The organism is Streptomyces sp. NPDC028928 (genome assembly GCF_055564915.1).
Genome location: NZ_JBVHVI010000006.1, coordinates 119,767 through 175,336 on the forward strand (window position 1 = coordinate 119,767; position 55,570 = coordinate 175,336).

General features: G+C 73.0%; 51 protein-coding genes and 4 pseudogenes (1 of these 55 cut by a window edge). 27 read left to right on the forward strand and 28 right to left on the reverse strand.

The genetic code is table 11. The features are described 5' to 3' along the window. Window positions 1-17: 17 nt before the first annotated feature. Window positions 18-335, forward strand: coding sequence for a peptidoglycan-binding domain-containing protein (locus tag ACZ4U1_RS16270; RefSeq protein WP_467904179.1), 318 nt, complete (start codon window positions 18-20; stop codon window positions 333-335). Between the two features lie 246 nt (window positions 336-581). After that, on the forward strand, window positions 582-1,346 hold the full coding sequence (locus tag ACZ4U1_RS16275; RefSeq protein WP_467903714.1) for an IS5 family transposase: 765 nt from the start codon (window positions 582-584) through the stop codon (window positions 1,344-1,346). A gap of 96 nt (window positions 1,347-1,442) precedes the next feature. Here ACZ4U1_RS16275 and ACZ4U1_RS16280 read toward each other — a convergent pair whose 3' ends face one another. The 4 genes and pseudogenes from ACZ4U1_RS16280 to ACZ4U1_RS16295 all read right to left on the reverse strand — a co-directional run. Next, window positions 1,443-1,715: a hypothetical protein gene (locus ACZ4U1_RS16280; protein ID WP_467903716.1), complete on the reverse strand. Its 273-nt coding sequence runs from the start codon at window positions 1,713-1,715 to the stop codon at window positions 1,443-1,445. 339 nt (window positions 1,716-2,054) lie between these two features. After that, a pseudogene (locus ACZ4U1_RS16285) lies at window positions 2,055-2,731 on the reverse strand (transposase); the annotation flags it as partial. Then, window positions 2,718-2,813, reverse strand: a pseudogene (locus ACZ4U1_RS16290) (IS982 family transposase); the annotation flags it as partial. The pseudogenes ACZ4U1_RS16285 and ACZ4U1_RS16290, both read right to left, overlap by 14 nt. A gap of 124 nt (window positions 2,814-2,937) precedes the next feature. Further along, window positions 2,938-3,299: pseudogene (locus ACZ4U1_RS16295) on the reverse strand (acyl-CoA dehydrogenase); the annotation flags it as partial. Between the two features lie 220 nt (window positions 3,300-3,519). Here ACZ4U1_RS16295 and ACZ4U1_RS16300 point away from each other — a divergent pair. From ACZ4U1_RS16300 to ACZ4U1_RS16330, 7 genes are all read left to right on the forward strand, one after another. Next, complete coding sequence (locus ACZ4U1_RS16300) at window positions 3,520-4,842, forward strand: aldehyde dehydrogenase family protein (protein ID WP_467903717.1); 1,323 nt, start codon at window positions 3,520-3,522, stop codon at window positions 4,840-4,842. 252 nt (window positions 4,843-5,094) lie between these two features. Then, the gene (locus ACZ4U1_RS16305; protein ID WP_467904181.1) at window positions 5,095-5,763 is read left to right on the forward strand and encodes a chitinase; all 669 of its coding nucleotides are present in this window, start codon (window positions 5,095-5,097) and stop codon (window positions 5,761-5,763) included. Window positions 5,764-5,803: 40 nt separating this feature from the next. Beyond that, a complete protein-coding gene (locus tag ACZ4U1_RS16310) occupies window positions 5,804-6,718 on the forward strand; it encodes an aldo/keto reductase (RefSeq protein WP_467903719.1) in 915 nt (304 codons plus the stop codon). A gap of 127 nt (window positions 6,719-6,845) precedes the next feature. Further along, a complete protein-coding gene (locus tag ACZ4U1_RS16315; protein WP_467903721.1) occupies window positions 6,846-7,226 on the forward strand; it encodes a BlaI/MecI/CopY family transcriptional regulator in 381 nt (126 codons plus the stop codon). Between the two features lie 131 nt (window positions 7,227-7,357). Continuing rightward, window positions 7,358-7,705: a hypothetical protein gene (locus ACZ4U1_RS16320; protein WP_467903723.1), complete on the forward strand. Its 348-nt coding sequence runs from the start codon at window positions 7,358-7,360 to the stop codon at window positions 7,703-7,705. Window positions 7,706-8,188: 483 nt separating this feature from the next. Next, window positions 8,189-8,584, forward strand: coding sequence for a VOC family protein (locus ACZ4U1_RS16325; protein WP_467903725.1), 396 nt, complete (start codon window positions 8,189-8,191; stop codon window positions 8,582-8,584). Between the two features lie 47 nt (window positions 8,585-8,631). Beyond that, entirely contained in the window at window positions 8,632-9,711 is a 1,080-nt protein-coding gene (locus tag ACZ4U1_RS16330) for an adenosine deaminase (RefSeq protein ID WP_467903727.1), read from the forward strand. On the opposite strand, the gene ACZ4U1_RS16335 is transcribed toward ACZ4U1_RS16330, so the two are convergent. Together ACZ4U1_RS16335 and ACZ4U1_RS16340 are read right to left on the reverse strand one after the other, a co-directional pair. Beyond that, entirely contained in the window at window positions 9,708-10,208 is a 501-nt protein-coding gene (locus ACZ4U1_RS16335; RefSeq protein WP_467904182.1) for a mycothiol transferase, read from the reverse strand. The two genes, ACZ4U1_RS16330 and ACZ4U1_RS16335, sit on opposite strands and share 4 nt — an antisense overlap. A gap of 70 nt (window positions 10,209-10,278) precedes the next feature. After that, a complete protein-coding gene (locus tag ACZ4U1_RS16340) occupies window positions 10,279-11,187 on the reverse strand; it encodes a LysR family transcriptional regulator (protein ID WP_467903729.1) in 909 nt (302 codons plus the stop codon). 111 nt (window positions 11,188-11,298) lie between these two features. Here ACZ4U1_RS16340 and mgrA point away from each other — a divergent pair, with 111 nt between their 5' ends. After that, window positions 11,299-12,291, forward strand: coding sequence for an L-glyceraldehyde 3-phosphate reductase (gene mgrA, locus ACZ4U1_RS16345; protein WP_467903731.1), 993 nt, complete (start codon window positions 11,299-11,301; stop codon window positions 12,289-12,291). A gap of 83 nt (window positions 12,292-12,374) precedes the next feature. Here the strand turns inward: mgrA and ACZ4U1_RS16350 are convergent, their stop codons facing one another. Further along, window positions 12,375-12,758, reverse strand: coding sequence for a nuclear transport factor 2 family protein (locus ACZ4U1_RS16350; RefSeq protein WP_467903732.1), 384 nt, complete (start codon window positions 12,756-12,758; stop codon window positions 12,375-12,377). A 331-nt stretch (window positions 12,759-13,089) separates the two neighbouring features. Here ACZ4U1_RS16350 and ACZ4U1_RS16355 point away from each other — a divergent pair, with 331 nt between their 5' ends. The 5 genes and pseudogenes from ACZ4U1_RS16355 to ACZ4U1_RS16375 all read left to right on the forward strand — a co-directional run bounded on the left by ACZ4U1_RS16355 (window position 13,090) and on the right by ACZ4U1_RS16375 (window position 17,688). Continuing rightward, a complete protein-coding gene (locus ACZ4U1_RS16355) occupies window positions 13,090-13,500 on the forward strand; it encodes a hypothetical protein (protein WP_467903733.1) in 411 nt (136 codons plus the stop codon). A 166-nt stretch (window positions 13,501-13,666) separates the two neighbouring features. After that, on the forward strand, window positions 13,667-14,206 hold the full coding sequence (locus ACZ4U1_RS16360) for a hypothetical protein (RefSeq protein ID WP_467903735.1): 540 nt from the start codon (window positions 13,667-13,669) through the stop codon (window positions 14,204-14,206). Beyond that, window positions 14,206-15,237, forward strand: coding sequence for a serine/threonine-protein kinase (locus tag ACZ4U1_RS16365; RefSeq protein ID WP_467903737.1), 1,032 nt, complete (start codon window positions 14,206-14,208; stop codon window positions 15,235-15,237). The genes ACZ4U1_RS16360 and ACZ4U1_RS16365 overlap by 1 nt, the downstream gene beginning before the upstream one ends. A gap of 98 nt (window positions 15,238-15,335) precedes the next feature. Continuing rightward, a pseudogene (locus tag ACZ4U1_RS16370) lies at window positions 15,336-16,652 on the forward strand (DUF6777 domain-containing protein); the annotation flags it as partial. 580 nt (window positions 16,653-17,232) lie between these two features. Next, a complete protein-coding gene (locus tag ACZ4U1_RS16375; RefSeq protein ID WP_467903739.1) occupies window positions 17,233-17,688 on the forward strand; it encodes an ATP-binding protein in 456 nt (151 codons plus the stop codon). Window positions 17,689-17,761: 73 nt separating this feature from the next. Here ACZ4U1_RS16375 and ACZ4U1_RS16380 read toward each other — a convergent pair whose 3' ends face one another. Then, complete coding sequence (locus ACZ4U1_RS16380) at window positions 17,762-18,652, reverse strand: RNA polymerase sigma factor SigF (RefSeq protein ID WP_467904184.1); 891 nt, start codon at window positions 18,650-18,652, stop codon at window positions 17,762-17,764. A 256-nt stretch (window positions 18,653-18,908) separates the two neighbouring features. On the opposite strand from ACZ4U1_RS16380, the gene ACZ4U1_RS16385 reads away from it, so the two are divergent. The 4 genes from ACZ4U1_RS16385 (at window position 18,909) to ACZ4U1_RS16400 (ending at window position 21,609) form a co-directional block, all read left to right on the forward strand. Next, on the forward strand, window positions 18,909-19,301 hold the full coding sequence (locus ACZ4U1_RS16385) for a helix-turn-helix domain-containing protein (RefSeq protein ID WP_467903741.1): 393 nt from the start codon (window positions 18,909-18,911) through the stop codon (window positions 19,299-19,301). Window positions 19,302-19,457: 156 nt separating this feature from the next. Further along, on the forward strand, window positions 19,458-19,940 hold the full coding sequence (locus ACZ4U1_RS16390) for a VOC family protein (protein ID WP_467903743.1): 483 nt from the start codon (window positions 19,458-19,460) through the stop codon (window positions 19,938-19,940). Between the two features lie 117 nt (window positions 19,941-20,057). Further along, entirely contained in the window at window positions 20,058-20,852 is a 795-nt protein-coding gene (locus ACZ4U1_RS16395) for a VOC family protein (RefSeq protein ID WP_467903744.1), read from the forward strand. A gap of 34 nt (window positions 20,853-20,886) precedes the next feature. Continuing rightward, the gene (locus ACZ4U1_RS16400) at window positions 20,887-21,609 is read left to right on the forward strand and encodes a ribonuclease H family protein (RefSeq protein ID WP_467903746.1); all 723 of its coding nucleotides are present in this window, start codon (window positions 20,887-20,889) and stop codon (window positions 21,607-21,609) included. Here the strand turns inward: ACZ4U1_RS16400 and melC2 are convergent, their stop codons facing one another. Both melC2 and melC1 read right to left on the reverse strand, forming a co-directional pair. Further along, entirely contained in the window at window positions 21,610-22,431 is an 822-nt protein-coding gene (melC2, locus tag ACZ4U1_RS16405) for a tyrosinase MelC2 (RefSeq protein ID WP_467903748.1), read from the reverse strand. A gap of 35 nt (window positions 22,432-22,466) precedes the next feature. Next, window positions 22,467-22,847 carry an apotyrosinase chaperone MelC1 gene (melC1, locus tag ACZ4U1_RS16410; protein WP_467903750.1) on the reverse strand — a complete coding sequence of 127 codons (381 nt, stop codon included), beginning with the start codon at window positions 22,845-22,847 and terminating at the stop codon, window positions 22,467-22,469. A 332-nt stretch (window positions 22,848-23,179) separates the two neighbouring features. On the opposite strand from melC1, the gene ACZ4U1_RS16415 reads away from it, so the two are divergent. Then, window positions 23,180-24,382, forward strand: a complete 1,203-nt coding sequence (locus ACZ4U1_RS16415) for an FAD-dependent monooxygenase (protein WP_467903752.1) — start codon at window positions 23,180-23,182, stop codon at window positions 24,380-24,382. A 61-nt stretch (window positions 24,383-24,443) separates the two neighbouring features. Beyond that, on the forward strand, window positions 24,444-25,265 hold the full coding sequence (locus ACZ4U1_RS16420) for a lipase family protein (protein ID WP_467903753.1): 822 nt from the start codon (window positions 24,444-24,446) through the stop codon (window positions 25,263-25,265). Window positions 25,266-25,295: 30 nt separating this feature from the next. Here the strand turns inward: ACZ4U1_RS16420 and ACZ4U1_RS16425 are convergent, their stop codons facing one another. Continuing rightward, window positions 25,296-26,972, reverse strand: coding sequence for a cholesterol oxidase substrate-binding domain-containing protein (locus tag ACZ4U1_RS16425; RefSeq protein ID WP_467903755.1), 1,677 nt, complete (start codon window positions 26,970-26,972; stop codon window positions 25,296-25,298). 141 nt (window positions 26,973-27,113) lie between these two features. Between ACZ4U1_RS16425 and ACZ4U1_RS16430 the strand changes: the two genes are divergently transcribed. Both ACZ4U1_RS16430 and ACZ4U1_RS16435 read left to right on the forward strand, forming a co-directional pair. Next, a complete protein-coding gene (locus ACZ4U1_RS16430; protein WP_467903757.1) occupies window positions 27,114-28,097 on the forward strand; it encodes an aldo/keto reductase in 984 nt (327 codons plus the stop codon). A 47-nt stretch (window positions 28,098-28,144) separates the two neighbouring features. Further along, window positions 28,145-28,675 (forward strand): DUF6328 family protein, encoded by a 531-nt coding sequence (locus ACZ4U1_RS16435; protein ID WP_467903759.1) that lies wholly within the window; start codon window positions 28,145-28,147, stop codon window positions 28,673-28,675. On the opposite strand, the gene ACZ4U1_RS16440 is transcribed toward ACZ4U1_RS16435, so the two are convergent. The 9 genes from ACZ4U1_RS16440 to ACZ4U1_RS16480 all read right to left on the reverse strand — a co-directional run bounded on the left by ACZ4U1_RS16440 (window position 28,672) and on the right by ACZ4U1_RS16480 (window position 37,352). After that, window positions 28,672-29,097, reverse strand: coding sequence for a VOC family protein (locus ACZ4U1_RS16440; RefSeq protein ID WP_467903761.1), 426 nt, complete (start codon window positions 29,095-29,097; stop codon window positions 28,672-28,674). The genes ACZ4U1_RS16435 and ACZ4U1_RS16440 overlap by 4 nt on opposite strands. 171 nt (window positions 29,098-29,268) lie before the next feature. Further along, entirely contained in the window at window positions 29,269-29,892 is a 624-nt protein-coding gene (locus ACZ4U1_RS16445; protein ID WP_467904185.1) for a DUF2238 domain-containing protein, read from the reverse strand. Between the two features lie 128 nt (window positions 29,893-30,020). Further along, the gene (locus tag ACZ4U1_RS16450) at window positions 30,021-30,449 is read right to left on the reverse strand and encodes an SsgA family sporulation/cell division regulator (protein ID WP_467903762.1); all 429 of its coding nucleotides are present in this window, start codon (window positions 30,447-30,449) and stop codon (window positions 30,021-30,023) included. Window positions 30,450-30,705: 256 nt separating this feature from the next. After that, window positions 30,706-31,677 carry an LLM class F420-dependent oxidoreductase gene (locus ACZ4U1_RS16455; RefSeq protein ID WP_467903764.1) on the reverse strand — a complete coding sequence of 324 codons (972 nt, stop codon included), beginning with the start codon at window positions 31,675-31,677 and terminating at the stop codon, window positions 30,706-30,708. Between the two features lie 50 nt (window positions 31,678-31,727). Next, window positions 31,728-33,308, reverse strand: a complete 1,581-nt coding sequence (locus ACZ4U1_RS16460; protein WP_467903766.1) for a protein kinase domain-containing protein — start codon at window positions 33,306-33,308, stop codon at window positions 31,728-31,730. A 60-nt stretch (window positions 33,309-33,368) separates the two neighbouring features. After that, entirely contained in the window at window positions 33,369-34,328 is a 960-nt protein-coding gene (locus ACZ4U1_RS16465; RefSeq protein ID WP_467904187.1) for a threonine/serine dehydratase, read from the reverse strand. A 123-nt stretch (window positions 34,329-34,451) separates the two neighbouring features. Further along, window positions 34,452-35,477 carry a polyprenyl synthetase family protein gene (locus tag ACZ4U1_RS16470; RefSeq protein WP_467903768.1) on the reverse strand — a complete coding sequence of 342 codons (1,026 nt, stop codon included), beginning with the start codon at window positions 35,475-35,477 and terminating at the stop codon, window positions 34,452-34,454. Next, on the reverse strand, window positions 35,474-36,514 hold the full coding sequence (locus tag ACZ4U1_RS16475; protein ID WP_467903770.1) for a tetratricopeptide repeat protein: 1,041 nt from the start codon (window positions 36,512-36,514) through the stop codon (window positions 35,474-35,476). Before ACZ4U1_RS16475 ends, ACZ4U1_RS16470 begins: the two co-directional genes overlap by 4 nt. Window positions 36,515-36,677: 163 nt before the next feature. Next, window positions 36,678-37,352, reverse strand: a complete 675-nt coding sequence (locus ACZ4U1_RS16480; RefSeq protein WP_467903772.1) for an AIM24 family protein — start codon at window positions 37,350-37,352, stop codon at window positions 36,678-36,680. A 377-nt stretch (window positions 37,353-37,729) separates the two neighbouring features. On the opposite strand from ACZ4U1_RS16480, the gene bdeA reads away from it, so the two are divergent. After that, entirely contained in the window at window positions 37,730-38,653 is a 924-nt protein-coding gene (gene bdeA / locus ACZ4U1_RS16485; protein ID WP_467904188.1) for a bis(hydroxyethyl) terephthalate hydrolase, read from the forward strand. Window positions 38,654-38,887: 234 nt separating this feature from the next. Continuing rightward, complete coding sequence (locus tag ACZ4U1_RS16490; RefSeq protein ID WP_467903774.1) at window positions 38,888-42,385, forward strand: helix-turn-helix transcriptional regulator; 3,498 nt, start codon at window positions 38,888-38,890, stop codon at window positions 42,383-42,385. Between the two features lie 74 nt (window positions 42,386-42,459). On the opposite strand, the gene ACZ4U1_RS16495 is transcribed toward ACZ4U1_RS16490, so the two are convergent. Next, window positions 42,460-43,632 (reverse strand): serine hydrolase domain-containing protein, encoded by a 1,173-nt coding sequence (locus tag ACZ4U1_RS16495; RefSeq protein WP_467903776.1) that lies wholly within the window; start codon window positions 43,630-43,632, stop codon window positions 42,460-42,462. A gap of 309 nt (window positions 43,633-43,941) precedes the next feature. On the opposite strand from ACZ4U1_RS16495, the gene ACZ4U1_RS16500 reads away from it, so the two are divergent. Further along, window positions 43,942-45,729, forward strand: coding sequence for a M4 family metallopeptidase (locus ACZ4U1_RS16500; RefSeq protein ID WP_467903778.1), 1,788 nt, complete (start codon window positions 43,942-43,944; stop codon window positions 45,727-45,729). A gap of 73 nt (window positions 45,730-45,802) precedes the next feature. Here the strand turns inward: ACZ4U1_RS16500 and ACZ4U1_RS16505 are convergent, their stop codons facing one another. From ACZ4U1_RS16505 to ACZ4U1_RS16520, 4 genes are all read right to left on the reverse strand, one after another. Then, window positions 45,803-48,766 (reverse strand): ATP-binding protein, encoded by a 2,964-nt coding sequence (locus ACZ4U1_RS16505; RefSeq protein WP_467903780.1) that lies wholly within the window; start codon window positions 48,764-48,766, stop codon window positions 45,803-45,805. Window positions 48,767-48,842: 76 nt separating this feature from the next. Continuing rightward, entirely contained in the window at window positions 48,843-49,193 is a 351-nt protein-coding gene (locus ACZ4U1_RS16510; RefSeq protein ID WP_467903782.1) for a UBP-type zinc finger domain-containing protein, read from the reverse strand. Continuing rightward, window positions 49,190-50,641: an ATP-binding protein gene (locus tag ACZ4U1_RS16515; protein ID WP_467903784.1), complete on the reverse strand. Its 1,452-nt coding sequence runs from the start codon at window positions 50,639-50,641 to the stop codon at window positions 49,190-49,192. The genes ACZ4U1_RS16510 and ACZ4U1_RS16515 overlap by 4 nt, the downstream gene beginning before the upstream one ends. After that, window positions 50,638-52,314, reverse strand: coding sequence for an NAD(P)/FAD-dependent oxidoreductase (locus ACZ4U1_RS16520; RefSeq protein ID WP_467903786.1), 1,677 nt, complete (start codon window positions 52,312-52,314; stop codon window positions 50,638-50,640). Before ACZ4U1_RS16520 ends, ACZ4U1_RS16515 begins: the two co-directional genes overlap by 4 nt. A 139-nt stretch (window positions 52,315-52,453) precedes the next feature. On the opposite strand from ACZ4U1_RS16520, the gene ACZ4U1_RS16525 reads away from it, so the two are divergent. Beyond that, entirely contained in the window at window positions 52,454-53,320 is an 867-nt protein-coding gene (locus tag ACZ4U1_RS16525) for a universal stress protein (protein ID WP_467903788.1), read from the forward strand. Between the two features lies 1 nt (window position 53,321). Here ACZ4U1_RS16525 and ACZ4U1_RS16530 read toward each other — a convergent pair whose 3' ends face one another. The 3 genes from ACZ4U1_RS16530 to ACZ4U1_RS16540 all read right to left on the reverse strand — a co-directional run. Then, window positions 53,322-54,557: a DUF4032 domain-containing protein gene (locus tag ACZ4U1_RS16530; RefSeq protein ID WP_467903790.1), complete on the reverse strand. Its 1,236-nt coding sequence runs from the start codon at window positions 54,555-54,557 to the stop codon at window positions 53,322-53,324. 30 nt (window positions 54,558-54,587) lie between these two features. Continuing rightward, a complete protein-coding gene (locus ACZ4U1_RS16535; protein ID WP_467903792.1) occupies window positions 54,588-55,334 on the reverse strand; it encodes an MBL fold metallo-hydrolase in 747 nt (248 codons plus the stop codon). A 78-nt stretch (window positions 55,335-55,412) separates the two neighbouring features. Further along, window positions 55,413-55,570 carry the final stretch of an alpha-ketoglutarate-dependent dioxygenase AlkB gene (locus ACZ4U1_RS16540; RefSeq protein ID WP_467903794.1) on the reverse strand. 472 nt of this gene lie beyond the right edge of the window, so only the last 158 of its 630 coding nucleotides appear in the window; the start codon falls outside the window, past its right edge; it ends in the stop codon at window positions 55,413-55,415.

Below are 55,570 nucleotides of genomic sequence, written 5' to 3' on the forward strand. Positions count from 1 at the left end.
ACGGGGACTTCGGACCAATCACCGACGGTAGAGTCCGAGAATTCCAACGGCGCACCAAAATCACCGTTGACGGCCTGGTCGGGCCACAAACCTGGGGATCTCTGTTTCACGATCCAGCTTTGCAGCAGGGTTCTCAGGGCCCAGCAGTGATGCGGCTTCAGCGGCTCCTCAACGAGCGCACTCCGGATTTGGCTCCGATCGCAGTCGACGGGGACTTCGGACCAATCACCGACGGTAGAGTCCGAGAATTCCAACGGCGCACCAAAATCACCGTTGACGGCCTGGTCGGGCCACAAACCTGGGAAGCGCTTACACGGCAGGACGGTACGCTGTGAGAGCCAATCCGACATGGCAGCCGAGTCGTCGTGGGGCACCGGGCGGCCAATCACTGAGAGCCACAAGCGGCAGAGCCTGTGCCCCTGGGTGGGTGAACCATACGAAGGGCTCACCGTCTCCCGCAGAACAACGTAGGGAGTTCTTTCCAACCCCGCGTGCTAGCTGGGCAGTTGGCCTGACAGGCGAATGAAGCCCCTGGTAGATGGGTTTTCGACCAAGAGAACCGTCTCCACCAGAGGCTTCGCATGCTTGTCTACCCGTCCGGCACCGACGTGTCCAGCTCTGCCCTGCGCTTCCTTGCCGCCCGCCCGAGGGAACACCGCCGCGCTCTCGGAACCAGGTGGCAGCGCCTGAACGACGGCCGACAGGCTCTGCTCACCCTCGCCCACCTGCGCAACGGCCAGCCCTACGCCCAGCTCGCGGCCGGATTCGGGATCGGCACCACCACCGCCTACCGATACATCACCGAGGCCGTCAACCTCCTGGCCGCCCTCGCCCCCACCCTCACCGAGGCCGTACGAGCGGCGTCGACGAAGGCGTACGTGGTCCTGGACGGGACGCTCTTGCCCATCGACCGGATCGCCGCCGATCGCCCGTTCTACTCGGGCAAACACAAGAAGCACGGCATGAACGTGCAGGTCATAGCCGATCCGAAGGGGCATCTGATGTGGACTTCACCGGCCTTGGCGGGCGCCGTCCACGACGTCCGGGCCGCGCGCGAGCACGGCATCATCGAGGCACTCGCCGAGGCCGGCGTCCTCTGCTGGGCGGACAAGGGCTACCAGGGTGCAGGCGGCACGGTCCGTCTGCCTTACCGCGGCCGATGGGACAGCCTCTCCACCGGCCAGCAGGCCGTCAATCGCTCCCACGCGAAGATCCGCGCACTGGTCGAGCAAGCCATCGCCACCCTCAAGTCCTGGCGCCTCCTCCGCAAACTCGGCTGCTCAACGACCCGGATCACGAGCCTCGTCCAAGCCGTCCTGGTCCTCCACCTCGCCGCCACGGGCTGAAATCAACCCGCAGCATTCACCAGATCCGTCAATTCGGCCTCGGTCATCCCAGCCGCACGAACGTCGAAGGTGTAGCCCTCATCGCAAAACACCAGGTCAAGGCTCATGGGTGCCAGACTGCGGAAGACGATCGCCAACCCTCGCGTCTTCCTCCCAGACGTCCATGTACAGGCAGGTACCGTCCTCGTGTAGATACGCCTCACCCGGGCCGTTCTCCGTCTCAATCTCCCATGTGAGGCTGCGCACTTCGCTGCGGTGCATCGAGTCGACCTCGGCCTCAGGCCACCGGGCACGGATCGCGTCTGTCCGAGCATCCCGATCGACGCACCATCCGCCCGCATTGCCCTCGACCACCACCACGAACGTCATAGCCAGGGTCTACCAGATGTCCGTGACACAGCGCCGATCGGCTGCCGCCTGAAGTTGGAATGGGCTCAATGAGGACCTGAAAGCGTCCCCGGCTCTTCGGCCGGCAGCTCGTCGGCTCATCGGCCGTCCAGGTGAGCCCCAGGCCCCGGCTCAGCTGCCCAGGGAGGTGAGACCTCTAACCTCGATCTTTCTTGATGGTCCGCCGACGGAGTCGGCGGACCATCTTGTTGCGGTGGCGGAGGCTGGGCAGGCTGAGGGCCCGAGTGTCGTCTCGGGGTGGCGCCGGGTTCCACTGCTCCGGGTGGTGAGTTGTTGTCGTAGGGGCGGGGAATTCGCTGGTCAGCCGGGGTTCGGCAGGAGTGCGAGCTGCTCGAGAGCTGTGGTGATGTGGCTGGTCCAGGGCCAGTGCCGGGCCAGGCGGAGGATCCGCCTGCGGCCGGTGGTCACGAGCTGTCCCGCTGTGGTGAAGAGCCGGAATCGCAGGCGGCGGGGCTCCCCCAGGCGGACCTTGCCGGTCAGTGCGAGCATCGGCATCCAGGCCAGCAGGTCGAGAGCGATCTGCACGATCTCGAGCCAGATCTGGTTCTGGGTGGTGCGGTGCAGGGGCAGGTTGCGCAGGCCGGTGGCTCGGGCGGCCCGGCTGCGGTCCTCGGCCCGGGCCCGCAGCCGATGGCGAAGCTCGAGTTCAGCGATCGGCTGGCCCGGCGTGTTGGTGGCGAAGCAGGTCAGCCGCATGCCGTCCGCGTCCGTGAGCCGCAACTGGGCTCCAGGATGCGGCCGTTCCTTGCGGACGATCAGCCGCATCCCCTTGGGCCAGCTGTCCAGGACGTCACCGGTGAGTTCGGCGACCCAGGCTCCGTCACGGATCTCTCCGTCGGCCTCGACGGCCGCTGTCCAGGCGCCTTGAGAACGTGCTGGTGGATCGCCTCGGTGATCACCATGCCGACCGAGTAGGACAGCCACCGTCCCCGCTGGGCGAGCCAGGCGACGAAGTCGTGGGTGCAGTTTCGGGGGTCGCCCGATCCGGCGACGGGGGGCCACATGGTCGTCGATGAACACGTACAGTGCCGCGAGAAGGGCGTCCAGGCTGGTAGTCACACACGAGCCAACGGGCGCCCTTCGCCATGGTCGCGGCCAGCACAAACATCGGACTCATTCATCTAGGCGGGAGCGGAGCGGGGCGGCCGCCCCGTCGTCCAGGAGGGGCGGGGCGGCGTCCGCCACGCATCGGCGCCGACGCCCGCAGCCCCGGCTGCTCGCACGCCTCGGCGAACGCGAACAGCACCTCGTCGGAGTCGGTCACCCCGGCCGGCAGCATCACGTCGTTCAGACCCCACCCGGTGTACCAGGGGACGGTCCCGTCGAACCGCCAGCCGTCGCCCTGCCGGCGGACCCGCACCGGGCGGCGCGGATACGACCGCAGGTGCGCGTACGTCACTCCGGACAGCAGCCCCCCACGGGAGAGCGGGCCCGACAGCCGCTCTCGGACGGGGAGTCCGCTCCGTGCCAGGGTCTGCACCGGCGTGTGGTGCTGGGTCTGTACGAACCAGGTCGCGCAGCACACCCGGCGAGGATCTCCGCGGTCACCCCTGGTCGACCCGCTCGGCCTCGGGGGCGAGCAGGTCCGTGGCGAGCCGGCGGGCGCAACCCCTGCCCGGGCGACGGGAGGCCGCGCACCCGGTCGAGTGACCCTCGTCACGCCTCGGTGTCCCAGGAATGAACTTGAGGACATGAAAGGTTGGTATTTGCATCTGACCTGTCAGCAGCCTCGGGCCGACGGCCCGTGCACCCCAGCGAGGCACCCGTGAACCACTCCCTGTCCGAGCAGCCCGCCGACGTCGTCGCCCGGCTGCGCGCCACCTTCGCCGCCGGCCGCACCAAGCCCGTCGAATGGCGCACCGGCCAGCTGCGCCGGCTCCGCGCGCTGCTCACCGAACGCGGCGCCGACCTCGCCGCGGCCCTCCACGCCGACCTCGGCAAGAGCAGCACCGAGGCCTACCGCACCGAGATCGACTTCACCGTCCGCGAGATCGACCACACCCTGGAGCACCTGGCGGACTGGCTGCGCCCCGAGCCCGCGCCCGTCCCGGCGCACCTCGGCGCCGACGCCACGGCCTGGACGCAGTACGACCCGCTGGGCGTCGTCCTCGTCATCGCGCCCTGGAACTACCCGGCGCAGCTGCTGCTCGCCCCCATGGTCGGCGCGCTGGCCTCCGGCAACGCGGTCGTCGCCAAGCCGAGCGAGCTGGCCCCCGCCACCTCGGCCGCGCTGGCCGAGCTGATCCCGGCCTACCTGGACACGGACGCGGTCGCCGTCGTCGAGGGTGGTGTCCCGGAGACCACGGCCCTGCTGGCCGAGCGCTTCGACCACATCTTCTACACCGGCAACGGCACCGTCGGCCGTATCGTCATGCGGGCCGCCGCCGAGCACCTCACCCCGGTCACCCTCGAACTGGGCGGAAAGTCCCCGGTGTTCGTGGACCACGGCACCGATCTGGACGTGGTCGCGGACCGGCTGGCCCGCGGCAAGTTCCTCAACGCCGGCCAGACCTGCGTCGCCCCCGACTACGTCCTGACCGACCCGGAGACGGCGCCGGCCCTGGAGGCCGCGCTGGTCCGTGCGGTCGAGGGCCTGTTCGGCAGCGAGCCGGCACACTCGCCGGAGTACGGCCGGATCGTCAACGAGCGGCATTTCGACCGACTGTCCGCCCTGCTCGACTCGGGGCGCGTCGCCGTCGGCGGTGTCGGCGACCGGGCGACGAAGTACCTCGCGCCCACCGTCCTCGCGGACGTCGACCCGGCCTCGCCCGTCATGCAGGAGGAGATCTTCGGTCCGATCCTGCCGATCGTCACCGTGCCCGGCCTGGACGAGGCGATCGACTTCATCAACGAGCGCGACAAGCCCCTCGCGCTGTACGTCTTCAGCGAGTCCGAAGAGATCCGTGCGCGCATCGCCGCCGAGACCTCCTCCGGCGGCCTCGGTCACGGCCTGCCCCTGGCCCATCTCACCGTCTCCGACCTGCCGTTCGGCGGGGTGGGGGAGAGCGGCATGGGCAACTACCACGGCCGCTACTCCATCGAGACCTTCAGCCACCGCAAGGCGGTCCTGGCGAAGCCGCTGAGCTGACGCTTCCGCGACCCTCCCGGGCCCGGCCGCCGACGCGGCCGGGCCCAACTCGTACGCCCCGGCACGGAGTTCGCCGACACAACCGGTGTCCGATTGACTGGTCTACACCCTTGACTGGTACAGACCAAGACGGTTGAGTGGGCCCAACCCCCCACCACGGCCGTTCCCGGCCTTCCCGGGTACGGCCGTGCCGCACAGAGGAGTTGGTCCGTGTTGAAGCACCGCATCGCCGCACTCCTGACCTCGCTCGCCCTGGGAACCTCCGCCCTGGTGCTCCAGGCTGCCCCCACGGCCAGTGCCGCCGGCTTCGTGGTCAGCGAGGCCCAGTTCAACCAGATGTTCCCGAACCGGAATTCCTTCTACACCTACAGCGGCCTGACCGCCGCCCTCGGCGCCTACCCCGGCTTCGCGAACTCCGGCAGCGACACCGTCAAGAAGCAGGAGGCCGCCGCCTTCCTCGCCAACGTCAGCCACGAGACCGGCGGTCTGGTGTACGTGGTCGAGCAGAACACCGCCAACTACCCGCACTACTGCGACTGGAGCCGGCCGTACGGCTGTCCGGCGGGGCAGGCCGCGTACTACGGGCGCGGCCCCATCCAGCTCTCCTGGAACTTCAACTACAAGACCGCCGGAGACGCGCTCGGCATCGACCTGCTCAACAATCCGAACCTCGTGCAGAACAACGCGTCCGTCGCCTGGAAGACCGGCCTGTGGTACTGGAACACCCAGACCGGACCCGGCACGATGACCCCGCACAACGCCATGGTGAACGGCGCCGGCTTCGGCCAGACCATACGCAGCATCAACGGCTCCCTGGAATGCGACGGCAAGAACCCCGCGCAGGTGCAGAGCCGCGTCTCCGCCTACCAGCGCTTCGCCCAGATCCTCGGGGTCTCACCCGGCGCCAACCTGTACTGCTGACACCGCCCGGCGGCCGGGCCTCGTGTGCGACACTCCACCGATGACCGCACAAACGATCACCGCGGACGCCTCCGGCACCTGGAAGCTCGGCGACCTGCCCGTCCACCGCATCGGCCTCGGCGCGATGCGGCTGACGGGCAGCGCCGCCTTCCACCACGGCACCCCGAGCGACCGGGAACGCTCACTCGCGGTGCTGCGCAAGGCCGTTGAACTGGGCGTCAACCACATCGACACGGCGGCCTTCTACTTCTCGTCGCTGCGTTCCGCCAACGAACTCATCAACACCGCGCTGTCCCCGTACGGCGACGACCTGGTCATCGCCACCAAGGTCGGCCCCTACCGCGACCATGACGGAGAGTGGGGCACCTCCGCCCGGCCCGACCAGCTGCGCGGGCATGTCGAGGAGAACCTGCGCCAGCTCGGGCGCGACCATCTCGACCTCGTCTACCTCCGCCGGACGCGCCAGGACTCCATCGCCGAACACTTCGGCGCACTCGCCGAGTTGCGTGAGGCGGGGCTCGTCCGGCACCTCGGGATCTCCAGTGTCGAACCCCGGCACCTCGCCGAGGCCCTGGAGATCGCGCCGGTCGTGAGCGTGCAGAACCGGTACGCCGTGGACCGCCCCGACCCCGCCGATGACGAGGTCCTGCGGCTGTGCGGCGAGCACGGCATCGCCTTCGTCCCCTTCTACGCCGTGGCCGGAGCGGCCGGGGAGCACGGCGCGACCACCGCTCACGACGACGCGGTGCTCTCCGTCGCCCGGGCCCACGGCGTCAGCCCCGCGCAGGTCCGCATCGCCTGGACGCTGCACCAGGGACCGCACGTCCTCGCCATTCCCGGCACCGGCGACCCCGAGCACCTGGCCGAGAACGTCGCCGCGGGCGCGCTGCGGCTCACGGACGAGGAGCTGGCGCGGCTGGGCGCGGCCCGTGACCAGGTGAACGGAGGCCGATGACCAGCAGGGCTGTGCCCGCCCCCGCCGCGTACGGCCGCGCGACCGTGGAGCGGGACCCCGGCTGACTGCGATCGTGTAGACGAGACGGGCCCGGACACCGGACCAGGACGGGGTGAGGAACCTTCCCATGACCGACGCCAAGGACGAACGCCGGCCGGCCGGCGAACTCGAAGCGAGCGTCATGGCCGTCCTCTGGGCCGCCGACGCGCCCCGTACACCCGGCCAGGTCCAGCAGAGCCTCGGCGTGGACCTCGCCCGTACGACGGTGACCACGATCCTCACCCGGCTGCACCAGAAGGGGGTCGTCGACCGGCAACGCCAGGGCCGCGGCTACGCCTACTCTCCGGCGCCGGACGTCCAGGACGCCCACGGTCTCACCGCCCGTCGGATGCACAGCGAACTGGACCGGGACAGCGACCGCCCCACGGTGCTCGCCCGCTTCGTCGCCCAGCTCAGCCCGGACGACGTACGCACCTTGCGGCACCTGCTGGCATCCGACGGCCGATGACCGTACGGCTGCTGCTCCTGCTTCCAGTTCTGCTCCCGTGCGCCCTGCCGGCCCCGGCCCCGGCCCCGGCCCGCAGGGCCCTGGCGCGGCCGGCCCCGGTCACCGCGCGGTGATCCGTCACCGGGCGCGCGGTGTTCCTCGCCGGCTGCTCGCTCGCCGCGCTCGGCGAACTGGTCCACCCCCTGCGCACCGCGTCCGACCTCTACGTCGTCCCGGCCGCCGTCGCCTCGGCCGGCGCCCTGGCCGGCTCCGGCTGGACCCTGATCCGCTCGGCACTGCGGCAGAGCCGCGCCTTCCCGGTGGCCAGGGCCGAAGCCGCGCGCGGGTCCGGCGCCGGTGACCTGTGCGTGGCGGACTCGCCCCACCCCGACGCCTACGCCAGGCATGTCGCGCACCTGGCTGCGGAGTCCGCAGAGGCCCGTGGCTGCTTCCCGCGTGTGGTCGCGGACGCCACGGGCGGACGCCACGGATTTCCCTGACGGGGACATGCCTCCGGCTCTGCCCCGGTTCGCGCGTCCCCGGAGTCCCTGACGGCAGCGCTGTCCCGGCGCGCCAGGCGTGGCTGTGGGCACGGAGACCCCGCCTGGCGGGGAACGACGCGAAATCCCCGGCGGGGCATGTCCCCGCTCAGCCACGGGTCGCGGCGGCCGCACAGGCCCTGCTGGGAGCGCCTCTCCCGGCCGCCGTGCGTGGCTGTGGACACGGAGACGCCCCCTGGCGGGGAGCGCCTCCCGAGCGCGCTGTGCTCGGCTGAGGACACCCCGCCACCCCGCCTCCCGGCCTCGCCGCCCACCGCAGTCCCGGCCCCGCCGCACCCCGCAGTCCCCGCTCCCGCGAGCGTCCCTCGCCACCCCGCCCCGCACCGTCCCGCCCGCGTCCGATGACGCGCGTAGACCCAGACTGGCGTCTGCTGGGTTTTACGTATAACCTCACCGGCTAACCAAGCCCACCGGAAGGTCGCCATGCGCCGCGTCGCCCTGGTTGCCCTCGTCGTCCACGACTACGACGAGGCCATCCGCTTCTACACCGAGGCCCTCGGGTTCCGTCTCGTCGAGGACGCCCCGCGGGCCGACGGCTCGCGCTGGGTCGTGGTCGAGCCCGGCGGCGACGGCGCCGGGACCGGACTGCTCCTGGCGCGGGCCAAGGACGCGGACCAGCGGGCCCGGGTCGGCGACCAGACCGGCGGGCGGGTCGGCTTCTTCCTGCACACCGACGACTTCGCCCGCGACCACGCCCGGATGACCGCAGCCGGCGTGACCTTCCTGGAGGAGCCGCGCCACGAGCCGTACGGCACGGTCGCCGTCTTCCAGGACCTGTACGGCAACCGCTGGGACCTGCTCCAGCCCGCCGGCCACTGATCCACCACCGCACCACCTGCCCGAGGACCTGAGGAAACGAAACGCCCATGACCGCGTCCCGCATCGACACCGAGACCCTCCGCCGGCTCCCCAAGGCCGTCCTGCACGACCACCTCGACGGCGGCCTGCGCCCCGCCACCGTCGTCGAACTCGCGGACGCGGTCGGCCACACCCTCCCCACCACCGACCCCGACGAGCTGGCCGCCTGGTACTTCGAGGCCGCCAACTCCGGCGACCTGGTCCGCTACATCGCCACCTTCGAGCACACCCTCGCCGTCATGCAGACCCGCGAGGGTCTGCTGCGCACCGCCGAGGAGTACGTCCTCGACCTCGCCGCCGACGGCGTCGTCTACGCCGAGGTCCGCTACGCCCCCGAGCTGAACACCAACGGCGGGCTGACGATGCGCGAGGTCGTGGAGACCGTCCAGGAGGGTCTCGCCGCCGGCATGGCCAAGGCGGCCGCCGCCGGCACCCCCGTCCGCGTCGGCACCCTGCTGTGCGGCATGCGGATGTTCGACCGGGTCCGCGAGGCCGCCGACCTGGCCGTGGCCTACCGTGACGCCGGTGTCGTCGGCTTCGACATCGCCGGCGCCGAGGACGGCTTCCCGCCCGCCGACCACCTGGCCGCCTTCGAGCACCTGCGCCGCGAGAACGTGCCCTTCACCATCCACGCCGGTGAGGCGCACGGCCTGCCCAGCATCCACCAGGCCCTCCAGGTGTGCGGCGCCCAGCGCATCGGCCACGGTGTGCGCCTCACCGAGGACATCCCCGACCTCGCGGCCGGAAAGCTCGGCCGGCTCGCCTCCTGGGTGCGGGACCGCCGTATCGCCCTGGAGATGTGCCCCACCTCCAACCTCCAGACGGGCTGCGCCACCTCCATCGCCGAGCACCCGATCACCGCCCTGAAGGACCTCGGCTTCCGGGTCACCCTCAACACCGACAACCGGCTCGTCTCGGGGACGACGATGACCCGGGAGATGTCCCTGCTGGTCGAGGAGGCCGGCTGGACGATCGAGGACCTGCGCACGGTCACGGTGAACGCCGTCAAGAGCGCGTTCATCCCGTTCGACGAGCGCAAGGCCCTCATCGAGGACGTGGTCCTGCCGGGGTACCAGAACGCCCTCTAGACGAGCCCCCTGAGGTAGGCGGCCTGTCCGACGTGCTGAAGGTCGTCGGACAGGACGCTCACCAGACGGACGCCGAGCGACACCGGGGGGTCCCACCGCTCGTCCACGATGCGTTCCAGATCCTTGGCGGCCAGCGTGCGCAGGGCGCCGAGGGTCTGCTCGTGCACGGCGTCGTAGTACCCGGTCAGCAGGTCGGCTGATTCCACCCGGACCTTCGCGACCTTGGCCGGGGTGTGTCCGTAACCCGTGTCGTGCCGGGGCAGGCCGAGGCCGAACCGCTTCTCCCAGCCCTGGGAGAGCCACACCTGGTCGAGATCGAAGGCGTCCGCGATGTGGTCGTCCTGCACCCGCGTGAGGTGCCAGACCAGCCAGGCGACGGAGTTGGCGTCGGGGGACGGGCGGTGGTGCAGCTGGTCCGGGCCGAGGCCGTCGAGGGCGGCATGGACTTCTTCCTGGATGCGGCCGTAGCCGTCGATGAGGATGTCCTTGGCATGCATACCGTCCACCATCGCAAACCACCGTCGCCCACGCGTCCGGAACGCCGTCGCCCACGCGTCCGGACCCGGTTCACCGCACCCCGTCCGAGGACGCGGCCGGCACCCCCGTCTCGAGCAGCGTGACCAGCGCTCGCGCGGCCGGACTCGTGGCCCGCTCCGGCGGCAGCAGGGCGACCGTCTCGTACTCCGCCTCGCCCACGCCCTTCAGCGGGAGCGCCGCGAGCGCCGGCCGCTTGTGCCGGAAGTGACGGGGTACGACGGCGATCCCCAGGTTCTCGTCCACCAGGTCCAGCAGACTGTGCACGTCGTTGACCTCCAGCGCGACCGTGCGCCGGACGCCGGCCGCGGCGAACGCGGCGTCGGTGGTGCGGCGCGGACCCCAGTCGGGATGGAAGTCCACGAAGACCTCCCCGGCGAGGTCGTCCGGGCCGAGCACGGCCGGGGCGGAGGCCAGGCGGTGGCTCGGATGGCACAGCACCGTCATCGGCTCGCTGGTCAGCGACACCGAGCGCAGCTGGTCGGTGTCGGCCTGGGTGCGGTAGGCGAACGCCAGGTCGAGCCGCCCGGCCGCGACCTCCTCCGCCAGGGCGCCCGAACCGGCCTGCCGCAGCCGGATCTCCACATCCGGGTGCCGGCCGCGGAAGGCCGCCAGCAGCCGGGCCACCTGCACCCCGGCGATGCACTGCTCGGTGCCGAGGGCCAGCGTGCCCCGCAGTACGCCCTGCACCGCGGCCACCGCCTCGTGCGCCGAGCGCACCTGCGCCAGGATCCGCTCGGCCTCCACCAGCAGCGCCCGCCCCGCCTCGGTGAGCGTCACCCTCCGCGTGGTCCGCACGAACAACGGCGCCCGCAGCTCCCGCTCCAGCGCCCGGATGGACGCCGACAGGCCCGACTGGGACACCATCAGGCGTTCGGCGGCCCGGGTGAAGTGCTGGTCCTCGGCGACCGCGACGAAGTGCTGGAGGTGGCGCAGTTCCATGATTGAGAAGCCTAGCCGCTGAATTTCATCGGATTCTCCTGTTGGACCGCTGTCCGCTGCCCGGGGAAGAGTGGCACCGGTAGATCGTGTGCCAACCCCTCTGGAGTCGCGTTGTACACCGCACACCCCGACCGCTACGCCGACATGCCCTACCGGCGCACCGGACGCAGCGGACTGAAGCTCCCCGCCCTGTCGCTCGGCCTGTGGCACAACTTCGGGCCCGACCGGCCCGTCGAGACCCAGCGGGCCATCCTGCGCCGCGCGTTCGACCTCGGCGTCACCCACTTCGACCTCGCGAACAACTACGGCCCGCCGCCCGGCGCCGCCGAGTCCGCCCTCGGCGAGGCGCTGAAGGCGGACTTCGCCGGCTACCGCGACGAGCTGGTGATCTCCACCAAGGCCGGCTATCTGATGTGGCCCGGCCCGTACGGCGAGTGGGGTTCGCGCAAGTACCTGCTGTCCTCGCTCGACCAGAGCCTCACGCGGGTGGGCCTGGAGTACGTCGACATCTTCTACTCCCACCGGTTCGACCCGGACACTCCCCTGGAGGAGACGATGGGCGCCCTGCACACCGCGGTGCAGCAGGGCAAGGCCCTCTACGTCGGCGTCTCCAACTACTCGGCCGAGCAGACCCGCGAGGCCGCCCGCATCCTCGGCGAGCTGGGCACCCCGCTCCTCGTCCACCAGCCGCGCTACTCGATGCTCGACCGGCGCCCCGAGGACGAGGGCCTGCTCGACACCCTGGACGAACTCCAGGTCGGCTCGATCGTCTACTCCCCGCTGGAGCAGGGCCTGCTCACCGGCCGCTACCTCGACGGCATCCCCGAGGACTCCCGGGCCGCGAGCGAGAGCCCGTTCCTGAACTCGGACGCGGTCACCGAGGACCTGGTCGCCCGGCTGCGCGCGCTCGACGAGATCGCCAAGTCCCGCGGCCAGACGCTCGCCCAGCTCGCCCTGGCCTGGGTGCTGCGCGGCGGCCGGGTGACCTCCGCCCTGGTCGGCGCGAGCAGTGCCCGGCAGATCGAGGACAGCGTCGCGGCCGTCCGCAACCTGGACTTCGACACCGAGGAACTGGCGCGGATCGACGCGATCGTCAGGCCGTAGCACCGGGCGGGCGACCCGGGGGAGGGCTACGACCACAGCCCCCGGGTGGCGCGCGCGGCGGAACTCGTCGGCGGGCGGTGCCGTCAGGCGCCCGCCGGCACCCGGTCCAGGAAGCCCAGGACCTGCCGGATGCGTCCCTCGGCGTCCAGTGTGATCACGTCGAACCCTGCGACCGGCGCCGAACCGTCGGCCTCGTTCACCAGTTCCCAGCCGAAGCGCGCGGTGTCGTGGTGGCCGTCGACCGCGCCGAGCGGGCGGAACACGAAGCCCGGGAACTGCTCGTGGGCCGCCGCGATCACGGCCGCGATCCGCTCGTGGCCGCGGACGTCCGTGAGGGGGTCGGTGTAGCCGCCGTCCGGGGCCCACGCGGCGGCGACGGCCTTCGCGATGGCCTCCGGCCCGGTGGCGTTCCAGGCCTCGAAGTAACGGGCGGCGGCGTTCTCGTGACGGTCGGTGCGCACGGCCATGGTGAAGCTCCTCCAACGAGGTCGTCTTTGCTGGTCAGGGCTCGGATCGGGGTTCGCCGACCCGGTGTGACCATCCTGCGGGAGGGGTCGTGGGCGGGTCGATTACCTCAAAGGTCATGCGCGGGGCGCCGTACGGACGCATCGTTTCGGCCAGAACGGGCGCGGAATATGCCAAGAGACTGGCCGGAAAGTCATGGTGACAGTGGTTCAGTAGTGAACATACTCGACTGTACGGACTTCACTTCCCGCGAGGTTCCGATCACGCACCGCACATGATCCGCACCGAAAGCGAGGCCGTTCCGCAGGGGAACGACGCGACGGGGGAGTGCGCATGCACGACGAGTTCCTGTGCCATGTCACCGCGTACGGCATCTGCGGCGGACAGCGCATCGGAGTACCCCTCGGGACCTACCGCGCGCCCACCCTGGCCCTCGCCCTGTGGTGGCTGCGCGACCGCGCGAACTGGATCGCCGACCGCCTCGACCCGCGGCCCGAGGCCGGGCACCTTCCGGCCGGCTCGCTCGTCCCGGTCGCCGACACCGTGCCCGACGTGCCCGCCGTGCTGCGCGCCTGGTGCGGCGACCCCGGCCGGCAGGAACAGGTCGCCGACGAGCTGGCCGCGGGCAGGCTGGTGCGGATCGCGACCGGCGACGACACCACCGAGTACGAGCTGCTCGCGGAGTCCGTCGACGCGCTGCGCATGCAGCGGACCGTCCCGGGTCTCGTCGTACCCGTCGCCTGACCGGCCGCCCCCGCTCGCCCTCGCCTTCCCCGCACGGGGCGCACATCTGGACGAATCGATAGAATTCCGGCATGGCTGAGTGGCCGGTCCGCCCGACTGGGCCCGCACTCGTCCCGGCGACCGAGACGGGCTCCGCGCTGATCCCTGACGCGGAAGCGGGCAGGCGATGAAGACCCCCGGATTCCGGGCCACGCACGTCGTCCCGCCGCACGGTCTGCCCGCCTGGGAGGCCCCGGACCCGGCGCGGCCCACGGTGCCCCTGGACCCGCTGCTGCCGGTCCAGCTCGTGGAGCGGCGCGGCGACTGGGGGTACATCCGCTGCGCCAACGGCTGGGCCGCCTGGGTCGACGGCCGGCTCCTCGTCGCCGTACCCGACGACCCGCCCGCCGCCGGCGAACCCGAGGCCACCGCCGATCCGCGCCCCCTGCTGGCCCGGGTCGAGCAGGCGCTCGCCGACTACCGGGCCGCCGTGGAGGACCTGGCTGCCGGCGGCCTGGACGGCGAGGCCTTCGAGACCCGCACCGAGGGCCTGCGGATCGGGCTCGTCGTCGACGGCGCGTCCATGTGGCTGTACGACGCGCAGGAGGAGCGGTGGGTGTACGGCGACGGACGGCGGCTGAGCACCTACGCCACCGACGCCTCGGTCACCGGCGAGGACGACCCCGGCCACGCCCCCGCCGGGCCGGCACCCGAGGGTGAGCGGTGATGTCGAGCGAGACCAGCCTGTTCGCCGGACGCCCCTCGGAGCTGATCGGCCGGCAGGTGGCGAGCTACCTGATCGAGAGCGAGGTCGGCCGCGGCGGCATGGCGGTCGTCTACCGCGCCCGCGACCTGCGCCTGGACCGTACCGTCGCGCTGAAACTGCTCGCTCCGGAACTGGCCCGCAACGACACCTTCCGCAAGCGTTTCACCCACGAGTCCCAGGTGGCCGCGGCGATCGACCACCCGCACATCGTGCCCGTCTTCGAGGCCGGCGAGACCGACGGGGTGCTGTACATCGCCATGCGGTACGTCTCCGGCAGCGACCTGCGCCATCTCCTCGACGTGCGCGGCCCGCTGCCGCTGCCGGACGCGGTGCGCATCGCCACCCAGGTGGCCTCCGCCCTGGACGCCGCGCACGAGCACGGCCTGGTCCACCGGGACGTCAAGCCCGGCAACATCCTGGTCGCCGAGGGCACCGACAGCGACCACCCGGAGTACGTGTACCTGACCGACTTCGGGCTCACCAAGAAGTCGCTCTCGCTGACCGGGTTCACCAGCGTCGGCCAGTTCGTCGGCACCCTCGACTACGTCGCCCCCGAGCAGATATCCGGCCGCCCGGTCGACGGCCGCTGCGACGTCTACGGCCTCTCCTGCGTGGTCTACGAGACCCTCACCGGTCGCCCGCCGTTCCAGCGGGACGACGACATGGCCCTGCTGTGGGCCCACCAGTACGACGAGCCGCCCGCGCCGAGCGTGGTCCGTCCCGGTCTCCCCCCGGCGGTCGACTCGGTGTTCACCCGGGCCCTGGCCAAGAGCCCGGACGCCCGTCACGACACCTGCCTGGACTTCGTCGCCGCCCTCCGCGAGGCCGCGACCGCCGCGCCCGCGGACGGCCGCGCGGATCAGGGACCGGGCCCGGCGCAGCCCCCCGAGCCCGCTCCCCGGCCCCCGCACTGGGCCGAACCGGTGCTGGGCGCAGGCCCGGACCAGGGGCCGCCCGCCGGGCGGGCCCTCGGCTTGCGAGCCGCCGGGTAGTCCGGCACACAATGGTGTCAGTGTGCAGCCAAATGCACCAAAAAGGGTTTAACGGATTTATCTGAGAGAGCCGCGCATCGCGACGGGAAGTAGGGCTCGTGAGCGTCGAACCTCCGTCCTCCGGCCGCCCCACCGGTCCGCCCTCCGGCCCGCTGTCGGGCTCTTCCCGGCCGCCCGCCGGCCCGCCGCCACCGCCCGGCGGTCGCGGCGGACACAGGGAGCCGCACGGCCCCTGGTGGAAGTCGGTGCCCCGGGTCGCGGCGCTCACCGCGGCCCTGATCGCCGCCGCGACCCTCGCGGTGTTCTTCACCCGTCCGGGCGGCGGCGGAACCTCCGCCCAGCGTGGCGAGGTCTTCCTGGAGGCCGCCAACAGCACCGGCCAGGACCCCTTCACGGAGTCGACCGCGACGAACGGCACCGCCACGCCCGCCACCACACCGGGCAAGCCCACCGGACCGGGGAAGTCCACGCCGGGCAAGCCCACCACACCGGGGAAGTCCACCCCGGGACAGCCCACCACGCCCCGCAGCACCGTCTCCCTGCCCGTCAGCACACCGAAGGGCGGGGCCAGCGAGGTCCGCGGGGTGCAGGGCGGGGCACCCGGCCTCTACGGCGGCACCCGGAGGACGCCCAGCTGTGACGTGGAGCGGCAGATCAGGGCCCTGCAGGCCGACACGAGCAGGAGCCGGGCGTTCGCCACGTCCATCGGCGTTCGGCCCTCCAGCGTCCCCGACTACCTCCGCTCCCTCACCTCGGTGCAGCTGCGCACCGACACCCGCGTCACCAACCACGGGTACCGCAACGGCGGCGCCCGCAGCTACCAGGCCGTCCTGCAGAGCGGTACCGCCGTCCTGGTCGACGGACACGGCGTGCCCCGGCTGCGCTGCGCCTGCGGCAACCCGCTGAAGGAGCCGGTCGCCCAGCACACCGCTCCCAGGCTCGTCGGCCGGCAGTGGTCCTCGTACCGGCCCGCGAACGTCGTCGTGGTGCGGCCGGCCCCGGTGGTCGTCAAGGTGTTCGTGATCTACGACCCCCACCACCACGAGTGGCTGAACCGCCACCGCGGCTACTCGAACATCCGGCACGACCAGCACGGCAAGCCGCCGAAGTACCCGGACCCGTGGAAGTCCCCGTTGCCGTGCGCCCCGGGTACGACGAGTAAGCCGGGCTCCGGCTGCCCGCCGGCCTCGCCCGGGACCGGGATCACCACACCACCGATCTCCCCGTCGCCCTCGACCCCGCCCGGTTCGACATCCCCGACGTCCCCGTCCTCCTCGAAGTCCACGTCGCCGTCCGAGAAGTCGTCCTCGCCGTCGTCGGAATCGTCGTCGCCCTCCGAGAAGTCGACGTCGCCCTCCGAGAAGTCGTCCTCGCCGTCGGAGAAGTCGTCGTCCCCGTCGGAGAAGTCGTCCTCGCCCTCCGAGGAGTCGTCCTCGCCGTCGGAGAAGTCGTCGTCCCCGTCCGAGAAGTCCTCCTCGCCCTCCGAGTCCGAGTCCGCCTCGTCGCCGGAGTCCAAGTCGCCGTCGAGCGAGAAGAGCGAGGCGACCGAGACCCCGTCCAAGGAGTCCTCGGCAGAGACCTCGGCCGGCGAGTCGTCGGCTCCGTCGGCCGGCTCGCCGTCGATGGAGCAGTCCGGTGCCACGCCTGAGACCCCGGCCGCCTCCGAGACCGGCCAGCAGCAGACACAGCAGCAGACGCAGCAGCAGACGCAGCAGGAGACGCAGCAGCAGACGCAGGAGCAGCAGACCCAGGAGCAGCAGCAGGAGCAGCAGCAAGAACAGCAGCAGGAGAATCAGCAGCAGGAGAACCAGCAGCAGGGACAGTAGTGCTCTCCCGGGGCGTGAGCCGCAGCGGCGGCCCGCCCCGGACCTCTGCCGTGACCCTCGCCACTGTGCGCGCTCGGCGAACGCATCCGGTGGACTGGCGGGCCGGGCTCGGGGTACGAGGACTGGTGCACCAATGACCGGCCGGACCGGGTTTTCCTAGAGGGACAGCATGAGCGAGCACCTGGGCGGGGCAGTGATACCGACTGGCTTCGACGTACCCGTGGAACCGCTGCGCAGCGCGGCGCACTACACCGGCGAACCCGGAAGCATCGCCGAGGCCCGCGCCTTCGCGGCCCGGTTCCTCGAGCAGCTGCGCACCGAATGGTGCGCCACCGTCGGCGGCCGGACCGACGGCGAGCTGCTCCTGCTGGTGAGCGAGCTGGTCACCAACGCCGACCGGCACAGCAACGGCCCCTACATCCTGGAGCTGGAGGGCACGGACACCTCGGTCACGGTGTCCGTGTACGACAGCAGCACCGCGCTGCCCCGCCGTTTCCCGAAGAACCCCGAGCGCGTCGGGCGGCACGGTCTGGAGATCGTGCACGCCCTCGCCTCGGAGCTGACCGTCGAGCGCGTCCCCGTCGGCAAGCGGGTCCGGGCCGTCTTCGAGCTGCGGCGGGACTGAGCCGCGGCGGAGCACTGAGCCACGGCGGGGCCGAGCCGGCCACGGCGGGCAGCGCCGTGGCTCAGGCCGTGTGTCAGGCGCAGCCCAGCTCGCCGAGCATCCCCTGCCGCAGCCGGGTGATGATCCGCTTGATCAGCCGGGAGACATGCATCTGTGAGCAGCCGAGCCGTTCCCCGATCTCCGCCTGGGTCGCCTCCTCCACGAACCTCAGGTGGATGATCTGCCGGTCACGGTCGCTCAGCTCCGCCATCAGCGGGGCGAGCGCGTGGAAGTCCTCGACGAGCCGCAGCCCCTCCTCCTCCACACCGATGAAGTCGGCGAGCACCGCCTCGCCGTCCTCGGGGCCGTCGCCGGTGAGCGCGGCGTCCAGGGAGGCGGAGTTGTAGCCGTTGGAGGCCAGCTGGGCCTCGACCACCTCGTCCTCGGAGATGTTCATCAGCGTGGCCAGCTCGGCGACCGTCGGGTCCCGGTCCAGCCGGCTGGACAGCTCCTCGCGGGCCTTGGCCAGCTCCACCCGCAGCTCCTGGAGCCGGCGCGGCACATGGACGGCCCAGGTGGTGTCGCGGAAGAACCGCTTGATCTCGCCGACGATGTACGGCAGCGCGAAGGACGTGAACTCGACCTCGCGCGACAGCTCGAACCGGTCGATGGCCTTGATCAGGCCGATCATGCCGGTCTGGACGATGTCCTCCATGTCGTCTCCGCGGCCCCGGAAGCGTCCGGCGGCGAACCGCACCAGCGACATGTTCATCTCGATGAGGGTGTTGCGCGCGTACTGGTACTCGTGCGTCCCTTCCTCCAGCTCGGTCAGCCGGCGGAAGAACTGACGGGACAGCTGCCGTGCGTCGCGCGGGGCGACGGACGCCGGGTCCGCGATGCCAGGCAGTGACCCCTCGCCCGTCCTGTCCTGCTCGGTCCGCTCGACGACCTCTGCTTCCGACCGGATCCCGGCGGCGGTGTTCATTGCCTCTCCCACGAAAGTCACGGTTCGACGTCTCTCCCTGTACGGCCTCTCCGCAGGTCGCGTTCCTCGCGGGTACCCGTTCCACGGCGGTTCATGCAGGTCCGCAGGGCCGCTCACGGGGCGGGTACCCCCGGTGACCGGGCGCATGCACCCCTCGTCCCGCACTGGCGCGAAACCGCCGGTCGCCCACGATGGTTTCCCTCAGGGCGAACCTCCGCTCCCTTGTCCTGGACGGCTCTCCTCCTAGGCTGACGGGATGAGCAACCCGGTCAGCGAAGAAGCCCGCGTGATCCCCCTGCGACCGGCGCCCGCCCGCCCGGCCGCGCCGGAACCCGAGCCCGCCCCCAGGGAGCCGCTGTGGCGTGATCTTGTCGGTGAGGTGCTGCGCAGGGAGCGGCAGGCGCAGGAGCGCACGCTCAAGGACGTGGCCGACGCCGCCCGGATCTCGCTGCCCTATCTGTCGGAGGTCGAGCGGGGCCGCAAGGAGGCCTCCTCCGAAGTGCTCGCCGCCGCGGCCCACGCCCTCGGCCTGGGTCTCGGGGACCTGCTGTCGCTGGTGCACGGCGAGCTGACCCGGCGCACGTCCGCGCGGCGCTCGCCCGCCGCCGCACCGCACCGGCCGTACCAGGGGCTCTGCCTGGCCGCCTGATCCGTCACTCCTTCCGCAGCCGCCGGGCGGGACGGCACGGCCGATGGCGCCAGTACGCGGGGGGCGCGGTCATGATCCGCATGCCAGGGCCGATGAGTTCCGGCGCGTGCGGGAGTCGATACAGACGACCGCGTTCCACGCCCCCAGGAGGTGCTCATGTCCACCGACGGATTCGTCACGTGTCTCTGGTTCGACGGCCAGGCGGAGGAGGCCGCGCACTACTACGTCTCGATCTTCAAGGATTCCCGCGTCGGGCGCGTCGTCCGGTGGACGGAGTCCGGGCCCGGTCCGGCCGGCTCCGTGCTGACCGTGGAGTTCACGGCCAACGGCCAGCGGTTCGTCGCGCTCAACGGCGGCCCCGAGTTCAGGTTCAACGAGGCCGTCTCCTTCCAGATCCTCTGCTCCGACCAGGAGGAGATCGACCACTACTGGACCAAGCTCACCGAGAACGGCGGCGAGCCCGGCCGGTGCGGCTGGCTCAAGGACAGGTACGGCGTCTCCTGGCAGGTCGTCTACGCCCCGCTGCTCGACATGATCGCCGACCCGGACCAGGAAAAGGCCGCCCGCGCCATCAGCGTCATGATGGGCATGACCAAGCTGGACGCCACGGCACTGGACAAGGCGTACGCGGGCGAGTAGCGGAAGCCGTGCGGGAGGGGCCCGGGCGTCGTACGGGCAGTCGGTTCGGCGCGCGGGGCGGCCCCCGGATGGCTAGCGTGAACAGACGGGACAGACCACATCAGGAGGGCCGCCAGCATGGCCGTGCAACCGGAAGGAACGCCCTGTTGGGCCGATGCGATGTTCAGCGACGTCGAGGGAGCCAAGCGGTTCTACGGTGACGTCCTCGGCTGGACCTTCGGCGAGTCGTCGTCGGAGTACGGCAACTACACCCAGGCCTACGCGGACGGCAGGGCCGTGGCCGCCGTCGTCCCGCCCATGCCCGGCCAGGAGGGCCAGTCGCAGTGGTGCCTGTACTTCGCCTCGCCGGACGCCGCGGCCACCGCGGAGAAGATCCGGGACAACGGCGGCGAGGTGCTGATGGATCCGATGCAGGTCGGCGAGTTCGGCACCATGTGCCTGGCCCGGGAGCCCAGCGGAGCCGTGTTCGGCGTGTGGCAGGCGGGCACCCACGAGGGCTTCGAGGCGACGGCCACCCCCGGCGCCTACTGCTGGGCCGAGGTCTTCACCCGGGAGCCGGAGCAGGCGGACGCCTTCCTCTCCGCCGTCTTCCCGTACCGGATGAAGGAGATCGAGGACGACGCGGTGGACTTCCGGATGTTCGATGTCGGCGAGGACACCGTCCTCGGCCGGATGCGGATGACCGACGACTTCCCGCCCGAGGTGCCGTCGTACATCAACGTCTACTTCACCGTGGACGACTGCGACGCGGCCGTCGACCGGGCCGTCAAGCTCGGCGGGATCCTCCGCTTCGGGCCGATGAGCAGCCCCTTCGGCCGGTTCGCGGCGCTGAGCGACCCGCAGGGCGCGAACTTCTCGGTGATCGACATCACGACCACCGAGGGCGAGATGCCCAAGATCAAGGACGTCTGACCGGTCCCGGAACGGCTCCGTCCGCGGCCATGGCATGATCGGGCCCATGCGTGAACGTGTGGTGGCCGCGTGCGACGGGGCTTCGAAGGGAAACCCCGGCCCGGCCGGATGGGCGTGGGTGGTCTCGGACGGCGATGAGCGGACCCCCGCCCGCTGGGAGGCGGGCCCGCTCGGCCGGGCCACCAACAACGTCGCCGAGCTGACGGCCCTGGAGCGGCTGCTCACCGCCGTCGATCCGGACGTTCCGCTGGAGATCCGGATGGACTCCCAGTACGCGATGAAGGCCGTCACCACCTGGCTGCCCGGCTGGAAGCGCAACGGCTGGAAGACCGCCGCCGGCAAGCCCGTCGCCAACCAGGACCTGGTGGTCCGCATCGACGAACTCCTCGGCGGCCGGTCCGTCGAGTTCCGCTACGTCCCCGCGCACCAGGTCGACGGCGACCCGCTGAACGACTTCGCCGACCGCGCGGCCAGCCAGGCGGCCTCCGTCCAGGAGCCGGCCGGCAGCGCGCTCGGCTCGCCCGAGCCCCCGCCGTCGCCCGACACCCCGGCGGCGGCCGGGGCGCCGCGCCGGAAGGCACCCCGCCGCACCGGCGGCGCCGCGTCCGCGCGCACCGGTGGGGCCGCGTCCTCCCGCACCATCAAGGCGAAGTTCCCCGGCCGCTGTCTGTGCGGCCGGTCCTACGCGGCCGGCGAGAAGATCGCCAAGAACGCGCAGGGCTGGGGCCACCCGGAGTGCCGTACCGCCGAGGTCTGATCAGACGTCGAAGGTGTAGTGCTTGGTGTGGTCCAGCAGGTCCGCCGGGCGCACGGTGTTCCACGGCTTCATGGTGTCGTTCAGGTCCACCACGTCCGGCGTGCCGCCCCCCGGCACATAGGCGGAGTCCGGGTGCCGGCGCTGCCACTCCGCCCACAGCTTGTCGATGTAGGCGTGGTGCAGCCAGAACACCGGGTCGTTCGGGGAGACCCCGGTGGCCATCTGCCCGCCGACCCACACGTGCACCCTGTTGTGCAGATTGACCCCGCGCCAGCCCTCCAGGTGGTTGCGGAAACCGTCCGAGGAGCTGTTGTACGGCGCCATGTCGTACGTCGCCATCGACAGCACCGACTCCACCTCGGCCCGCGTGGGCAGTTCCCGCACGCTGGTGCCGAGCGAGCGGCGCAGGAACGTACGGCCGTCGACACGCACGTTGATCGGCCAGTTCCCGGTGGACGCGGCGAACGGGCCGTCCATCACCCGGCCGTCGGTGCTGCGCCCGGTGCCGCCGAGGAAGTCCGGCGCCCACAGCGAGGCCCGCACCGTGCGGTCGGTGCTCCAGTCCCAGTAGGGCAGCGTGACCGAGGAGTCCACCGACTGCAGCGCCTGCTCGAAGTCGAGCAGGAATCTGCGGTGCCAGGGCAGGAAGGAGGGGGAGCGGTGGCCGGTCCGCTCGCCGTTGTCGGTGTCCGCCATGATGAACTCGTTGTGCGTGCGGACGAATTCGTCGTAGCGCCCGCTGCGCTTGAGTTCGAGGACGGCGTTCACGAACCGCTTCTTCTCGTCGGCGGTCAGGTTGGCCTGGTTCTTGCGTACGGTCATGGTGCGGGGTGCTCCGGAAGTCCTTGCGGGGGCGGTCAGTTGGCGGCGGGGAACGGCAGCAGCGGTGCGCCCTGCAGCTCGTCCACCGCGGCACGGGCGGCGGCGCGCGGGGTGGGCACCGGGTCGTAGTGGCTGACGACGCTGATCCAGCTGCCGTCGGCGTTCCGCATCACGTGCAGCTGCACGCCGTCGACGAACACCGCGTAGCCGCCGCCGTGTTCGTGGTGGTGTCCGCCGCCGCTCGACGGACGGCCCTGTATCCGGCGGCCCTTGTAGACCTCGTCGAAGGAATCGGGCGTGGCGGGCGCGTGGTGGCCGGCGGCCGACGCGGCGGGCGCGGCGAGCGTGGCGACCGAGGCCGTCGCGGCGACGGCGGCTGCCGCGGTGAGCGCGCGGCGCCGGGTGATGTCGGGCATGCGTGTCCTCCTGAAGAGTGGTTCGGTGGTGACGACGCATGCCTATCGGGACCTCGCGGAGCGGAAGAAATCGCCCGGAACCGGTTGGCTGTGATCCGGACAATTAGTCACATGTCATACAGAGTTGAACTAAGATGATCTTGCTGTGGCGGTAGCCCGATCCACCCCGGAACGGGGAATTCCTTGCCGGACCGCCCCGCTTCCCGATGATCTTTTCCGACTGGGGTCCGTCCGAGTGGCGCGGCTCACCACGCCAAACTGACGTGATCGGGCGGGCCCGCCGCCCTGCTACCCTCCGGTGCCGTTCGACCACGTCCGGTGACGGCAGGGGAGTGTGCGTGAAGGTCGTCTGTGTCGGAGGCGGGCCCGCGGGCCTGTACCTCGCCATCCTGCTCAAGCGGCAGGACCCCGCCCACGACATCACCGTCCACGAACGCAACCCCGAGGGCTCCACCTACGGCTGGGGCGTGACCTACTGGCACGGACTCCTCGACAAGCTCCGGGCGCACGACCCCGAGACGGCCGAGGCGATCGAGGAGCACTCCGTCCGGTGGAGCGACGGCGTCGCGCACGTCCGCGACCTGACGACCCGCCACCACGGTGACGAGGGGTTCGGGATCGGCCGGCACCGGCTGCTCGACCTGCTCGCCGGCCGGGCCCGCGCCCTCGGGGTCCGCCTGGAGTACGAGAGCGAGGTGACGCGCCCGCCCGCCGGCGCGGACCTCGTCGTCGCGGCCGACGGAGTGCACAGCGCCCTGCGCACGAACGCCGCCCACCACTTCGGCACCCGCGTCGCCTCCGGCCGCAACCACTACATCTGGCTCGGCACCGGCAAGGTCTTCGACGCCTTCACCTTCGCCTTCACCGAGACCGCGCACGGCTGGATCTGGGCCTACGGCTACGGCTACGGCGACGACCGCAGCACCTGCGTCGTCGAGTGCTCCCCGCAGACCTTCACCGGCCTCGGCCTCGACCGCGCCGACCAGGACGAGGGCCTCGCCCTGCTGGAGAAGCTCTTCGCCGGTGTCCTCGACGGCCACCCCCTCACCGCCCGCCCCGGCGCCTCCTGGCAGACCTTCCGCACCCTCACCAACCGCACCTGGCACCACGAGAACCTGGTCCTGCTCGGCGACGCGGCCCACACCACCCACTACTCCATCGGCGCCGGCACCACCCTCGCCCTGGAGGACGCCATGTGCCTCGCCGGCGCCCTGCGCGAACACGCCGGCCTGCCCGAAGCCCTCGTCGCCTACGAGCGCCGGCGCCAGGCCGAGCTGCTGTCCGTGCAGAGCGCGGCCCGCTACAGCGCCCAGTGGTACGAGACCCTGCCCCGCTACATCGACCTGCCCCCGCACCGGATGTTCGCCCTGCTCGGCCAGCGCCACTCGCCACTGCTGCCGTACGTCCCGCCGCAGCTGTACTACGGCCTGGACAAGGCGGCCGGCCGGCTGGAGGCGCTGCGCAGGCTCAAGCGCTGGCTCGGCCCACGAGCCGCCCGCGCCCTGCACGCCCGCGCCACCTCCCACCGGGACTAGCCCGAGCCTCCGCCCCCCACACACCACACCCCCACACCCCCCACGCAGAAGGAGTCCCCGCATGGCCGTACCCGTCGCGTTCGACCACACCTCGACCGGCTACAGCCTCCAGCGCGCCTACTGGCTGGCCCGCGCCGCCGACCTGGCCTACAAGGACGAGGCCACCATCGAGGACCAGGCCGCCCAGTGGGGCTTCGAGGAGGTGCGGCACCACCACACCCGGTTCACCCCGCCCTTCCCCCTCCAGGACACCCAGGCCTACACCCTGGCGAGCGACCGGATGATCGTCACCGCGTTCCGCGGCACCGAGCCCGCCCAGATCAAGGACTGGCTCTCCGACGCCACCACCCCGCCACGGCGCGGCCCCGGCGGCCACGGCTACGTCCACCACGGCTTCGCCGAGGCCCTGGAGTCCGTCTACCCGGCCGTGCACGACGCGCTCCAGGAGCTGCGCACCGACGGCCAGGCCGTCTACTTCACCGGGCACAGCCTCGGCGGAGCGCTCGCCATGCTGGCCGGCGCCCGCCTGTACCTGGAGGAGCCGCACCTGGCCGCGGACGGCGTCTACACCTACGGCCAGCCCCGCACCTGCGACCGGCTGCTGGCCGAGGCCTTCCACAAGGGCTTCGGCGGCCGGATGTACCGCTTCGTCAACAACAACGACATCGTCCCCCAGCTCCCGCCGGAGCCCGCCTACACCCACGTCCGGGCGCTGCGCTACTTCGACTCCAAGGGCCGGCTGCACGAGTCGATGCCGATGCTGTCCGCGCTCGGCGACCGGGCCAAGGGGATGACCGCGGACCTGTTCGCCCCCGCCTCCGACGGCGTCCGCGACCACTTCATGGGCAACTACCTGGCCGCCCTGGAGAAGAACCTGGCCTGAGCCGCGCCCCCCCGCCACGGGCCCGCCGCGTCAGCGCAGCAGCCGGTCCAGGAAGGCGTTGCCGAACACCCGGTGCGGGTCGAGCCGGTCCAGAGCGGTGACCGCCCGCTCCCACACCCGCCCGCCGAACGAACCCGGTACGACCGTGCCGAGCACCCGCTCGTCGCTCCAGGCCGCGTCGGCGGTGTACGCCCAGCCCTTGGACCACTCCACGCGGGCCAGGGCGTACCCGCCGTCGTACCTGCCGAGCAGGAAGTCCTCCAGCTCGCTGAGGAAGGCCTCGGCGTACGGCGTGCCCGGCAGGGTCAGCACGTCCAGCCAGACCGCGGTGTCCCACTCGGGGTGCTCCGCGCTGGGCCGCAGCGCGGACAGCAGCGGTGTCCGCGCGCCCGGGACCCCGGTGGCGGCGGGGTCGTCCAGGCCCGTCACCCGGATCTCCACCGAGCCGTTCACCGGGAAACGGCCGCGTGCGGCGTAGGCGGCGAGCCGCCGGCGGTAGTACGCGGTGAACTCGTGCACCACCCGCTGCACCCCGGCCCGCGAGGTGAGCACCGCGTACCCGTTCGCCTTCACCCGCAGCGTCGTCGGCCGCAGGTACAGCAGTGTGTTCTTCGACGGCCCCCACAGGTCGGCCGACGCCGTCGCGGCGAGCCCGAGGCGGGCCACCTGCAGCTGCGCGGCGCCGAGCACCGGCGCCAGATACCAGGCGGCGCCGGCGACGAGCCGCCCCACCAGATCGGCGACCGGCTCCGGGACGCTGTCGGAGAAGGGGTAGTTGTACGGCGCGGTGACGTGCCGGGAGCCGGCCGGCCGGACCGGGGCCACGCTCCACTCCTTCAGCCAGGGGAACTCGGTGAACGCGAACCAGATCGCCTCCACCCGCCCCGAGCGGCGCAGGAAGGACTCCAGGGTGCGCCCGCCGGAGCCGGGGGCCGCGAACAGCTCGCGGGCCGGAACGTCCGTACGGCTGACACAGCGCAGGGTGCTGTCCGGGCCCACCCGCAGCACCGCCTCGGTGACGAAGGCCCGGCCCAGATGGGTCAGCAGTGCGGCGCAGTCCGGCTCGTCCCGGCGGAACGTCCGCAGCACATAGGCACCGCTGTCCGCGTCCCACACCACCGCCGTCAGCTCCAGCACCCGGTTGCTCAGCGAGCCGTAGCCGCCGGGCGGCGGACGTTCGCCGTCGGCCGGTACGGCGGTGCCGTGCGCGTCGATCGCCAGGGCGCCGCCCAGACTCAGATCGCCGGGCGCGGGCGTCGCGGTGAGCCCCAGCCCGTGTCCCTCCAGGAAGGTGAGCAGGGCCTCCAGGGTGGCCCCGGCGCCGGCGCGGACCGCCGTGGCGGACTCCAGCGCCAGGCCCGTCAGATGGCGTGTGGTGTCGACGAGCAGGACCCGGTCGGCGGCGGACGTGCCCTCGGTGACCGTGAGCGGGGACCAGCCGTGCGAGCAGCCCCGGGCGCGCACCCGCCAGCCGTGGCGCCACGCCCAGTTCACCACGGCGAGCAGCTGCTCCGGGCCGGTCGGCGCACAGGCCCACAGCCCCTGGGCGGTGATCTCGCCCACCCAGTTGCGGTAGGCGGTGCGGTAGAGCGTCACCCGGTCCGGGAATCCGGGCAGTTCGGCCGCGGCCGCCGCCGGGTCGGCCGCGACCGGCACCGGTACGGCGGCCAGCGCGGCGGCGGTGCGCAGCAGAGCACGGCGGTTCACTGAACGATCTTTCACGCGGTCACGCTAAGGGCCGCCCGCGCCACGTCAGCCGCCCGTCGCCGCGTCTCACTCGTTCGGGTGATATCGGCGGGCGGAGCCGTCCGCTCCGCGGGACGCCGTACCGGATGGCAGACTGACGCCATGGACGAACGCGTCATCGGCAGGTCGGGTCAGTGGGCGTCGGTGGTCGGCCTCGGCACATGGCAGCTGGGCGCCGACTGGGGCGACGTGGACGACAAGGAGGCCCTGTCCGTCCTGGAGGCGGCGGCCGAGGCCGGGGTCACCTTCTTCGACACCGCCGACGTGTACGGCGACGGGCGCAGCGAGGCGACCATCGCCTCGTTCCTGCGCGGCCGGCCCGATCTGCACGTGCTCGTGGCCACCAAGATGGGCCGCCGGATGGAGCAGATCCCCGAGACCTACGTCCTGGACAACTTCCGCGCCTGGAACGACCGCTCGCGCCGCAACCTCGGCGTCGACCGGATCGACCTGGTGCAGCTGCACTGCCCGCCCACCCCCGTCTACTCCTCGGACGCGGTGTTCGACGCGCTGGACACCCTGGTCGAGGAGGAGCGCGTCGCCGCGTACGGGGTGAGCGTGGAGACCTGCGCGCAGGCGCTCACCGCGATCGCCCGGCCGAACGTGGCGAGCGTGCAGATCATCCTCAACCCGTTCCGGATGAAGCCCCTGCACGAGGTGCTGCCCGCCGCCCGCGAGGCCGGTGTCGGCATCATCGCGCGCGTGCCGCTCGCCTCCGGACTGCTGTCCGGCAAGTACACCAGGGACACCGTGTTCGCGGCCGACGACCACCGCGCCTTCAACCGGCACGGCGAGGCCTTCGACCAGGGCGAGACCTTCTCCGGCGTCGACTACGAGACCGGGGTCGAGGCCGCCGCCGAGTTCGCCGCGCTCGCCCCCGAGGGATACACCCCGGCCCAGCTGGCGCTGCGCTGGATCATCGAGCAGGACGGCGTGACCACGGTGATCCCCGGCGCCCGCCACCCGGAGCAGGCCCGCGCCAACGCCGCCGCGGCCAAGCTGCCGCCGCTGCCGCGGGAGACGTTCACCGCGATCCGCGAGCTGTACGAGCGGCGGATCAAGGACCAGGTCGAGTCCCGCTGGTAGGCGCCGCGGACCGTTTGAACGAAGGGGCGGGCGGTTACACGCACCGCATGACGGCGGACGGACGGCGCAGGGGGCGCAACGAGACCGAGGAGGAGCGGGCCGACCGGATGTGGGGCGAACTCATCCAGGAGGTCCGGGTGGCCCAGACGGGCGTGCAGATCCTGTTCGGCTTCCTGCTGACCGTGGTCTTCCAGCCGAAGTACGAGCAGCTCACCCCCACGGACCAGGCCATCTACATCGTCACCGTGGTCCTCGGCGCCTGCGCGACGGGCGCCCTCATCGGCCCGGTCTCCCTGCACCGCCTGGTCTCCGGCCGCCGGGTCAAGCCGCAGGCGGTGCGGCTGGCCTCCCGGATGACCCTGGTCGGCCTGGCCCTGCTGCTCGCCACGATGACGTCGTCGCTGCTGCTGATCCTCCGGGTGGCCACGCACGACGGCTATGTGCCCTACCTGGTGGCGGCCGTCGTCGCCTGGTACCTGCTGGGCTGGTACGGCCTGCCCCTGTGGGCCCGCCGCAGGTACTCCTCCCGGTCGGACGACCAGGCCGGGCACCCGCGGCTGCCGCGGTCGCCCGGCTAGGGGCGGACGTAGGGCCGGGTCATGACCTCCATGTTGTGCCCGGAGGGGTCGGTGAAGTAGGCACCGCGGCCCCCGAAGAGGCGGTTGATCCGGCCGGGCTCGGTCAGGTGCGGGTCGGCGTAGTAGGTGACGTCGAGCGCCTCCAGCCGGGCGATCACGCCGTCGAAGCTCTCCTCGGGCACGAGGAACGCGTAGTGCTGCGACTGGACCGGCTCCTCGCGCTGCTCGTAGAAGTCGAGCGTCACGCCGTTGCCGAGGTCGACGGGCAGGAACGGGCCGAACGGGGCGCCGACCGTCAGGCCCAGGACGGCGGCGAGGAACTCCGCCGACAGTCGCCGGTCCCGCGCGAGGACGGCGGTGTGGTCGAGCCGGACCGCGGCGGTCGGGGCGTGCTGCGGTGCGTGCTGCGGGGTGGTCTGCATGGGAGGGTGTGTCTCCGGTTCGTGAGGTCCGCGGGAAGAGGCGCCTTCGCGGGCGCCGGGGCTGGAACTCGGAGACGGCGGCGGGCCTCTCGCCCGCCTCGCGCTCACGCCGAGGCCGGGAACCTCACTCGTGTGTGGCCCATGGCCGACCCGGCAGTCACCCGGGTGACTTTACTGATCATCGCGGGCCGGGGCAACGCCCGTCAGCGCGCGCAGCCGGCGGTCGTGCACCCGGCTGAGCAGCAGCAGCGACAGCACCGCTCCGATCAGGGCGCAGAACATGTCCCACTGGGTGTCCCACACATCGCCCTGGGTGGCGAGGAACGCGTCCGCGCCGTGCCCGCCGGTCTCCGCCGCCAGCCACTCCAGCAACTCGAAGCAGGCGCTGAAGGCCAGGCAGGCGCACACCGTGAGCGGCGCCAGCCAGCGGCTGCCGCGCAACGGGGAGGTACGGCTCAGCAGTTCGCGGACCAGCACGGCCGGGACGAAGCCCTGCACCAGGTGCCCGAAGCGGTCGTACGGATTGCGGTCCAGGCCGAACGTGTCGCGCACCCAGTCGCCCGCCGGGACCTCGGCGTAGGTGTAGTGCCCGCCGAGCGCGAGGACCAGTGCGTGCGCGGTCAGCAGCCCGCACAGCAGCCCCGTCAGCGGGAAGCGCCGCCAGGCCAGTACCACCAGGGGCAGGCCCACCAGCGCCCACACCGTCTCCAGGAACCAGGTGGTGCGGTCGCGTGCGCCCCACGCCGACACGGCCAGCCCCACGGCCACCACACCGGCGAAGAGGGCGGGCGGCACACGGCGCGGCGCGCGGAGCGGGGCGGGGTGCACTGCGGTCACGGGGGGCTCCTTGCCTGAGGACGGCCTCGGGGGTGTCGTAGGAGCCCCATCGTGGTGCCCGGCCCGGCCGGCGGGCATGAGTACGGCTACTCAGCCGTGGAGAGGATCTCCGCCAGCAGCTCGTCCACCGGGAGGCGTTCCCGCCCCGGCGGCACGATGTGGTGGGTCTCGCGCAGGAACGCGGCGACCGCGGGTGCCCAGGCGAGCACCACCGCGTGGTGCCGGCCGCCGTCCGGCCGGGCGTCCCCGAGGAACTCCAGGCGCAGCTCCTGCCACAGCCCGGCGTCCTGCGGCCGCATCCGCACGTCACCGACGCCGACCGGCCGGTCCAGGCCGTCGCAGAGCATCTGCCGGTCCAGCCGCCAGCAGGCCAGCACCCGGCCGTCGTGGGTGAAGACGGCCGTGACGGCGAACGGGTCGTCGGCGTCGTAGCTGAGATGGGCCAGCACCGGACACCGGCCGGTGCCGTGGGCGAGTAGCTGCACCACCAGGGTCTTGTGCACGAACGAGTTCACGCGGGGGCCTCCGGCAACAATCGGCGTAGGGCCCTCTAGTACCCCCGCAGCGCCCGGGATGCTCACCCGTGAGACTGATTCCCCTGACTCCCCCCGGTCCCCGATCCGGTCGGTGGGGCGGCTCTCGTCGGCCGGCGAGAACCGCGGGGCCGCACGCTGCGCGCCACCCTCAGCGCGAAGGCCCAGCCGCCGGTGCGCGCGTACACACCGAACTCGCGGGCGTCGCGCGCCACCAGGCCGGACAGAGCGAGCATTGTCAGGCGAAGGCCTCCCGCAGTGCGGGCAGCAGGGTCTTCGCCGACCAGTCCAGGAACTCCGGCTGTGCGTCGCCGCCGATCTGCACCAGGGCGACCTCCCCGAACCCGGCCTCCGCGTAGGGCCGTACGGCCTCCACGAAGGCGTCCGGGTCGTCACCGCACGGGATGGCGGAGGCGACGTCGTCCTCGGTGACGAACTGGGTCGCGGCCTCGAAGGAGTCGGGGTGCGGCAGTTCGGCGTTCACCTTCCAGCCCAGCCCGAACCAGCGGAACTGGGAGTGGGCGCGCTTGATCGCCGTGTCCCGGTCGGGGTCGTAGGACACCGGCAGCTGGCCCACCCGGGGCTTGCCGCTGCCGCCGTGCCGGTCGAAGGCCTCCAGCAGGCCCGCCTTCGGCTCGGTGGCGATCACCAGGTCGGCGAGGTGCCCGGCGAGCTTGCAGGACTGGTCGCCGGAGACGGCGATGCCGATCGGCGGCGCCTGGTCCGGCAGGTCCCACAGCCGGGCCGACTCCACGTCGTAGTGCTGCCCGTGATGGGTGACATGGCCGCCCTCGAACAGCGCGCGGATGATCTGCACGGCCTCTTCGAGCATCTCGTGACGTACGTCCACCGGCGGCCAGCCGCCGCCCACGACATGCTCGTTGAGGTTCTCGCCGGCACCGAGGCCGAGCCGGAAGCGGCCCTGGGACAGCAGCTGCACGGTCGCGGCCTTCTGCGCCACGATCGCCGGGTGGTAGCGCAGGATGGGGCAGGTGACGTAGGTCATCAGGGGGATCCGCGAGGTGGCCTGGGCGGCGGCGCCCAGCACGCTCCACGCGTACGAGGAGTGGCCCTGCGAGCGCAGCCAGGGGAAGTAGTGGTCGGAGATCACCGAGAAGTCGAAACCGACGTCCTCGGCCCGCACCACGTGATCCACCAGGTCCCGGGGACCCGTCTGCTCGGTCATCATCGTGTATCCGATTTGCACCATAAAAGGCGAGTCCCCGGCTCGGCGGCCGGAAAACGGACCACGGGAGCGGCTCACTCCCCGGGCGCGCGGAACGTGCGCAGGAACGTCGTCAGCGCCAGCCGGTTGGCCGCGTCGTCCCAGGCCGTGGCCGCGGTGGTGAAGCGCAGGGAGAAGCCTCGTGTGCCGCCCAGCAGGAAGCCCCGCCCGAAGGTGTGGGTGCGCGCGTCCCCGGAGCCGGCGAGCCACTCCAGGTCGGCGGCCCTGCGGCCCTGGTAGGTGGTGGCCCGGACGGCGCCGACCCGGTGGTAGCCGGGCAGCCGCGCCAGCCCGGGCTCGACGTCGTCCCGCCAGACGGCGACCGGGTCGGGGCCGACGCGCTCGCTGTAGGTGACGGCGAGGGTGGGCGAGTCGCGGTCCCGGCCGAAGGTGACGCGGTAGGCGAGGTCGGACACCCGGGAGGTGGTCAGCCGCTTCCAGCCGTCGGGCAGCGCCACCGAGAACCCCTCGGGCGCGCTGTAGCGGCGGTAGCCGGCCGGCAGGGTGGGGGAGGGCGGGGCGGTCGGCGTGCCGGCCGGGGTGGAGGTGGGCCGGGTGGCGCCGTCGGTGGGCCGGTCGGCGGGCGTGGCCGGGGCGGTGGCCCGGGGCGGCGCCGCGGTCGTGTCCGTGCCGGTCAGCGCGCCGGTCGCGGCCAGCACCGCCACGGCCACCGTGACCAGGGCCAGCGTGGCCCCGGCGGCCAGGAGCCGCCTGCCGCGCAGCGGCCCGGCCAGGCGCACACCCGTGTACGCCCCGCGCAGCCGGGGCGCGGGGGCCGGCCGGCGCTCCGCGTCCGTCTCCTCGGTCAGTGCCCGGGTCAGCGCCTCCCGGACCACCGGCCGGGTCAGCCGCTCCCGCGGGTCCTTGCGCAGCAGCCCCTGCACGGCCTGGGTGAGCGGTCCCGTGCGCAGCGGGGTGCGCAGCGGCAGCCGGTCCACCGCCTTCAGCGTGGTCTCCGGCCGGCCGCGGTCCCGGAACGGCGGCCGGCCCTCGACCATCGTGTAGAGCAGCGCGCCCAGCGCCCACAGGTCGGCGGCCGGTCCGATGCGCTCGTCGCGGGCCTGCTCCGGGGAGGCGTACGACGGTGCGGTGAGCCGCGGGACCAGGGTCGCGCCCGCCAGGCCGAAGCCGGTGACGACGACCGGGCCGCCGTCCCGCACGAAGACCTGCCCGGGGCTCAGCTCGCCGTGCGTGATGCCCTCGTCGTGCGCCGCCTGCAGCACGTCCAGCAGCTCCAGGCCGAGCCGGGCCGCCCGCACCGGGTGCAAGGAGCCCTCCTGGGCGAGGAGTTCGCCGAGGGGTGTGCCGTCGACCCACTCGGTGACCGTCCACAGCGTGCCCGCCTCCACGACGGCGTCGACGACCGCGGCGACCTGGCCCGGGCGCAGCAGCCGCATGGTCTCGGAGGTGCGCACGACCCGGGCGGTGACGCGGCGCCCGGTGTCCTCGGCGGCGGGCTCCGGCAGGGCGGTCTGCGCCACCAGGCGGGGCTGCTGCGCCGTCACGTCCTCGGCGTACCACCACAGGCGGTTCGTCTCGCGGGCGAAGACCTCCAGGAGCCGGTACCGCCCGGCGACCCACTCGTGTGCGGAGACGTGCGCCTCGACCATGGTCATCCCTCGCTGAAACCCCTGCCTCGTCTTTCCCAGAGGTACGCGGGGCGCGCGTGGGTGCGTTCAAAGAATCCCGAAGCGGTCGGCCCAGCCGGTGAGTTCCCGGGGCGTCGTGTTGCCTCCGCACACCACGAGCCCGAGCCGGACGCCGTCACCGGCCCGCTCGATCACCTGCCGCGCCGCCGGCAGCAGACAGCCCGCGGCCGGCTCGGCCCACACCTTGGCGTGCTCGGCGAGATCGAGACAGCCCTGCACCGCGTCCCGGTCCGGGACCACCAGGACCTCCTCCACGAGCGCCGACACCCGGTCGTACGTCAGCTGCGAGACCGAGGGCGCGCTCAACGTGGTGACCAGGGAGGACAGCGGCACCGGAACCGGGCCGCCGGCCTTCAGCGCGCCGGACATCGCCTCCGCGCCCTCGGTCTCCACACCCCACACGCGCACCCCCGGGCGGCGGGCGCGCAGGGCCGCCGCGACACCGGCGATCAGACCGCCGCCGCCCACGCTGACGACGACGTCCGTCAGCTCCCCGGCGTCCTCGGCCAGTTCCAGCCCCACCGTGCCCTGGCCGGCGATCACCACCGGGTCGTCGAAGGGGTGGACCAGCGTCAGCCCCTCGTCCCGCAACCGGTTCACCAGCCGGAAGGCGCTGTCCATGCCGTCGGTCAGCCGCACCGACGCCCCGGCGTCCTCGGCGAGCGCGATGGAGCGCGCGGGCGCGGTGCGCGGCATGACCACGGTCGCCTTCACGTCGAGGGCCGCGGCCATCACCGCCAGCGCGATCCCGTGGTTGCCGCCGCTGACCGCCACCACGCCCGCCGCCCGCTCGGCCTCGCTCAGCGACAGCAGCTTCGCCGTGGCCCCGCGGGCCTTGAACGAGCCGGTGCGCTGGAGCAGTTCGAGCTTGACGGTGACCGGGACGCCGAGCAGCGCACTCAGGCCGGGGCTCGGTACCGTCGGCGTCCGTACGACGTGTCCGGCGATCCGCTGTGCGGCGGTTTCGATGTCCGGGACATCGCTGATGTCGGTCACGGTGCTCCACCCTTCCGGCGCGGGTCGGGAACCGCGCCGCACGCACCTTGACCCGCCGGGAGGCCGGCGGTCAACGCCGTTCCGGAGTACGGCGGGTGCACGGCGGGAGCACGGCTACCGGGCGCGCCCCGCCAGGAGCTCCAGCAGCCCGGTCAGTTCCTCGGCCGGCCCGGCGGCCAGGGGAGCGGTGGTGAGCAGGTCCCGCGCGGCGGCCGTGTGGACCCGGGCCTCGGCCAGGGCCGCCGTACGGCCCCCCGCCGCCTCGATCAGCGCGGCGGCCTCCTCGGCGTGCTCGGCGGAGCCGAGCAGCGCGGGCAGCCGCCGGGCCGCCGGGGAGCCGAGCGCCGCCAGCACCGGGAACGTCTTCTTCCGCTCCCGTAGGTCACCGCCCACCGGCTTGCCGGTGACGGCCGGATCGCCCCAGATGCCGAGCACGTCGTCCACCAGCTGGAAGGCGATCCCGAGATGCCGTCCGGCCCGGTCCAGCGCGGCGGCCGTCTCCCGGGGCGCCCCGCCGAGCGTGGCGCCGAGCGCGGCGGCACAGCCCAGCAGAGCGCCGGTCTTGCCCTCCGCCATCGCGCGGTACTCCTCGGGCGTCACCCGTTCCGGGCCGGTCCAGGGCCGGGTGGCGAACAGCAGGTCGTCGGCCTGCCCGCGCACCAGGTCGGCCAGGGCCGCTGAGAGCAGCCGCACGGCGCCGGGTCCCTCGGACGCGGCGGCGAGGGTGTCCACCGCCAGCGCGAACAGGGCGTCCCCGGCCAGCACGGCCGGACCCGTACCGTACGCCCGCCAGACGGCGGGGCGGCCGCGCCGGGCCGCGTCGCCGTCCATGATGTCGTCGTGCAGCAGCGAGAAGGCGTGCACCAGCTCCACGGCGACCGCCGCCGGAATCCCGGCCCGGGCGTCGGCGCCCGCCGCCTCGGCGCCGAGGACCGCGAGGGCCTGCCGTACACCCTTGCCGCCCGGCGCGCCGGCCGGCGCCCCGCCGACCTCACACCAGCCGAAGGAGTACGCGGCCATCTCGGCCGTCCAGGGGTGCAGCCGCCCCACCGCCGCCCGCAGCTCCGGCCGGACCAGTTCCCGGCACCGGGCGAGGACGTGCCGGGCGGACTCCCGCACCGGCGAGACGGGCGCCGTCACCGTACGGCCTCCGCGTCGAGGGCGAACTCCCGCTGGGCCCGGGCCACCATCTCCCGTGCGTGCCGCAGCCCGCTGCGCTCCAGGGTCCGGGCCAGGTCGGCGAGTTCGGCGGCGGTCTCGGCGCGGTCGCGGCCGAGCCGGGCGAGGGACTTGGCGAGGCCCAGCCGGGAGAGCGCCGCGCCGCGCGGTTCGCTCATCGTCCGGAACTCGGTCAGCGCCAGCTCGTAGCGGTCGCGGGCCTCGGCGTAACGGCCCGCGCGGTACAGGACGTTGCCCTGCATCTTGTGGTTGTAGGCGAGCGCGCTGGAGAGGTTCATCTCCCGGCAGGTGGTCTCCGCCTCGGCCAGCAGCTCCAGCGCCCGCTCGGTGGCGCCGTCGCGCACCGAGAGGATGTCGGCGAGCCCGCGCAGCGCCCAGGCGTGCCCGCGCCGGTCGTCGGCCCGGCCGGCTATCTCCGCCGCCTCCGCGAACAGGGCGTACGCCCTCTCGTAGTCCCCGGTGTTGCGGTGCATCTGGGCGATGCCCTCCAGGGCCCACACCGTGTGCCGGGCCTCGCCCCGCTTGCGGGCCTCGGCCAGCAGCTGCTCGTGCAGCCGGCCGACCGCCGCGTAGTCGCCCTGGATCCGGCCGGTCTCGGCGAGGCCGGCCAGCGAGTAGCCGCGGACGACGACGTCCCCGCCGCGTTCGCCGAGTTCGGCCGCGAGTCCCAGCAGCCGCCAGGCCAGCGGGAACGCCCCGCGCTGCCGGGCCAGGGTGCCCCCGCTCCACAGCGCCCAGGCCATGGCGGCGGTGTCGCCGGCCTCGCGGGCGGCGCGGTAGCTCGCCTTCCAGGCCCGGTCTGCGTCCTCGACATGGCCGAGCCGCCGGTGTGCCTCGGCGACGGCGAGCCCGCAGCGCGCCGCCTCACCGGGGTGGCCGGCCCGCTCGGCCTCGCGCAGCCGCTCGCCGGCCTCGGCCAGCACGTCGACCAGCGAGGAGTTCACGGACAGGGTGGTCAGGGCGCCCTGGTACTCCGGGGCGAAAGCCTTGCCGTACATGCGTACCCTTCTACACACTGCGTATACACGGAGCGTATACATATCGTGTATAGCGTCTCGGAAAGATGCCCCGGCCCGAGGGGCCGGGGCTCGGTCTGTTGTCGATCAAGACGCGGGTACGGCGGCCGGGGTTGCCCGGCCGGCACGGATCACCTGTGAAGGTTCAGTGCTGTTCCTTCTGGGGCGTCAGCTCGCTCGGGCGCACCACCACATACCCCTCGCCCTGCAGCATCAGCTGCACGGCCTCGCCCGAACCGCCGCGCAGCATCGAGCCGATGGACTGCGAGCGGTGCAGCGAGGTCTCCAGGTGCGCCGTCCAGCCGACCACCGCGTCCGTGTCGACGTACACCGGAGCCTGCGCGGACACCGGGATGACCAGCGGGTTGCCGTCGCAGACCAGACCGAGCCGGCCCTGCCCGCTGAAGACGCTGTTGAACAGGCCGCCACCGGCGATACCGGAGCCCTTCACCGTCTTGATGTCGTACGACAGCGAGGCGTCGAAACACAGCACGTTGCGGCCGTTGACGGTGAACTGGTCACCGGCCTCGACCTCCACGATGAAGCAGTTCTGCGCCTCGTGCGCGAACCAGGCCTCGCCCTGCCCGCGCACCGCCATGAGGGGCAGTCCCTCACCGGTGACCGCACGCTTGAGCATGCCGCCGACGCCCTGCCCCTTGCGCTCGAACTTGAGGCTGCCGCGGTAGGCGACCATCGCGCCCTGCCGGGCGTACATCTCGCCGTTCACCGCGTACTTGATGCACTTGGCGTTCTCGACGGACATCCCCGGCTCCACGGCCGGCTGCACCACGTGCTGACTGGAAAAGAGATCACCCTTCATGCCGGGCATGGTGTCCCGGACGAAGGCATTCCGCCAAGATCGCGCAACGTATCGGTTCGGCCACCGGCGAGCCGCGAGCCGCGAGCCACGAGCCGCGTGCCGTACCCGGTCCCGCCGGCACCGCCCGCACCGCCCGTGCGGCCTGCACCGGTGCGCCAACTCCCGCGGCGCCGGCGGCCGGTGCGACGCGTCCGGTCCGGTCGCGGGCGGCTCCACGAGACCGGTGACATTGCCGGTCCGGCCGCGGCCCCGCAGCGCCGACAGTGGCACCGCCAGCCCCACGGTGGCGCCCTTCGGCCCGGCACGCCCGCGCGTGCCGCCCGGATCCGGACGGGCCGCCATGACAGAGAGGACGACTCGTCGTGCAGCACCCGCACATCAGCACCACGACACCGGTCCCCGGTCCCCGCCCGGCCCGCTCCCGCCGTCGTACCGGCCGCCTCGCGGCCCTCGCCGCGACGGTCACCGCCGTCATCGGCCTGACCACCCTCGGCGGGCCGGCGGCCCATGGCGCGGACAACCCCTACGAACGCGGTCCGGCGCCGACCGTATCCAGCATCGAGGCCCTGCGCGGCCCCTACGCCGTCTCGGAGACGACCGTCTCCCGGCTCGCCGTCACCGGGTTCGGCGGAGGCACCATCTACTATCCGGCCAGCACCGCCGACGGCACCTTCGGAGCCGTGGCCGTCTCACCCGGCTACACCGGTACCCAGTCCTCCATCTCCTGGCTCGGCCCGCGTCTGGCGTCCCAGGGCTTCGTGGTGTTCACCATTGACACGCTCACTACGCTCGACCAGCCCGACTCCCGCGGGGACCAGCTGCTCGCCGCCCTGGACTACCTCACCCGGAGCAGCTCCGTCCGCGGTCGGATCGACTCCACCCGCCTCGGCGTGATGGGTCACTCGATGGGTGGCGGCGGCAGCCTGGAGGCCGCGAAGACACGTCCCTCGCTCCAGGCGGCGATCCCGCTCACACCGTGGAACCTCGACAAGACCTGGCCGGAGGTCACGACCCCCACCCTGATCTTCGGCGCCGACGGCGACACGATCGCCCCGGTCGCCACCCACGCCCAGCCGTTCTACACCTCGCTGCCCAGCTCTGCCGACCGGGCGTACCTGGAGCTGAACGGCGCCACCCACTTCACGCCCAACACCTCGAACACGACCATCGCGAAGTACAGCATCTCGTGGCTGAAGCGGTTCATCGACAACGACACCCGCTACGAGCAGTTCCTGTGCCCGGTGCCGCAACCGAGCCTGACCATCGAGGAGTACCGGGGCAACTGCCCCCACACCTCCTGACGGCGCGTCCGGCCGTACCCCGGCCGTCCCGTCCGTGACCCGGCGGTGGCCACCCTGGCGGTGGTCGCCGCCGGCGGTGTGCCGGTGCACCGCGCGATCGCGTGCGCGTTGTGCCGCGCTACAAGTCCTGCGCTGCCGGTGTCTCGGAATGCGCAGGTGGTACGGCTGTCCACCCGCCGGGGAGTCCGGACGTACGGCTTCCGCGCTTACTGACGCGTCAGTAAGGTTGCGGGAATGAACGACCAGACGAGCCCGGGGCCTTCCGCACCGCGGTACCGGCCGGGTCCGCAAGGTCAGGTGACGGCGGCGCTGCTGGACCGGCTGAGCCGCGGCGGGGTGTGCGTCGTGACGGGCGAACCCGGCGGCGGACGCTCGGCTTTCCTCACCTTCGCCGCCCACGCCTTCACCGGGGGGCCCGTCGTCACCGTGCCCGCCCGGCCCGCCCGGGTCCGGCGGCCGCTGACCGGGCTCCGCGCGTTGTGCCGCGCGGCCGGGGTGCCCGACGCGTGCGCCGCCGGGCCCGTGCGGGAACTCGCCGATGCCCTGGCGGCCACGGCCGCGCCCTGGACCCTCCTGCTCTGCGTGGACGACGCCCACCTCTGGGACGCCGCCTCCCGGGCCGCCCTCGGCCGGCTCGCCGCCCGCCTCGGCCACGGGGGCAGCCTCGGCGACGGTGGCCGCCTCGCCCTCCTGCTCACGGTCCCCGGACACCGGCCCGTCGACCGGGCGTTCACCGGACTGCCGCTGATGCGCCTCGACCCCCTCACCCCGGCGGACGCGGCATCGCTGCTGGACGACGCGGCGCACGGCGCCCTCGATCCGCGGGTGCGCGAGGAGATCGTGGCCGTGGCCGAGGGCAACCCCGGACTGCTGCGGCACCTGCTCGACCGGCTGACACCGGCTCAACTGCGCGGTCACGCGCCCCTGCCGCGGCGCCTCGCCGACGCCGACACCCTCACCGCGCTGGCCGGCGGCCACCTCGCCGGCCTGTCTCCCGGGCAGCGGGACCTGCTGCTCGTGACCGCGGCAGCCGTCCGGGTGGCGGGGGAGCAGACCGCCGACGCCGACGTCGTCCACCGCGCCGCCGCGCGCCTGGGGGCGCGTTCAGCCGGCACGCGCCCGGCCGGACCCCAGGAACCGATCACGACCGAGGACCGCCCCGCGGACCACCTCGCCCGACGGACACAGCGGCCGGGCACGCCCGAGGGCCGGCCACCGGGGTGCTCCGCACGCCGGGCGGAGCCGCTGGAGCCTTGTGGGGATGGGGCGTCGGCGTGCTGCGGGGCTCGGGTGGAGCGGCCGGAGGCTTGTGGGTGGGGGGCTTTGGTGTGCTCGGTGTGCCGGGCGGAGCTGTTGGAGCCTTGTGGGGATGGGGCGTCGGCGTGCTGCGGGGCTCGGGTGGAGCGGCTGAAGGCTTGCGGGAGTGGGTCTTCGGCGTGCTCCGGGACCTGGGCTGAGCTGCTGGAGGCTTCCGAGGGTGGGCCTTCGGGGGGTTCCGAGGTTCGCCGGGCCGAGGGGCTCGGCACGTTCCGGGGCCCGCGTGTCCCGGGTGGTGCCGCGCAGCCCGAGCTGCTCGCCGAGGAGGACGGCCGGCTCGGCTTCCGCAGTGCGTTGCTGTGCCGCACGGTGTACGCCGCCGCCTCGGCCGACCGGCGCCGCGCCGCCCACGACGCGCTGGCCCGCGCGCTGCCCGACGAATGCGGCCTCCTGGCGCTGCTCCACCGCGCCCTCGCCGTCCCGGGCCCTGCCCCGTCACTCGCGGCCGGTCTCGCGGCCGCGGCGGCCGACCCGTCGTCGGCGGCCCCGCCCGCGCTGCGCTGCACCGCTCACGCGCGTGCCGCCGAACTCACGACGGACGGCGCCCGGCAGACCCAGTGGTACACGGCCGCCGCCGAACAGGCGCTGCTGGCGGGGCAGTCGGCCCGGGCGCTGCACCTGCTCGACACGGCCCGCAGCCGTCCCGCGCCCACGGCGGAACGCGCGCGTGCGGAGCTGCTGCGCGGGACGGTGCTGCGCGGGGACGGCCCGGTCACCGACGCCTGCGAGACCCTGCTGCTCGCCGCGGCGTTGTTCGCGCCGCACGATCCCGAGCGGTCCGCCGAGGCCGCCCTGGCCGCCGCGGACGCCGCTTGGTCGGCGGGTGACCACACCGCGTGCCTGCGGGCGCTGACGGAGGATCCGGCCGGGGCCCGCCACCGCTCCGACGGTCACCGTGACGGGCACACGGCCGACCCTACCCACGCGGCCCGGCCACCCGCGGCCCCGCCTGTGCCTGCGCCCGCGTCTGCCGGCCCGCGGACGGTGGCCGCGTCGACCGGCGCCGGCGCGCCCTCCGCCGTCCTGCGCGACCACCGTGCGGGGATGCGGGCCGTCCTGCACGGCCGCTTCGACCAGGCGGCCGCACCCTTGCGGCGGGTCGTGGACGGCGCGTGGACGGCGGCGGAGAGCGCACACCTGCCGTACCCGGCGGACGGCGCCGAACGGCCTCCGTGCGCGGCACCTCCCGCTGAGCCACCGGGCCCGGCAGGCCCCTGTGAGCGTTCCGCGTACCCGGTGGACGACCCGCGGTGGTTCCTGCGGGCGGCCTCCGCGGCTCTGCTGATCGGCGACGTCGGTGCCGCCCGGCGGGCCGGTGCGCGGGCGCTCGCGGTGGCCCGTACGAGCAGGTCCGCCGTGCACGAGGCACAGGCCCTGGAGTACCTCGCCTACGGCGAACTGCGGGCCGGCCGGCACGCGCTGGCCCGTACGCACGCCGAGGAGGGACTGCGCAGCGCCCACCGCACGGGGCAGAGCAACACGGCCGCCCACCACCACGCCGTGCTGGCCCTGGCCGCGTCGATCGAGGGTGGCGCCGACACCGTGGCGGAGCATGTGACGGCCGCGCTGGCCACCGCCCGCCGGCACGGACTGGCCCAGGCAGCCGCCCTGGCCCAGTGGGCGGCCGCCCGCGCCGATCTCGGCCACGGCCGGCCCCGCGAGGCCGCCGAGCGGCTCGGTCCGCTGGTGCGCCCCGGACCGGGACGCGGTCACTTCGCCGTCTGGATGCTCGCCGTGCCGTGCTACGTGGAGGCGTGCGCGCTGGCCGGACAACCGGACCAGGCCCGGGACGCGGTCGAGGACTTCGCGCGCTGGGCGGCGTGCGACGCCGACCCCCAGGCCCCCGCCCAGCTGATGCGCTGCCGCGCCCTGCTGGCCCCGCCCGAGACCGCCGACCCGCTGTACCGGCAGGCGCTGCGGCGGCACGAGGAAGCCGTCGGCGACTTCGAACGGGCCCGTACGGAGCTGCTCTACGGCAAGTGGCTGCGCAGACGCCGCCGGCTGCGCGAGGCGCGCGCCCATCTGCAAGCCGCCCGGCTCGGCTTCGAGCGCTGCGGCGCCCGGCCGTGGGCCCAGCAGGCGGCGGCGGAACTCAGGGCGAACGGGGTGAGCGCGGCGGCGGGGGCGGCGGGGGCCGTGGCCCGCGGCGGCGACCTGCCGGACGGACTGGCCCGGCTGACCCCGCAGCAGCTGCGGATCGCCCACGGCGTCGCCCAGGGCCTCACCAACCGGGAGGTGGCCCTGAGTCTGTCGGTCAGCACCCGCACCGTCGACTACCACCTGCGCAATGTCTTCGCCGCCCTCGGTGTCCGTTCGAGGGTGGAACTGGTGCGCCTGGTGGAGCAGGCGGAAACCCCGCCGTACGGCCACGCCCCGTCCTCCGCCCGGGACCGCAGCCCGCACCCCGGTCGCTGACCGACGCCGACGCCCCGCGGGAACAGGAACCGGCCCTGCCGGGCCGCGCTGGACGAGGACCCCTGCCGGAATCCCTACTTCTGTTCCGCCCTGCCCTCCGGCTTCCCGCAGAACGCCGACTCCAGCGCCCCGGCCAGGGTGTTCAGCACCTTCCCGTTGTTCGAGGTGTTGGCCACGGCCGTGAGGCTCCGGCCCCCGTCCTTCGTGCTGAACGCGTACGTGTAGTACCCCTGCACCGCCCCCGTGTGCCCGTACACCGACACCCCGCAGGTCAGGTCACGCCGCCGCAGCCCCAGCCCGTACGCCGTCGTGCTGTTCACCTTGGTGAAGCGCTCCATCTCCTTGAGCCGCGCGGAGGACATCAGCCTGCCCTTCAGCAGTGCGCCGTAGAAGACGTCGAGGTCCCGCGCGCTGGAGATGATCGCGCCCGCGCTCTGCGCCCAGGAGACGGTCTGCGCGGTCGCGTCGACCAGCCGGGCGCCCGCCGTGTCCGGCGTCAGGTACCCGCGGGCGTAGCGGCCCGGGATCGCGGTGTCCGGATGCACGTAGAACGTGTCGTTCAGGTTCAGCGGCTTGATGATGCGGTTCTGGTACGCGGTCCGCACCGGCTGCCCGGTGAGCTTCTCGATGAGCAGCCCGGCGACGACGAAGTTGGTGTTGGAGTACGCGTAGGCGGCGCCCGGGGCGTTGGTGCGCGGCTTCTTCAGGGACAGGGCGACCAGTTGACGGTAGGTGAAGACCTTCTTCCGGACCGCCTCGAACCCGGAGACGCTGCTGGCGAACATGTCGTTGCTGTAGTCGTACAGCCCGCTGCGGTGGCTCAGTACATGGCGGACCGTGATCCGGTCGTCCGGCAGCAGCCCCGGCAGATACCGGTTGACCGGCGCGTCGAGCGAGAGGCGGTGTTCGTCCACGAGCTGGAGCAGCACGACGGCCGAGAAGGTCTTGGTGACGCTGCCGACCCGGAACCGGTCCTCGGTGCTGATGGCCCGCTGGGTGGCGCGGTCGGCGACACCGTGTGTGACCCGGTAGGTCCGGCCGTGGTCGTCGATCCGGGCCAGCGCCCCCGGCGCGCCCTGCGCGACCGCCGACTTCAGCACCGCGGCCAGCCCCGCGGTGTCGGGCGCCGGCAGCGCGGCTGCCGCCCGGCTGTCCGGCCCCCCGGTCGCGGCCCGCGCCGGGACCGCGAGCAGCGACAGCGCGACCGCTCCGAGAACCGCTCCCCGCCCCACCGTTGCTGAGACCATCCCCTACCCACTCCCTCGGTTCGGTTTCTGATGCGATATCGGTCACATTCCGCCCTGGGAACCTAGGGGATCAAGACGCCGTCTCCACAACCGACACACAGTTGGTCATCGCGTGATCACTCCGTGGCGCCCATTCGTAAAGGATTGCCATAGAAGTTCGCGAAATGGATCATTCCGGCTTTACGTGCCCATGACTGATCCGCAAGGGTGGGCCCTCGGGGCCAGACCAGCCCCCTTGGCGCCAACTGCGCCATGCCTCAAGGCGGTTGGTGACCCCTGCCGCCTTCGAACGAAGGATCCCTGATCAGATTGCGTAGACCGCACATACGCACCGTGGCGGTCGCCGTCGCGGTGACGACGGCTGCCACGGGCCTGGCCGGTACGGCCTTCGCGGCTCCCTCCACGGGGGTGGAGCGGTCCGCCGCCTCCGCCGCCTCGAACGCCACCGCGGTGGTGGAGGCGGCGCGCACCGCGGCCTTCGCGCACGCCTCGGCGACCGGCGTCTCGAAGGGCGACGAACTGCACGCCCAGGACGTCATGATCGACCCCGAGGGTGCCCGGCACGTCCGCTTCGTCCGCACCCACAACGACCTGCCGGTGCTCGGTGGCGACCTCATCGTCCACCTCGACCGGGGCCTCGGCTACACGGGCGTGACCCGCGCGGCCGACCACACGGTCAAGCCCGCCGCCGCCCAGGCCAAGCTGACCGCCGCTCAGGCCGCCGCCAAGGCCGCCCAGGCCGCCAAGGGCGACGCGGGCAGCGCCCAGCTCGTGGTCGACGCGCGCGAGGGCGCCTCCGCGCTCGCCTACCAGGTCACCGTGACCGACAAGGACAACTCCCGCACGGTCGTCGTGGACGCGGTCACCGGCAAGGTGCGCAGCAACACGCCGAACCGGGACGAGTTCCTGTCGCCGAAGCTGCTCGACACCCTGCGCGAGCGCGGCGAGACCCTCGACCCGGCCACCGGCACCGGCTCCGGCGCCGACGTCTCCGGCCTGGTCGGCTCCCGCAGCACCGGCGCCGCGGCCTACCCGTCCGCGGCCAAGGGGACCGGCAAGACCCTCTTCGTGGGCACCGTCGGCCTCACCACCACGCAGACCTCGCGCGGCCACTACCAGCTCAAGGACCCGAACCGGTACGGCACCGAGACCCGGGACGCCAAGGGCTCGTACACGGAGAAGTTCAGCGCCGGCGCGAAGTTCACCAACACGACCAACGTGTGGGGCAACGGCAAGACCACCAGCCGGGCCACCGCGGCGGCCGACGCCCAGTACGGCGTCACCAAGACGCTGGACTTCTACAAGTCCACGTTCAAGCGCAAGGGCATCCGCAACAACAGCAAGGCCGCCCAGGCGATGGTCCACTGGGGCAAGAAGGTCGCCAACGCCTTCTGGGACCCGACCTGCAACTGCATGCTGTACGGCGACGGCGACGGCCAGATGTTCAAGAAGCCGCTCGTCGTCCTCGACGTCACCGGTCACGAGCTGACCCACGGCGTGGTCGAGGCGACCGCCAACCTGCAGCCGACCTTCGTCGACTCCGACGGCAACCAGTACGGCGAGCCCGGCTCGCTGAACGAGTCGCTCGCGGATATCTTCGGCTCGAACGTCGAGTTCTACGCCAAGAACGCGAAGGACACCCCGGACTACCTGGTCGGCGAGAAGCTGGGCCTCGACCAGAAGTTCCTGCGCCGCCTGGACCACCCGTCGCTCGACAAGCTCGAGGGCACGATCGACTACTGGTCCCCGGACACCTACTACACCGAGGTGCACGCCGGTTCCGGTGTCTCCTCGCACGCCTACTACCTCCTCGCCGAGGGCAGTGGCAAGAAGAAGATCGGCAGCGTCACCTACAACTCGCCGACCTACCACAACATCGCGGTCAAGGGCATCGGCCGGACGAAGGCGACCGCCATCTACTACCGTGCCCTCACCCGCTACATGGTCTCCACGACCGACTTCCACCAGGCGCGCATCGCGACCCTGAAGGCGGCCAAGGACCTGTACGGCGCGAACAGCACCGAGTACAAGACGGTGGACAAGTCGTGGGCCGCGGTCAACGTCACCGCCGCCAACACGCCGAGCACCCGTCACTGACGCACTCGGACCCCACCGGCACCACCGGATGCCCCGCCTCGCGCGGGGCATCCGCATGTCCGGGCCCGCGCGATCACCCCGTCCCGGCCGGCTCCGGTGCGATCAGACCCCGGCGGTAGGCCACCGCCACCGCCTCCGTACGGCTCGCGGCGCCCAGCTTGGCGAGGATGTTGGACACGTGCACGCTGGCCGTCTTGCCGGTGATGAACAGCTCCTCGCCGATCTGCCGGTTGCTGCGGCCCCGCGCGAGGAGCCGCAGGACGTCCCGCTCCCGCGCGGTCAGCGGCACGGCGTCCGCGCCCGCCGCGCCCGCCGCGAGCCGGTGCCGGCGGATCAGCGCCTCGATCTGCTCCAACAGCGGTGCCGCGCCCAGCCCGGCCGCCGTCTCCCGGGCCAGCCGCGCCTGCTCCGCCGCCTCCGCCCGCCGCTCCACCGCCAGCAGCGCCCGCGCGTACCGCACTCGGCAGCGCGCCTGCTCGTACCCGTCGCCGTAGCCGAACGCGGCGACCGCCGTCTCCCAGGCCGCCGGATCCGGCCCGGACGCGACCGTCGCCCACTCCGCCTCGGCGCGGGCCAGCCAGGCCCGTCCCTCCGGGCCCTGCGCGTGGCCCTCCTCGTTCCGCCCGGCGGTGTCCCGCGCCACCTCCACCAGCTCGGCCGCCGGCTCCGCCCAGCGGGCCGGCTCCCCGTCGGTGCCGCCCCCGCGCCGCGGGTCCGTGACCCGGTCGGCGACCGCCGTCAGACAGAGCGCGGCCAGCCGCACCGCGACGCCCGGCCGCCGTCCCGTACCGTCGCCGAGGGCCGCGACCGTCTCCCGCATCCGCGCGACGGCGCCCTCCGCGTCGCCGTCCCGCACGGCGGCGTCGGTGAGCACGATCCCGGCGACCAGCGTGCCCATCCAGTCGAACGGCCCCTCCAGCAGCGCCCGGGCCCGGTCCACCGCGCCGGCGTCACCGCGGGCCAGCGCCACGTACAGCGCGGGGCTCGTCGCGAAGGCGCCGCCCGGCGCGGGCAGTCCGGGCGCCGCCTCGGCCGCCACGCGCAGGCACTCGTCCCAGCGGCCCAGCGTGTACAGCACCAGCAGCTGCAGGTAGCGCAGCTCCAGCGGGTACACCGAGGACAGCAGCCCGGCCCGGCGGGCCCGCTCCAGGCCGTCGGCCAGCACGGGCAGGCACTCCGTCAGATCCCCGGACTCGAAGGCGCCGATCGCCAGGTGGAACACCGCGCGCGTCTCCACCTGCGCGTTCCCGGCGGCGCGGGCCAGCTCCCGGGCCCGCCGCAGCTTCTCCCGGCCCTCGAGGGAGCGCCGGCCACCGCCCTCGACGACCGCCAGGGAGATCAGCAGATCGGCCTGGGCGCCCCGCACGCCCAGCTCCTCGGCGACCCGCAGGGCCTGCCGGCCGATCCGCAGCGCGGTCTCGTCCTCGCCGATCTGGCGGGCCGCCGCGACATGCGTGGCCGCCGCCCACACCCACGTCCGCGACGGCGGCTCGGCGGGGATCATCGCCAGCGCCTCGCTGCTGTAGCGGAACGCCGCCGACAGGCTGTCCACGGTCAGCAGGTTCCCGGCCAGCGTGTAGCGGACCCGGGCGGCCAGCTCTCCGTCGGTGTCCTCGCCGACCCCGGCGAGCGCCGTCCGGGTCAGCGAGACCGCCCGGTGGAACGCGCCGGCGTGGGCCGCGGCGGCCGAGGCACGCAGGGTCAGCGTGACCCGGTCCACGCCCTCCCCGGCGGGCCGGACGGAGGCGGGCACCGACGGCCACAGGTCCAGGGCGGCCTCCAGGTGCCGCAGCTCCTCGGCGGGCGCGCCCAGCCGCCGGGCGTGGTCGGCGGCCTCCAGACAGGCCGTGAGCGCGGCGGGCAGGTCGTGGCTCTCCCGGGAGTGGTGGGCGCGCTCCGCCGCCGTCTGCGGGGCCCCGCCGTCGGCCGCGAGCAGCCGGGCGTACGCGCCGTGCAGCCGGGACCGCTCGCCGGGCAGCAGGTCGGCGTAGACCGCCTCCCGGGTGAGGGCGTGCCGGAAGGCGTACGTGCCGTCGTCCTGGGCCAGCAGCAACTGGTGCCCGACGGCCTCCCGGAGCGCCGCCTCCAGCTCCTCCTCGGGCAGCCCGGCCGCCTCGCGCAGCAGCCCGTGCCGCACCCGCCGCCCGGCCACGGCCGCGGTCCGCAGCACCTGCTGGGCGGTCTCGGACAGCTGCTCGACCCGGATGAGCAGCAGGTCGGCGAGGCCGCTCGGCACCCCGCCCGCGTCCGCGCCGGACGCCGCCAGCAGCTCCTGCGCGTAGAACGCGTTGCCCTCCGCGCGGGCCACGATCCCGCGTACGACGGCGTCGGGCAGCGGGCGGTCCTCCAGGGCCCGGACCAGCCGGGCGACCTCGGGATCGGGCAGCGGCCGCAGCTCCAGGCGCTCCACGGCGGGCAGCCGGACCAGTTCGGCGAGCAGGGGCCGCAGCGGGTGGCGGCGGTGCAGATCGTCGGTGCGGTAGGAGGCGAGGATCGCGAGCCGCCGGTCCCGGGCGCCGCCCGGCCGGTGCGGCAGGCCCCGGCTGAGCAGGAAGCGCAGCAGGTCCCGGGAGGACTGGTCGGCCCAGTGCAGGTCCTCCAGCACGAGCAGCAGCGGCGCCACCGCCGCCAGGCCGGCCAGCAGCCCGGCGACGTCCTCGAAGAGCCGGAGCCGCTCGTCCGGTCCGCCGCCCGCGTCCGGGCCGGCGCCCAGCAGCCGGTCCGCGGCGGGATGCGCGGCCAGTACGGCCGTGAACCGATCGTCGGCGGCGAGCGCGCCGAGGATCTCGGTGAACGGCAGATACGGCAGACCGACGTCCCCGAGGTCCACGCAGTGCCCGGTGACCACGGTCGCCCCGGCCCGCGCCGCCCGTCCGGAGACCTCGTCCAGCAGCCGGGTCTTGCCGACCCCGGCGTCCCCGGCGACCAGCACCGCTCCCGCGGCACCGCCCCGGGCACGCTCCAGCACGCCCGTGAGCCGGGCCAGTTCGTCGTCCCGGCCGATCAGCGGCGCTGTGGTGAAGGCGGTCTGCGACACGCCCTCATCCTGCCACGCGGCACCGACAACGCCCCCGGCACCGACGGCGAGGCGGGCCGCCGTACCCGCCGCGCCCTCAACGCAGCGTCTGCGCCCAGTCGTCCGGCACCCGGCCCGCCGGACCAGGCGCCGGCTGGTCGGCGGGACGGCTGCCCGGCGGGGCCAGTTCGGGGCCGGAGGTGAACAACTCGTCGGTGGCGTAGTTCCAGAACCAGGCCTCGCCCGGCTCGAAACTCTGGATCACCGGGTGTCCGGTGGCCCGGTAGTGGGCGGTGGCGTGCTTGGCGGGGGAGTCGTCGCAGCAGCCGATGTGCCCGCACTGCGCGCAGCGGCGCAGATGGAACCACCAGCCGCCCGCCTCCTCGCACTCCACACAGCCCGTGCCGCTGGGCGGGACGCTCGGGTCGATTCCGTCGACGTCGTTCATACCGGCTCCTCGTCGGGCGTCTGTGCGGTCAGGGGCAGCAGCACCTGGAAACGGGTGTCGCCGGGCACCGACTCGACCCGCAGGGCGCCGTGGTGCTTGTTGACGACGATCCGCCAGGAGATGTCCAGGCCGAGGCCGGTGCCCTCGCCCACCGGCTTGGTCGTGAAGAACGGGTCGAAGATCCGGTCCTTGATCTCCGGCGGCACGCCCGGGCCGGTGTCCCGGAACTCGACCAGCAGCCGCTCGTTGTGGTGCGCCGTCCGCACGGTCAGCGTGCCCTCGCCGCCCGCGCCGTTCATGGCCGAGACGGCGTTGTCCACCAGGTTGGTCCACACCTGGTTCAGCTCGGCCGGGTAGGCGGGCACGGGCGGGAGCGTGCGGTCGTACTCCTTGACGACCCGGATGCCCGGACCGATCTTCCCGGACAGCATCAGCAGCGTGCTGTCGAGGAGTTCGTGCACGTCCACCACCCGGTACGGCGCCCGGTCCAGCTGGGAGTACTGCTTGGCGGCGTCGACCAGGTGCGAGATGCGGGTGGTGGAGTCCTCGATCTCGTTCATCAACAGCTCGGTCTCGATGGTGTAGTTGAGCCAGCCGACCGCGTTCGGCAGGATCTCCTCGTCCACCGCCGCCGCGACCTGCTCCAGCCAGTCCACGTCGAGCCCGGCCTGCACGAAGACGGGCGCCAGCTGCCAGCCGTGGTCGATGCCGTGGTCCTCCAGCCAGTCGGTGAGCGTGTCCTCCCGGTCGCTGGCCTCCAGCGGGCTGAGCACCGGTGCCTTCGCCACCCGCTCCGCGGTGCGCTCCTGGATCTCGATCAGGCTCGCCAGCACATCGCGGGAGAACGGCCCCTCGGCGATCAGGCCGAGCTTGCGCCGCATCTTCGCGACCCGTTCCCGCAGGGTCGCGGTGGCCCGGACCGCGGCCGCCGCCGGGTTGTTCAGCTCGTGCGTGAGCCCCGCCGACAACGAGCCCAGCGCCAGCAGCCGTTCCCGCTGCCCGATCATCGCCTGCGTGTTCTTCGAGCCGAAGAACAACCCTTCCAGCAGGTGCACGGCCATCGGGAACCACTCCTGCATGACGTCCGCGAAGATGTCGGCCGGCAGGACGAAGAACCGTGTCGGCTCCGTCACCCGCATGGAGTTGTTGTAGACCTGGCGCACCCGGTCGCCCAGGTAGGCCTGCATCGCCCCCGCGTACACCCCGGGCTGCGAGGTCCGGGTGACCTCCACGTCGTCGCCGCCGACCCGGCGGGACAGCACGACCGTGCCCTCGATCATCACGAAGAAGCAGGTGGCGGGGTCGCCCTCGGTGTACACCGGGCCGGGCTGGAACAGCTCCACCCGTCCGTCGCTGCACAGCCGCCCGAGCTGCTCGGGGCTCAGCTTCTCGAAGAGGAACAGCGAGCCGATCTCCTGCGGGCTGCACGCCACGATCTGCCCGCTCATGACTGCTCCAGATACCGGTGGACGAGCATCACGGCCATGGCTCCCTCTCCGACGGCGGACGCGACCCGCTTGGCGGACTCGGCGCGGGCGTCGCCCGCGACGAACACCCCGGGAACGCTGGTCTCCAGGTGGTACGGCGCCCGGTCCAGCTCCCAGCCGGCCGGCGGCCGCCCGTCGGCGGTCAGGTCCGGCCCGGCCAGGATGAACCCGCGCGGGTCGCGCAGCACGCTGTCGCCGAGCCAGTCGGTCAGCGGGGCGGCGCCGATGAACACGAACACCCACTGCGCGTCGACCTGTTCGGTCTCCCCGGTCACCGTGTGACGCAGCGTCAGCCGCTCCAGGTGGTCCGAGCCGTGCGCCTGCTCCACGACCGTGTGACAGCGCACCGAGATGTTCGGGGCCTCGTTGATCTGCTGGATCAGGTAGTGCGACATGGACGCCGACAGGTCCGGGCCGCGCACCAGCAGCGTCACCGACTTCGCGCCCCGGGACAGGTACATCGCCGCCTGGCCCGCCGAGTTGGCGCCGCCGACGATGTACACGTCCTGGCCCTGGCAGGAGGCGGCCTCGGTGAGCGCCGAGCCGTAGAACACCCCGCACCCGGTCAGGTCGGAGCAGCCCGCGGCCTCCAGCTGCCGGTACTGCACGCCGGTCGCGAGGATCACGCTGTGCGCGGCGATCGCCGAGCCGTCCGCGAACCGTACGACGCGGGCGGCGCCGTTGACCTCGAGGCCCGTCACCTCCCGCGTGGTCAGGATCTCGGCACCGAACTTGGCCGCCTGCCGGCGCGCCCGGTCGGTGAGCTGGGCGCCGGAGACCCCGTCGGGGAAGCCGAGGTAGTTCTCGATCCGGGAACTCTGCCCCGCCTGGCCGCCGGTCGCCGAGCGTTCCACCAGCACGGTCCTGAGGCCCTCCGAGGCCCCGTACACGGCCGCGCCGAGCCCGGCCGGCCCGCCGCCGATCACGATCAGGTCGTAGAAGTCGGCCGTCGGCGTCGTCGCCAGGCCCACGCGCGCGGCCAGCTCGGGTGCCTCGGGCTCGACCAGGACCGTGCCGTCCGGGGTGATCACCAGCGGCAGCCGCTGCCCGTCCTGTCCGGCCGCCGTCAGCAGCCGCTGCCCCTCCGGCTCCTCCACCGAGTACCAGCGGTACGGCACCTGGTTGCGGGCCAGGAACTCGCGGACGTCCGAGGAGCGCGCCGACCAGCGGTGCCCCACGACCTTCGTGCTGGGCACCGGCTTGTACGCGCTGGTGCGCCACGCCTGGAGCAGGTCGTCCACGACCGGGTAGAGCTTCTCCTCCGGCGGGTCCCAGGGCTTGAGCAGATAGTGGTCCAGGTCGACCACGTTGATCGCGTCGATCGCCGCGTTGGTGTCCGCGTACGCGGTCAGCAGCACCCGCCGCGCCCCCGGGTACACGTCGAGGGCCTGCTCCAGGAACTCGATGCCGTTCATCTGCGGCATCCGGTAGTCCGCCAGGATCACGGCGACCAGGTCACCGCGCAGCTTCAGTTCGCGCAGCGCCTCCAGCGCGGACTCGCCGGACTCCGCGCGCACGATCCGGTACGACTCGCCGTAGCGCCGCCTGAGGTCGCGGGCGACGGCACGGGAGACCCCCGGGTCGTCGTCCACGGTCAGGATGACGGTCCGCGCGGTGTCGGCGGCCTGTGCCATACGTCTCCCCACCCGATGTCACCGGTTTCAGGCCATCGTATGTTCGATCGCCCGGGTTCGCTCCGGGATACGGCGGCAGCGGTGGCCGATAGTGGGCACCAGCAGCACGAGGACCCGGCGACGACGAGGAGGCCCACGGATGACACGCCCGATCACGGCAGGGGTGGACGGTACGGAGGAGAGTCTGGCCGCGCTGGACTGGGCGGCCCGGGAGGCCGTGCGCCGGGGGCTGCCGCTGCGCGTGGTGCACGCCTGGCGGTACGCCGAGGCGCTCGCCACCGCCGACCGGGAAACCCAGCACGGGTGGGTGTCGGAGGGGGTGACGGGGGCCGTGCGGACCGTGTCCGAGCGGCATCCGGGGCTGACGGTGACCACCGACCTGGTCGAGGGCGGTGCCGTGGACGCGCTGGCCGGCGCGGCCGCCGAGGCCGAGATGCTGGTGCTCGGCTCGCGCGGCCACGGGCCCGTCGTCGGCTTCCTGCTGGGCTCGGTCGGCCAGCAGGTCATCGTGGAGGCGGCCCGGCCGGTGGTCCTGGTGCGTGCCGAGGACCAGCCCGCGGCGGAGGCGGCCGGCCGGGACGTCGTGGTCGGCCAGCACGGCGGCCCGGACGACAGCGCGGCGGCGCTGCGGTTCGCGTTCGAGACGGCGGCGGCCCGCGGCGCGGCCGTCCGCGCGGTCCGGGCCTGGACGCTGCCGCCGGTCTTCGCCTACAGCCCCGGTTCGCTGAAGCTGCTCGACGACGCGGGCGGTCTCGAACCGTACGAGAAGCAGGCGCTGGCCGAGGCCCTCCAGCCCTGGCGGGAGCGGTTCCCCGAGGTGCCCGTCGCCGAGCACGTCGAGATGGGCAGCGCCGGACAGGTGCTGCTGTCCATGGCCGGCCGGGCCCAGCTGATGGTCGTCGGGCGCCGGGCGCGCCGGACGGCGGTCGGCGCCCGGATCGGCTCCGTGGCGCACGGGGTGCTGCACCACGCCGAGTGCCCGGTGGCCGTGGTCCCGCACGAGTGAGCTACTCCGCCTCGGTCGGCTCCAGCGTGGCCCGTGCCTTCGGCAGGACGTTGGCGATGTAGTCCTCGACGGCGGTGTCGAGACCTATGTCGTGCTGCGCGTGTTCGGACAGGTACCAGCGGTGTTCGAGGAGTTCGTGGTAGATCTCGGCCGGGTCCATGGAGCCGCGCAGCTCGGGCGGCACGGCCCGCACGGTGGGCCGGAACACGTCCCGCACCCAGCGGTGCGCCAGTACCTCGGGGCGGGCGGCGAGGGGATCGCCGGGCGCGTAGTCGTCCTGGGTGGCCATCCAGCTCTCCAGGTCGTTCAGCAGCCGCCGGGCCTGGTTCTCCTCGGCGTCCAGGCCGGTCAGCCGGAGCAGCTGGCGCTGGTGGTGGCCGGCGTCGACGACCTTCGGCACGAAGGTGACCGTGTCCCCGCCCGAGGAGTGCTCGATCTGCATCTCGGCGACGTCGAACCCGAGGTCGTTCAGGCGGCGGATCCGGCGCTCGATGTAGTGGTACTTGCCCGCCGGGTACACCGAGGTGCGGGTCAGCTCCTGCCACAGCCCCTGGTAGCGGGTGCAGATCTCGTGGCCGAACTCGATCGGGTCGACGGACGGGTGCAGCGCGCCGGACGCCTCCAGGTCCAGCAGCTCGCCGCTGATGTTGACGCGGGCGAGGTCCAGGTCGTAGTCCCGCTGCCCGGGGCTGAGCCGCGGGTGCAGGTCGCCGGTCTCGGCGTCGACCAGATAGGCCGCGTAGGCGCCCGCGTCCCGCCGGAACAGCGTGTTCGACAGCGAGCAGTCGCCCCAGGCGAACCCGGCGAGGTGGAGTCGGACCAGCAGCACGGCGAGGGCGTCCATCAGCCGGTGCATGGTCGCCGGGCGCATGGTCGTCTCGAACATGGACCGGTACGGCATCGAGCCGCGCAGGTGCCGGGTGACGAGGACCGGCTCCAGCGGGGCGCCGGAGGGGTCGGTGCGGCCGGTGACCACGGCGAGGGGGTCGACGGCGGGGATGCCGAGCCGGTCGAGGTCGCGCAGCAGTTCGTACTCGCGCAGCGCGGGCCGTTCGGCCAGCTCCTTGACGGCGATCACCTCGTCGCCGGCGTGCGCGTAGCGCACCACGTGCCGGGAGATGCCGCGGGGGAGCGGTACGAGGTAGTCCTCGGGCCACTCCTCCAGCGGGGTGTCCCAGGGCAGGGCGAGCAGGAGCGCGGGGTGCTCCGGGTTCGTGGCGCTGATCTGCAAGGCCATGGCGGAACCTTAAGGCCCCGCCCGCGTGTTCTAGGAGGCCCGGTCCCGGGCCTGTTCGGCTGCGGCCCGCACCGGGCCGCGGTGGACCGGCCCGTGTCCCGGCAGCAGGGTGTCGCCGTCGAGCGCGCCGATCAGCCCCAGCGAGGCCACCACCCGGGCGCGCTCGTGGTGGAAGAAGTCGGGCAGGATCTGCGGGCCCTTGACTTGCGAGGTCGCGTGGCCGCTGACCAGGGCGTCGCCGGAGATGACGATGCCCGCCTCGGGGAGGTGGTAGACGCAGTGGCCGTCGGTGTGGCCGGGGGTGTGCACGGGCACGGGACGGCCCGGAAGGTCCAGCGGACCCTCGCTCGGGAACGGCTCGGGCGCGGTGACGGGGTTGTGGTCGGTGCCGCCGGCCCGGATCACGTGCACGGCCCACGGCAGGACACCCGGCCGCCAGAGGTTGCGCACCACGTCGCCGATGCCGGCCTGCTGCAGGAACTCCCGCCGGGCGTGCGGCACCTCGGCCGGGTGCAGGTACACCGGGGTGCCGTAGCCGGCGCGCAGGTACTCGGCCGAGCCCAGGTGGTCGTTGTGCGCGTGGGTGATCAGCACGGCGGCGACCGCCTCGGGTGAACTGCCCACCTCGGCGAGGGATTCCAGGACTCCCTGGCGGTCTCCCGGATACCCGGTGTCCACCAGGGTGACGGCGTCCCCGTCCTTCAGGATCACCCAGTTGACGTGGTTGCCGTGCACCAGGTAGGTGCCCTCGGCGACTTGGTGTACCTCTGCCCGCATGATCTCCCCGACCCCTGTGCGGCTGACCGTCGGGGACAGCCAACCAGATGTGGACGTGCCCCGCACCGGCGGGTCGCGTCAGCGCACGCCCTGCGGGCGGAACTGGATGCTGATGCGCGGTCCCGTGGCCCGGCTGGACTTGGGGACGCAGTGTTCCCAGGTGCGCTGGCAGGAGCCGCCCATCACGATGAGGTCGCCGTGGCCGAGCGGGCGCCGGACCGCCGTGCCGCCTCCGC

Coding starts and splice junctions, on each gene's coding strand:
- ACZ4U1_RS16275 (WP_467903714.1), top strand. CDS start 582: ATGCTTGTCTACCCGTCCGGCACCGACGTGTCCAGCTCTGCCCTGCGC.
- ACZ4U1_RS16280 (WP_467903716.1), bottom strand. CDS start 1,715: ATGACGTTCGTGGTGGTGGTCGAGGGCAATGCGGGCGGATGGTGCGTC.
- ACZ4U1_RS16310 (WP_467903719.1), top strand. CDS start 5,804: ATGACCGCACAAACGATCACCGCGGACGCCTCCGGCACCTGGAAGCTC.
- ACZ4U1_RS16315 (WP_467903721.1), top strand. CDS start 6,846: ATGACCGACGCCAAGGACGAACGCCGGCCGGCCGGCGAACTCGAAGCG.
- ACZ4U1_RS16325 (WP_467903725.1), top strand. CDS start 8,189: ATGCGCCGCGTCGCCCTGGTTGCCCTCGTCGTCCACGACTACGACGAG.
- ACZ4U1_RS16330 (WP_467903727.1), top strand. CDS start 8,632: ATGACCGCGTCCCGCATCGACACCGAGACCCTCCGCCGGCTCCCCAAG.
- ACZ4U1_RS16335 (WP_467904182.1), bottom strand. CDS start 10,208: ATGCATGCCAAGGACATCCTCATCGACGGCTACGGCCGCATCCAGGAA.
- ACZ4U1_RS16340 (WP_467903729.1), bottom strand. CDS start 11,187: ATGGAACTGCGCCACCTCCAGCACTTCGTCGCGGTCGCCGAGGACCAG.
- ACZ4U1_RS16350 (WP_467903732.1), bottom strand. CDS start 12,758: ATGGCCGTGCGCACCGACCGTCACGAGAACGCCGCCGCCCGTTACTTC.
- ACZ4U1_RS16355 (WP_467903733.1), top strand. CDS start 13,090: ATGCACGACGAGTTCCTGTGCCATGTCACCGCGTACGGCATCTGCGGC.
- ACZ4U1_RS16360 (WP_467903735.1), top strand. CDS start 13,667: ATGAAGACCCCCGGATTCCGGGCCACGCACGTCGTCCCGCCGCACGGT.
- ACZ4U1_RS16365 (WP_467903737.1), top strand. CDS start 14,206: ATGTCGAGCGAGACCAGCCTGTTCGCCGGACGCCCCTCGGAGCTGATC.
- ACZ4U1_RS16375 (WP_467903739.1), top strand. CDS start 17,233: ATGAGCGAGCACCTGGGCGGGGCAGTGATACCGACTGGCTTCGACGTA.
- ACZ4U1_RS16380 (WP_467904184.1), bottom strand. CDS start 18,652: ATGAACACCGCCGCCGGGATCCGGTCGGAAGCAGAGGTCGTCGAGCGG.
- ACZ4U1_RS16385 (WP_467903741.1), top strand. CDS start 18,909: ATGAGCAACCCGGTCAGCGAAGAAGCCCGCGTGATCCCCCTGCGACCG.
- ACZ4U1_RS16390 (WP_467903743.1), top strand. CDS start 19,458: ATGTCCACCGACGGATTCGTCACGTGTCTCTGGTTCGACGGCCAGGCG.
- ACZ4U1_RS16395 (WP_467903744.1), top strand. CDS start 20,058: ATGGCCGTGCAACCGGAAGGAACGCCCTGTTGGGCCGATGCGATGTTC.
- ACZ4U1_RS16400 (WP_467903746.1), top strand. CDS start 20,887: ATGATCGGGCCCATGCGTGAACGTGTGGTGGCCGCGTGCGACGGGGCT.
- melC2 (WP_467903748.1), bottom strand. CDS start 22,431: ATGACCGTACGCAAGAACCAGGCCAACCTGACCGCCGACGAGAAGAAG.
- melC1 (WP_467903750.1), bottom strand. CDS start 22,847: ATGCCCGACATCACCCGGCGCCGCGCGCTCACCGCGGCAGCCGCCGTC.
- ACZ4U1_RS16420 (WP_467903753.1), top strand. CDS start 24,444: ATGGCCGTACCCGTCGCGTTCGACCACACCTCGACCGGCTACAGCCTC.
- ACZ4U1_RS16430 (WP_467903757.1), top strand. CDS start 27,114: ATGGACGAACGCGTCATCGGCAGGTCGGGTCAGTGGGCGTCGGTGGTC.
- ACZ4U1_RS16435 (WP_467903759.1), top strand. CDS start 28,145: ATGACGGCGGACGGACGGCGCAGGGGGCGCAACGAGACCGAGGAGGAG.
- ACZ4U1_RS16440 (WP_467903761.1), bottom strand. CDS start 29,097: ATGCAGACCACCCCGCAGCACGCACCGCAGCACGCCCCGACCGCCGCG.
- ACZ4U1_RS16455 (WP_467903764.1), bottom strand. CDS start 31,677: ATGGTGCAAATCGGATACACGATGATGACCGAGCAGACGGGTCCCCGG.
- ACZ4U1_RS16460 (WP_467903766.1), bottom strand. CDS start 33,308: ATGACCATGGTCGAGGCGCACGTCTCCGCACACGAGTGGGTCGCCGGG.
- ACZ4U1_RS16475 (WP_467903770.1), bottom strand. CDS start 36,514: ATGTACGGCAAGGCTTTCGCCCCGGAGTACCAGGGCGCCCTGACCACC.
- ACZ4U1_RS16480 (WP_467903772.1), bottom strand. CDS start 37,352: ATGAAGGGTGATCTCTTTTCCAGTCAGCACGTGGTGCAGCCGGCCGTG.
- ACZ4U1_RS16490 (WP_467903774.1), top strand. CDS start 38,888: ATGAACGACCAGACGAGCCCGGGGCCTTCCGCACCGCGGTACCGGCCG.
- ACZ4U1_RS16495 (WP_467903776.1), bottom strand. CDS start 43,632: ATGGTCTCAGCAACGGTGGGGCGGGGAGCGGTTCTCGGAGCGGTCGCG.
- ACZ4U1_RS16510 (WP_467903782.1), bottom strand. CDS start 49,193: ATGAACGACGTCGACGGAATCGACCCGAGCGTCCCGCCCAGCGGCACG.
- ACZ4U1_RS16515 (WP_467903784.1), bottom strand. CDS start 50,641: ATGAGCGGGCAGATCGTGGCGTGCAGCCCGCAGGAGATCGGCTCGCTG.
- ACZ4U1_RS16520 (WP_467903786.1), bottom strand. CDS start 52,314: ATGGCACAGGCCGCCGACACCGCGCGGACCGTCATCCTGACCGTGGAC.
- ACZ4U1_RS16525 (WP_467903788.1), top strand. CDS start 52,454: ATGACACGCCCGATCACGGCAGGGGTGGACGGTACGGAGGAGAGTCTG.
- ACZ4U1_RS16530 (WP_467903790.1), bottom strand. CDS start 54,557: ATGGCCTTGCAGATCAGCGCCACGAACCCGGAGCACCCCGCGCTCCTG.
- ACZ4U1_RS16535 (WP_467903792.1), bottom strand. CDS start 55,334: ATGCGGGCAGAGGTACACCAAGTCGCCGAGGGCACCTACCTGGTGCAC.